General features: G+C 67.3%; 52 protein-coding genes (2 of these 52 running past the window's edge). 34 read left to right on the top strand and 18 right to left on the bottom strand.

The window, feature by feature from the left end; translation table 11 throughout:
- The 3 genes from ACW5IY_RS06935 to ACW5IY_RS06925 all read left to right on the top strand — a co-directional run.
- Positions 1-635: the 3' end of a DNA-3-methyladenine glycosylase 2 gene (locus tag ACW5IY_RS06935; RefSeq protein WP_049433874.1), read on the top strand. Its footprint begins 844 nt before the window's first position; 635 of the gene's 1,479 nt are visible here — the last part of the coding sequence; the start codon falls outside the window, past its left edge; its stop codon occupies positions 633-635.
- Positions 632-1,123, top strand: coding sequence for a methylated-DNA--[protein]-cysteine S-methyltransferase (locus ACW5IY_RS06930; protein WP_049433875.1), 492 nt, complete (start codon positions 632-634; stop codon positions 1,121-1,123). The genes ACW5IY_RS06935 and ACW5IY_RS06930 overlap by 4 nt, the downstream gene beginning before the upstream one ends.
- Positions 1,124-1,532: 409 nt before the next feature.
- Entirely contained in the window at positions 1,533-2,783 is a 1,251-nt protein-coding gene (locus tag ACW5IY_RS06925) for an alkaline phosphatase family protein (RefSeq protein WP_049433876.1), read from the top strand.
- A gap of 130 nt (positions 2,784-2,913) precedes the next feature.
- Here ACW5IY_RS06925 and ACW5IY_RS06920 read toward each other — a convergent pair whose 3' ends face one another.
- Both ACW5IY_RS06920 and ACW5IY_RS06915 read right to left on the bottom strand, forming a co-directional pair.
- Positions 2,914-3,093 carry a 30S ribosomal protein THX gene (locus ACW5IY_RS06920; protein ID WP_004150462.1) on the bottom strand — a complete coding sequence of 60 codons (180 nt, stop codon included), beginning with the start codon at positions 3,091-3,093 and terminating at the stop codon, positions 2,914-2,916.
- 110 nt (positions 3,094-3,203) lie between these two features.
- Positions 3,204-3,617, bottom strand: a complete 414-nt coding sequence (locus ACW5IY_RS06915) for a MerC domain-containing protein (RefSeq protein ID WP_019338435.1) — start codon at positions 3,615-3,617, stop codon at positions 3,204-3,206.
- Between the two features lie 135 nt (positions 3,618-3,752).
- Between ACW5IY_RS06915 and ACW5IY_RS06910 the strand changes: the two genes are divergently transcribed.
- From ACW5IY_RS06910 to ACW5IY_RS06895, 4 genes are all read left to right on the top strand, one after another.
- Entirely contained in the window at positions 3,753-5,957 is a 2,205-nt protein-coding gene (locus ACW5IY_RS06910) for a TonB-dependent receptor (RefSeq protein ID WP_049433877.1), read from the top strand.
- A gap of 163 nt (positions 5,958-6,120) precedes the next feature.
- Positions 6,121-6,687 (top strand): TetR/AcrR family transcriptional regulator, encoded by a 567-nt coding sequence (locus ACW5IY_RS06905; protein WP_049433878.1) that lies wholly within the window; start codon positions 6,121-6,123, stop codon positions 6,685-6,687.
- A complete protein-coding gene (locus ACW5IY_RS06900) occupies positions 6,687-8,360 on the top strand; it encodes an MFS transporter (RefSeq protein WP_049433879.1) in 1,674 nt (557 codons plus the stop codon). The genes ACW5IY_RS06905 and ACW5IY_RS06900 overlap by 1 nt, the downstream gene beginning before the upstream one ends.
- A 10-nt stretch (positions 8,361-8,370) precedes the next feature.
- On the top strand, positions 8,371-9,525 hold the full coding sequence (locus ACW5IY_RS06895; RefSeq protein ID WP_049433880.1) for an HlyD family secretion protein: 1,155 nt from the start codon (positions 8,371-8,373) through the stop codon (positions 9,523-9,525).
- Positions 9,526-9,595: 70 nt separating this feature from the next.
- On the opposite strand, the gene ACW5IY_RS06890 is transcribed toward ACW5IY_RS06895, so the two are convergent.
- From ACW5IY_RS06890 to creB, 7 genes are all read right to left on the bottom strand, one after another.
- On the bottom strand, positions 9,596-10,087 hold the full coding sequence (locus tag ACW5IY_RS06890; RefSeq protein ID WP_004150412.1) for a Fur family transcriptional regulator: 492 nt from the start codon (positions 10,085-10,087) through the stop codon (positions 9,596-9,598).
- 34 nt (positions 10,088-10,121) lie between these two features.
- Positions 10,122-11,525, bottom strand: coding sequence for a glutamate--tRNA ligase (gltX, locus tag ACW5IY_RS06885; protein WP_049433881.1), 1,404 nt, complete (start codon positions 11,523-11,525; stop codon positions 10,122-10,124).
- A gap of 154 nt (positions 11,526-11,679) precedes the next feature.
- Positions 11,680-13,257, bottom strand: a complete 1,578-nt coding sequence (locus ACW5IY_RS06880) for a M28 family metallopeptidase (RefSeq protein WP_049433882.1) — start codon at positions 13,255-13,257, stop codon at positions 11,680-11,682.
- A 171-nt stretch (positions 13,258-13,428) separates the two neighbouring features.
- The gene (locus ACW5IY_RS06875) at positions 13,429-13,839 is read right to left on the bottom strand and encodes a hypothetical protein (protein WP_049433883.1); all 411 of its coding nucleotides are present in this window, start codon (positions 13,837-13,839) and stop codon (positions 13,429-13,431) included.
- Positions 13,840-13,849: 10 nt separating this feature from the next.
- Positions 13,850-15,169: a cell envelope integrity protein CreD gene (creD, locus tag ACW5IY_RS06870; protein WP_049433884.1), complete on the bottom strand. Its 1,320-nt coding sequence runs from the start codon at positions 15,167-15,169 to the stop codon at positions 13,850-13,852.
- 81 nt (positions 15,170-15,250) lie between these two features.
- A complete protein-coding gene (gene creC, locus ACW5IY_RS06865) occupies positions 15,251-16,711 on the bottom strand; it encodes a two-component system sensor histidine kinase CreC (RefSeq protein WP_049433885.1) in 1,461 nt (486 codons plus the stop codon).
- Between the two features lie 3 nt (positions 16,712-16,714).
- Positions 16,715-17,440, bottom strand: coding sequence for a two-component system response regulator CreB (creB, locus tag ACW5IY_RS06860; protein WP_100049899.1), 726 nt, complete (start codon positions 17,438-17,440; stop codon positions 16,715-16,717).
- A gap of 35 nt (positions 17,441-17,475) precedes the next feature.
- Here creB and ACW5IY_RS06855 point away from each other — a divergent pair, with 35 nt between their 5' ends.
- The 4 genes from ACW5IY_RS06855 (at position 17,476) to ACW5IY_RS06840 (ending at position 23,254) form a co-directional block, all read left to right on the top strand.
- Entirely contained in the window at positions 17,476-18,333 is an 858-nt protein-coding gene (locus ACW5IY_RS06855; protein ID WP_010483138.1) for a 23S rRNA (adenine(2030)-N(6))-methyltransferase RlmJ, read from the top strand.
- A gap of 95 nt (positions 18,334-18,428) precedes the next feature.
- On the top strand, positions 18,429-18,974 hold the full coding sequence (locus tag ACW5IY_RS06850) for a GNAT family N-acetyltransferase (RefSeq protein WP_004150340.1): 546 nt from the start codon (positions 18,429-18,431) through the stop codon (positions 18,972-18,974).
- 149 nt (positions 18,975-19,123) lie between these two features.
- Positions 19,124-22,588, top strand: a complete 3,465-nt coding sequence (mfd, locus tag ACW5IY_RS06845) for a transcription-repair coupling factor (protein WP_049433886.1) — start codon at positions 19,124-19,126, stop codon at positions 22,586-22,588.
- Positions 22,589-22,636: 48 nt separating this feature from the next.
- The gene (locus ACW5IY_RS06840) at positions 22,637-23,254 is read left to right on the top strand and encodes an HD-GYP domain-containing protein (protein WP_049433887.1); all 618 of its coding nucleotides are present in this window, start codon (positions 22,637-22,639) and stop codon (positions 23,252-23,254) included.
- 92 nt (positions 23,255-23,346) lie between these two features.
- On the opposite strand, the gene ACW5IY_RS06835 is transcribed toward ACW5IY_RS06840, so the two are convergent.
- On the bottom strand, positions 23,347-25,440 hold the full coding sequence (locus ACW5IY_RS06835; RefSeq protein ID WP_049433888.1) for a M13 family metallopeptidase: 2,094 nt from the start codon (positions 25,438-25,440) through the stop codon (positions 23,347-23,349).
- Between the two features lie 214 nt (positions 25,441-25,654).
- Complete coding sequence (gene gpmA, locus ACW5IY_RS06830) at positions 25,655-26,404, bottom strand: 2,3-diphosphoglycerate-dependent phosphoglycerate mutase (protein WP_049433889.1); 750 nt, start codon at positions 26,402-26,404, stop codon at positions 25,655-25,657.
- Positions 26,405-26,498: 94 nt separating this feature from the next.
- On the opposite strand from gpmA, the gene nfi reads away from it, so the two are divergent.
- Positions 26,499-27,173: a deoxyribonuclease V gene (gene nfi / locus ACW5IY_RS06825; RefSeq protein WP_049433890.1), complete on the top strand. Its 675-nt coding sequence runs from the start codon at positions 26,499-26,501 to the stop codon at positions 27,171-27,173.
- Between the two features lie 38 nt (positions 27,174-27,211).
- Here the strand turns inward: nfi and ACW5IY_RS06820 are convergent, their stop codons facing one another.
- A complete protein-coding gene (locus ACW5IY_RS06820; protein WP_010483164.1) occupies positions 27,212-28,192 on the bottom strand; it encodes a cation diffusion facilitator family transporter in 981 nt (326 codons plus the stop codon).
- Positions 28,193-28,334: 142 nt separating this feature from the next.
- Complete coding sequence (locus ACW5IY_RS06815; RefSeq protein WP_049433891.1) at positions 28,335-30,584, bottom strand: TonB-dependent siderophore receptor; 2,250 nt, start codon at positions 30,582-30,584, stop codon at positions 28,335-28,337.
- A 286-nt stretch (positions 30,585-30,870) separates the two neighbouring features.
- Between ACW5IY_RS06815 and ACW5IY_RS06810 the strand changes: the two genes are divergently transcribed.
- A complete protein-coding gene (locus tag ACW5IY_RS06810) occupies positions 30,871-32,286 on the top strand; it encodes a GGDEF domain-containing protein (protein ID WP_049434002.1) in 1,416 nt (471 codons plus the stop codon).
- Between the two features lie 99 nt (positions 32,287-32,385).
- Here ACW5IY_RS06810 and ACW5IY_RS06805 read toward each other — a convergent pair whose 3' ends face one another.
- Complete coding sequence (locus ACW5IY_RS06805) at positions 32,386-33,603, bottom strand: MFS transporter (protein ID WP_049433892.1); 1,218 nt, start codon at positions 33,601-33,603, stop codon at positions 32,386-32,388.
- A gap of 78 nt (positions 33,604-33,681) precedes the next feature.
- Between ACW5IY_RS06805 and ACW5IY_RS06800 the strand changes: the two genes are divergently transcribed.
- From ACW5IY_RS06800 to map, 15 genes are all read left to right on the top strand, one after another.
- A complete protein-coding gene (locus tag ACW5IY_RS06800) occupies positions 33,682-34,131 on the top strand; it encodes a winged helix-turn-helix transcriptional regulator (RefSeq protein WP_049433893.1) in 450 nt (149 codons plus the stop codon).
- A 73-nt stretch (positions 34,132-34,204) separates the two neighbouring features.
- Positions 34,205-35,332 (top strand): metallophosphoesterase, encoded by a 1,128-nt coding sequence (locus ACW5IY_RS06795; RefSeq protein ID WP_049433894.1) that lies wholly within the window; start codon positions 34,205-34,207, stop codon positions 35,330-35,332.
- Between the two features lie 134 nt (positions 35,333-35,466).
- Entirely contained in the window at positions 35,467-36,150 is a 684-nt protein-coding gene (locus ACW5IY_RS06790) for a response regulator (protein ID WP_049433895.1), read from the top strand.
- Positions 36,147-37,526, top strand: coding sequence for a sensor histidine kinase (locus ACW5IY_RS06785; protein WP_010483178.1), 1,380 nt, complete (start codon positions 36,147-36,149; stop codon positions 37,524-37,526). Before ACW5IY_RS06790 ends, ACW5IY_RS06785 begins: the two co-directional genes overlap by 4 nt.
- A 79-nt stretch (positions 37,527-37,605) precedes the next feature.
- The gene (locus ACW5IY_RS06780; protein ID WP_049433896.1) at positions 37,606-38,442 is read left to right on the top strand and encodes an alpha/beta hydrolase; all 837 of its coding nucleotides are present in this window, start codon (positions 37,606-37,608) and stop codon (positions 38,440-38,442) included.
- 1 nt (position 38,443) lies between these two features.
- Entirely contained in the window at positions 38,444-38,803 is a 360-nt protein-coding gene (locus ACW5IY_RS06775) for an EamA family transporter (RefSeq protein ID WP_012479558.1), read from the top strand.
- Positions 38,800-39,198 carry a DMT family transporter gene (locus ACW5IY_RS06770; protein WP_049433897.1) on the top strand — a complete coding sequence of 133 codons (399 nt, stop codon included), beginning with the start codon at positions 38,800-38,802 and terminating at the stop codon, positions 39,196-39,198. Before ACW5IY_RS06775 ends, ACW5IY_RS06770 begins: the two co-directional genes overlap by 4 nt.
- A gap of 10 nt (positions 39,199-39,208) precedes the next feature.
- On the top strand, positions 39,209-40,411 hold the full coding sequence (locus tag ACW5IY_RS06765) for a DegT/DnrJ/EryC1/StrS family aminotransferase (RefSeq protein WP_049433898.1): 1,203 nt from the start codon (positions 39,209-39,211) through the stop codon (positions 40,409-40,411).
- Positions 40,412-40,585: 174 nt separating this feature from the next.
- Positions 40,586-41,302 (top strand): MtnX-like HAD-IB family phosphatase, encoded by a 717-nt coding sequence (locus ACW5IY_RS06760; RefSeq protein ID WP_049433899.1) that lies wholly within the window; start codon positions 40,586-40,588, stop codon positions 41,300-41,302.
- Positions 41,303-41,350: 48 nt separating this feature from the next.
- Entirely contained in the window at positions 41,351-42,751 is a 1,401-nt protein-coding gene (locus ACW5IY_RS06755; RefSeq protein WP_006425764.1) for an aspartate aminotransferase family protein, read from the top strand.
- Positions 42,752-42,780: 29 nt separating this feature from the next.
- A complete protein-coding gene (locus tag ACW5IY_RS06750; protein ID WP_049486809.1) occupies positions 42,781-43,845 on the top strand; it encodes a GNAT family N-acetyltransferase in 1,065 nt (354 codons plus the stop codon).
- 3 nt (positions 43,846-43,848) lie between these two features.
- Positions 43,849-44,733, top strand: a complete 885-nt coding sequence (locus tag ACW5IY_RS06745; RefSeq protein WP_049433900.1) for an arginase family protein — start codon at positions 43,849-43,851, stop codon at positions 44,731-44,733.
- Positions 44,734-44,904: 171 nt separating this feature from the next.
- Positions 44,905-45,264 carry a bleomycin resistance protein gene (locus tag ACW5IY_RS06740; RefSeq protein ID WP_049433901.1) on the top strand — a complete coding sequence of 120 codons (360 nt, stop codon included), beginning with the start codon at positions 44,905-44,907 and terminating at the stop codon, positions 45,262-45,264.
- 68 nt (positions 45,265-45,332) lie between these two features.
- A complete protein-coding gene (locus tag ACW5IY_RS06735; protein WP_049433902.1) occupies positions 45,333-45,545 on the top strand; it encodes a ParD-like family protein in 213 nt (70 codons plus the stop codon).
- Positions 45,546-45,552: 7 nt separating this feature from the next.
- A complete protein-coding gene (map, locus tag ACW5IY_RS06730) occupies positions 45,553-46,335 on the top strand; it encodes a type I methionyl aminopeptidase (RefSeq protein ID WP_049434003.1) in 783 nt (260 codons plus the stop codon).
- On the opposite strand, the gene ACW5IY_RS06725 is transcribed toward map, so the two are convergent.
- Positions 46,332-46,946: a LysE/ArgO family amino acid transporter gene (locus tag ACW5IY_RS06725; protein ID WP_457327060.1), complete on the bottom strand. Its 615-nt coding sequence runs from the start codon at positions 46,944-46,946 to the stop codon at positions 46,332-46,334. The genes map and ACW5IY_RS06725 overlap by 4 nt on opposite strands.
- 103 nt (positions 46,947-47,049) lie before the next feature.
- On the opposite strand from ACW5IY_RS06725, the gene ACW5IY_RS06720 reads away from it, so the two are divergent.
- From ACW5IY_RS06720 to ACW5IY_RS06700, 5 genes are all read left to right on the top strand, one after another.
- Entirely contained in the window at positions 47,050-47,943 is an 894-nt protein-coding gene (locus ACW5IY_RS06720) for a LysR family transcriptional regulator ArgP (RefSeq protein ID WP_049433904.1), read from the top strand.
- Between the two features lie 78 nt (positions 47,944-48,021).
- Positions 48,022-49,422, top strand: a complete 1,401-nt coding sequence (locus tag ACW5IY_RS06715) for a TolC family protein (protein WP_049433905.1) — start codon at positions 48,022-48,024, stop codon at positions 49,420-49,422.
- The gene (locus ACW5IY_RS06710; RefSeq protein WP_049433906.1) at positions 49,415-50,428 is read left to right on the top strand and encodes an HlyD family secretion protein; all 1,014 of its coding nucleotides are present in this window, start codon (positions 49,415-49,417) and stop codon (positions 50,426-50,428) included. Before ACW5IY_RS06715 ends, ACW5IY_RS06710 begins: the two co-directional genes overlap by 8 nt.
- Positions 50,413-51,600 (top strand): ABC transporter permease, encoded by a 1,188-nt coding sequence (locus ACW5IY_RS06705; RefSeq protein WP_049433907.1) that lies wholly within the window; start codon positions 50,413-50,415, stop codon positions 51,598-51,600. Before ACW5IY_RS06710 ends, ACW5IY_RS06705 begins: the two co-directional genes overlap by 16 nt.
- Entirely contained in the window at positions 51,597-52,724 is a 1,128-nt protein-coding gene (locus ACW5IY_RS06700) for an ABC transporter permease (RefSeq protein WP_049433908.1), read from the top strand. The genes ACW5IY_RS06705 and ACW5IY_RS06700 overlap by 4 nt, the downstream gene beginning before the upstream one ends.
- Positions 52,725-52,852: 128 nt before the next feature.
- Here ACW5IY_RS06700 and ACW5IY_RS06695 read toward each other — a convergent pair whose 3' ends face one another.
- A complete protein-coding gene (locus ACW5IY_RS06695; RefSeq protein WP_032127541.1) occupies positions 52,853-53,221 on the bottom strand; it encodes a glycine zipper 2TM domain-containing protein in 369 nt (122 codons plus the stop codon).
- Positions 53,222-53,387: 166 nt separating this feature from the next.
- Entirely contained in the window at positions 53,388-55,610 is a 2,223-nt protein-coding gene (locus ACW5IY_RS06690) for a methyl-accepting chemotaxis protein (RefSeq protein WP_049433909.1), read from the bottom strand.
- Positions 55,611-55,892: 282 nt separating this feature from the next.
- On the opposite strand from ACW5IY_RS06690, the gene ACW5IY_RS06685 reads away from it, so the two are divergent.
- Positions 55,893-56,285: a barstar family protein gene (locus tag ACW5IY_RS06685; RefSeq protein WP_049433910.1), complete on the top strand. Its 393-nt coding sequence runs from the start codon at positions 55,893-55,895 to the stop codon at positions 56,283-56,285.
- Between the two features lie 30 nt (positions 56,286-56,315).
- On the opposite strand, the gene ACW5IY_RS06680 is transcribed toward ACW5IY_RS06685, so the two are convergent.
- A protein-coding gene (locus tag ACW5IY_RS06680; protein ID WP_019337566.1) for a glycosyltransferase crosses the window boundary here: on the bottom strand, positions 56,316-56,369 show its 3' portion. It continues 939 nt past the right edge of the window; only the last 54 of its 993 coding nucleotides appear in the window; its start codon lies off the right edge, out of view — the gene reads right to left on this strand; the stop codon is at positions 56,316-56,318.

Here is a 56,369-nt window from a genome sequence, read left to right as displayed (position 1 = left end):
ATCTGGATGCCGACCTGCAGCAGGTGCATGCCGCGCTGGGCGAGGAACCGCTGCTGGCGCGTGGCATCGCCGAACGCCCCGGGCTGCGCGTGCCCGGCGGCTGGGATGGCTTCGAGGTGGGCGTACGCGCCGTGCTCGGACAGCAGGTCAGCGTGGCCGCGGCCACCACCTTCGCGCGGCGCCTGGTCGATGCCTATGGCGCACACCTGCCGGGCATGCCATCGGAATTCGATCGCCAGTTTCCCGCGCCCGAGGTGCTGGCTGAGGCGCCGCTGGAATCGATCGGCCTGCCGCGCACCCGCGCCGCCACCGTGCGTGCGCTGGCCGCTGCGTGCGCCAGCGGCCAGCTCGACTTCGGGCCCGGTCAGGCATTGGAGGAATTCGTGGCCCGCTGCGTGGCACTGCCTGGCATCGGCCCGTGGACCGCGCAGTACATCGCGCTGCGCGGACTTGGCCAGCCCGATGCCTTCCCCGCCGGTGACCTGGTGCTGCAGCAGGTCCTCGGCCACGCGCAGGGCCAGCGCCTGAGCGAACGCGCGACCGAAACGCGCTCGCAACCGTGGCGCCCGTGGCGCGCCTATGCCGTGCTGCATCTGTGGCACCTGTCCGGCACCTTCGTTGGAGAACCGACATGACCTTGTTGTTCGATCGTTTCGACAGCCCGATCGGCGTGTTGACCATCGCCGGTGACGAGCGTGGCCTGTCGCATGTGCTTTTCCCGGAAAACCGCCATCCGGCACGCGGCCGCGAAGACTGGCACTACGCCCCGGATGCACTGCCGGAAGCACGCGAGCAGCTGCTGCAGTTCCTGCACGGCGAGCGCAACAGCTTCGACCTTGAGCTGGCGCCGCGTGGCACGCCGTTCCAGCTGCGTGTGTGGCAGGCGCTGGCGTTGATTCCGTTCGGCCAGACCTGGAGCTACCTGCAGCTGGCGCAGCACCTCGGCCAGCCCAGTGCGACCCGTGCGGTCGGCGCTGCCAACGGCCGCAACCCGCTGCCGATCATCCTGCCCTGCCATCGCGTGATCGGCAGCAACGGCGCACTGACCGGTTTTGGTGGCGGGCTGGAAACCAAGGCTGCACTGCTGCGGCTGGAACAGCGCCAGGCACCGCTGTTCGCCTGAGAGGGCTGGCCGGGCTGCGCCCGGCACCCGCAGAGGCAACGGCAAGGTCAAGAGCCAATACAGCTCCGATTTTCTACGCGTTGGGTGGGGCGGTATGGGTGGGCAGGACACGCCGTAAACCCATCCATGGGGGCTCGATGGCGCCATCCATGGCGCCAACGGTCCTGCCCACCCACACCGCCCCACCTTCGACAGATTCCCGCGGCGGTGGGTAGGTGTCGACCTTGGTCGACGCGGTAGATCCACGCCATGCGTGTATGGAAGCGTCTGTAAACTGTCTGGAGAAAAGCCCCCTTCTTGTTGAAGGGGGCGCGCCGACAGGCGCGGGGATAAGGAAAAATGCGCGGACACGGCGCGCGATAGTGCGCCGTGTCTTGGGCGCGTCATTACCTCGCACTATGATGGACGGATGACTTCCGTACGCCTGACCTGCGCGCTGGCGCTGCTGCTGCCATTGGCCGCCTGCACCACCGCGCCCGCCCCTTCCGCCTCTGTTCCCACCACTGTTGCAACGGCTGCGCCGCCGAAGCTGCTGTTGATCTCGATCGACGGCCTGCGCGCCGATGCGCTCGATCGCGGCCTGACCCCGAACCTGCAGCGACTGATCGACGGCGGGGTACGCGCGCGCTGGATGACGCCTTCGTACCCATCGCTGACCTTCCCCAACCACTACACCATCGTCACCGGCCTGCGCCCGGACCACCACGGCATCGTCAACAACAGCATGGACGATGCAACCCTGGGCCGTTTCGAACTGAGCAACCGCGACGCGGTCACTACCAGCGGCTGGTGGGGGGGCGAACCGATCTGGGTCAGTGCAGAGAACGCCGGCGTGCGTTCGGCCACCACGTCATGGCCGGGCAGCGAATCGGAAATCCGTGGCGTACGCCCCAGCCAGTGGCGCGTCTACGATGGCAAGGAACCACTGGAGCAGCGCGCCGGCATCGTGCTCGACTGGCTGGCGCAGACCGATGCCGATGCACCGCGCCTGACCACGCTGTACATGGAACACGTGGACAAGGCCGGCCACAACTACGGCCCCGAGTCGAAACAGTACGCCGACGCCATCGTGCGCGCCGACCAGATCGTCGGCCAGGTGCTCGATGGACTGCAACAGCGCGGCCTGGTCGCGACCACCAACATCATCGTGGTCTCTGACCACGGCATGGCCAGTGTCGCCGACGGCCACGTGATCGCCACCGAGTCGATGGCCGATCCAGCCATCGCGCGCAATGTCAGCCAGGGCCAGTCGGTGGGCTTCGCGCCGGTCGCCGGCCGCGAAGCCGAGGCCGAACGTGCGCTGCTCGGCCGCCATACGCACTACGAGTGCTGGAAGAAGGAGAACCTGCCGGCGCGCTGGCACTACGGCACCCATCCGCGGGTTCCGGCCATCGTCTGTGCGATGGATGAAGGCTGGGATGCACTGCACCGCGAGAAGATCGCCAAGCGCGCGAAGCAGGACCGCGGCTCGCACGGCTATGACAACGTCCTGCCCTCGATGCGCGCCGTGTTCGTGGCCAGCGGCCCGTCGTTCCGCCAGGGCCTGGTGATCGATGGCTTCGACAACGTCGACGTCTACCCGCTGCTGGCGCACCTGCTGCAGGTGCCGGCCGCGCCGAACGACGGCAATCCGGAAACGCTGAAGAAGACCCTGCGCTGATCCGGTTGTAGAGCCGAGCCCACGCTCGGCTGCATTGCGCCAGCCGAGCATGGGCTCGGCTCTACAAAAACGTGCATAAAAAAACGCGGCGCCAGGCGCCGCGTTTTTCGTTGAACCGGTCTGGGCCGGATCAGGCCTTGGCGACGGCCTTCTTCGCCACAGCCTTCTTCGCCGGAGCCTTGGCCACGGTCTTCTTGGCAACCGGAGCGGCGGCGCCTACGGCGACCTTGCTCGCGGTGTGCGAACGGGCGTTGCCGTAGCTGGCGTTATAGCGCTTGCCCTTGGCGGTCTTGCGGTCACCCTTACCCATGTCTTCAACTCCTCAAATGTGAAATCTGGTTACCCCGTACTGACACGGGTTCGGCGGGGCCGCCTTGCTGGGCGCCCCCGCGCACGATCGAAAATCCTATCACGGAGCGCCTAGTGCGCGCAGCTGGCGTCGTGCACGTGACCGTGGTTGAGGCGCAGGTTGACCAGATGGGCCACACCCACCAGCAGGCCGCCGACGGTCATCACCACCGCGTGCGGCACCGCATTGTGGTGCAACGGGTCGTACAGCACGCCGGCCCACAACGCCACCAGGCCGGGAATCAGGAAGCCCAGCGCACGCAGCGCACCGTGGCGACGGTAGCCCCAGACCAGGCTGAACAGCCCCAGCAGGGTCACGAACACCACCAGCGCCTGTTCCACGCCGTCGCTCAGCCAGAACGACAGGCCCAACGACGGCGCTGCGGCCAGCAGCACCGGAATCACCGCGCAATGCACCGCGCACAGCATCGAACCAGTGGCGCCGAAACGGTCGAGCAGGTGGCGCAGGCGTGAGGACAGGGACATGACTTCCAGCAGGGTCGGCGAATCGTTATGGAATAATATAACATCCCTTCCCGACCCGCACGGTTTCCCTCCCCCTGTCCCGCTGACGGGATGCGTGCGCCCAGCGATTGATACAGTGTAACAAAGGACCCACCGATGCCCGCCCGTACCCCGCGGTTGAAGCCGCATTCCCTCGCCCTGGCCCTGACCGCCCTGCTTCCGACCGTTGCCTTCGCCGCCAGCGAAGACGATTCCCATCGTGACCGTCACCTGACTGAACTGTCGTCGGTGCAGGTCACCGCGTCGCCGCTGCAGGGCGACGCAGAATCGCTGGCACGCCCGGTGGAGGTTCTGGCCGGCGAACGCCTGGACGAGCAGAAGGCCGGCACCCTCGGCGATACCGTGGCCAAGCTGCCAGGCGTGCAGAGCACCTTCTTCGGGCCCGGCGTCGGCCGCCCGATCATCCGCGGCCAGGAAGGCCCGCGCGTGGCCGTGCTGTCCAACGGCATGGGCAACATGGATGCCTCCACCGTCAGCGCCGACCATGCCACCAGCATCGAGCCGTTCCTGGCCGACCAGATCGAAGTGCTGAAGGGGCCGGCCACGCTGCTGTTCGGCAGCGGCGCCATCGGTGGTGCGGTCAATGTGGTCGATGGCCGCATCGCGCGCGAACTGCCGGAGCGCCCGCTGAGCGGCCGCGCAGAACTGCGCGGCAATTCGGTGAACAACGAACGCAGCGGCATGTTCCGCCTCGATGGCGTCAGCGGCAATGTCGTGCTGCACGTGGATGGCCTGGTCCGCAATGGCGACGACTACCGCATCCCCGGTTATGCAGTGATTGACAGCCTTGAAGATCATCATGACCACGATCACGACCATGACGCGGCCGAGGGTGAAGAGCCGCGTCGCGGCCGCCTGGACAACAGCTCGATCCGCACCCGCGCCGGTGGCGTCGGCGCAACGTGGCTGGGCGACGGCGGCTACTTCGGCGTATCGGCCAGCACCTACCGCACCAACTACGGCATTCCCAATGGCGCGCACGTGCACGCCGATGGTGATGATCATGGCCATGACCACGGTCACGACCATGGCGATGAAGAAGAAGGCGGCGACGAGCACGACGTGCGCATCGACATGGTGCAGAACCGCTTCGAGACCAAGGCCGGCATCTACGACCCGGTCTCGTTCCTGAAGAACATCAACGCACGCGTGGCCTACACCGACTACGAACACGTGGAGCTGGAAGCCGGCACGCCGTCCACCCGCTTCACCAACCGTGGCATCGAAGCGCGTCTGGAAGCCGTACAGCAGCAGATCGGTGGCTGGGACGGTGCCTTCGGCCTGCAGTTCGGCAACAGTGATTTCGGCGCCAAGGGCGAAGAGGCATTCGTTCCGGACACCGGCACCAAGAACATCGGCCTGTTCGTGCTGCAGGAAAAGCAGTTCGGCCCGTTCAAGCTGGAACTGGGCGGCCGCCACGACCAGGTCAAGCTGGACCCGACCGGCGACTACCGCCGCCGCACGTTCGGTGCCACCAACCTGTCTGCCGCTGGCATCTGGAAGCTCAACGACGCTGTTGATCTGCGCATCGGCGTGGACAGCTCCGAGCGTGCACCGACCAACGAAGAGCTGTACGCCGCCGGCGCGCACATCGCCACCCGCTCGCTGGAAATCGGCGACGCCAACCTGAAGACCGAACGCGGCCAGCGCGTGGAACTGGGCATCCACACCCACAGCGAGCGCCTGGACTTCTCCGCGTCGGTCTACCAGACCAAGTTCAAGGACTTCATCTACCTGGCCGAAACCGGCATCACCGAGGGCCTGCCGGTGCGCACCTGGACCCAGCAGGACGCGGTGTTCCGCGGTGCCGAGGCCGAAGCGCTGGTACACCTGTTCGAGGGCGGCGCCGGTGACTGGGATCTGCGCTTGTTCGGCGACTACGTGAAGGCCAAGCTGGATGGCAGCGGCAGCCGCAACCTGGACATCGCCGTGCCGCATGGCGACCACAACCACAACTACACGGTGGAGCTGGCAAACACCGGCTACCTGCCGCGCATTGCTCCGGCCCGCGTCGGCGCCGACCTGCGCTGGTCGAAGGACGGCTGGCGCGCCTCGGTCGGTGCGGTGCGTTACAGCCGCCAGAAGGACGTCGCGCAGAACGAGGAGCCGAGCAACGGCTACACCCTGGTCGATGCGCACCTGGCCTACCGTTGGGATCGCAACGCCAGCAACAGCTACGAAGTCTTCCTGGATGGCAGCAACCTGACCAACCGCGAAGTGCGTCCACATACCTCGCTGCTGCGCGACTACTCGCCGCTGCCAGGCCGTGGTGTCGCATTCGGCATCCGCGCGTTCTTCTGATCGCGTAAGGCGGGGTCGGATCCCACGGGGGCCTTCGGGCCCCCGTTTTCATTTCGATCCGCACCATCACGCACTCGTCACAAAGATGTGCGTACCACAACAAGCGGACAATCCCGTCACTCAAAGTCTCGCCAATCGGACATTTTTGTCCGAAAATAATTCCATGACTGCCCAACGTGCCGATGCTGCTGCCCGCCGTGCCCTCATCCTCGACGCCGCCGATCATGTGTTCGGCCAACACGGTGTCACCGCCCCGCTGGACCTGGTGGTCGAACGCGCCCAGGTGGGCCGCGCCACCCTGTACCGCAACTTTCCCGACCGCACCGCGCTGATCCAGGCGCTGCTGCAGCGCACGGTTGATCGCATCCGGCGCCAGGTCGAACAGCTCGGCGACCGCGACGACGCCCTGTTCGAGGTGTTCGAGGGCATGGCCCAGCGCATCATCGATTCGCCGGCACTGGCCGATTACTGGCGTGCGGTCGATTCGGACGTGCCGGCCATGCGCACCGCGCGCGAGACCGTGCGCGACCTGCTGGAAGCACCGATTGAGCGTGCCAAGGCGGCCGGCCTGTGCCGGGTCGACCTGGAAAAGACGGACATTTCACTGATCTCGGGCATGCTGGGCGCGGCCCTGCGCGGCAAGACCCGCGACGAGCGCGCCCACCTGGCCGGGCGCGCCCTGCAGCTGCTGCGCGGGGGTCTCCAGGGAGCAACCAGCGAGGCCCGCTGATGGTCCAGCCGTATCTGAAGCCGGTTCCGGATTGGGAGGAGCACGAGAAGCCGACCATGCCCGGTTCGGCTTCGATGCCCTGGCACCCACCGTACCGTCGGTTGGCCTATGCACTGGTATCGCTGCTGGTGGCGATCACCGGCGGCCTCGGCAATGCGCTGGTCACCGCCAACCTGCCGTTCCTGCAGGGCCAACTGGCACTGACCCCGACCCAGGGCAGCTGGCTGGTGGCCGCGTATGCGATGGTCAATGTCACCGCCAACCTGCTGGCCTTCAAATTCCGCCAGCAGTACGGCATCCGCCTGTTCGCGGAGATCGGGCTGGGCCTGTATGCGGCGCTGGCGGTACTGCACCTGTTCGTCGGCAGCTTCGAGACCACGATGCTGACCCGCGCCGCCAGCGGCTTCGCGGGTGCGGCCTGTTCGACACTGGGCACGCTGTACATGCTGCAGGCGCTGCCGCGTCGCTTCACCGGCAATCTGCTGGTGGTCGGCGTCGGCCTTTCGCAGCTGGCGGTGCCGATCGCCTGGATCGTGTCGCCGGGCCTGGTCGATACCGGCCAATGGCACCAGCTCTACTCGTTCGAAGCCGGGCTGGCACTGTGCGCGTTCGCGGCAGTGGTGGTGCTGAAGCTGCCGCCCGGCATCCAGGTGAAGGCGTTCGAGCCGCTGGACTTCCTCACGTTCGCCCTGCTCGCACCGGCCGTCGCCCTGCTGGTGATCGTGCTGGCGCAGGGCTACACCCGCTGGTGGCTCAACACGCCATGGCTGGGCTGGGCACTGGTCGCCTCGATCGTGCTGTCCACCACCGCCTTCATCATCGAGCACTACCGGCGCAATCCGCTGCTGCAGATCCGCTGGCTGTCGAAGCTGCCGGTACTGCACTTCATCGTCGGTGCGTTCCTGATCCGCTTCCTCACCACCGAGCAGTCCTACGGCGTGGTCAACCTGATGCGCACGCTGGGCATGGGGCCTGACCAGATGCGCCCGCTGTTCGTGGTGATCCTGGCGGGCGTGGTCACCGGCATCGCCGGTGCATCGCTGACCTTCGGCCCGAAGCGGCTGATCCCCCAGCTGCTGATGGCGATCCTGCTGCTGGGCGCTGCCGCCTTCTTCGACCAGCACCGCACCAGCATGGACCGGCCGCACGATTTCTACGCCAGCCAGTTCCTGGCCTCGGTCGGTGCCGGCATGTTCATGGGCCCGCTGATCATGCTCGGCATCTCCGCCGCGCTGAAACAGGGCGTGGACCACATGATCACCTTCCTGGTGACACTGTCGATCACCCAGACCCTCGGCGGGCTGGCCGGCTCTGCGGTGCTGGGCACCTTCCAGCTGCATCGCGAGCAGTTGTACTCCAGCGCATTGACCAGCCAGCTCGACCCGGCCGACCCGGTGGTGGCACAACGCCTGCGCCTCCAGCAGCAGCTTTACAGCGCACAGATCACCGACCCGGTGCTGCGCAGCGCGCAGGGCAGCGCGCAGCTGGCGCAGACCACTCGCCGCGAAGCCAACGTGCGTGGCTTCAATGATGTGTTCACATTGAGCGGTTGGCTGGCCATCGGCTTCCTGTGCTGGTTGCTGCTGCTGTCGCTGCGCACCGCCGTGCTCAAGCAATGGCGCAAGCGCCACCCCACTTCCCCCGCTGCGGCCACGCCGGCCGCGCCCCGCTGAGTCCTCCACCATGCCTCCCGTCCCGCCCCGACCCGACGACGCCGACAACGTGACCCCACCGCCGCCGACCGACGCGGCACCTGCGCCTACGCCCGTTGAGCCGGCGGTCGCGCCGAAGTACCTCAAGCCCAGCGCGCGCAGCGTAGTGGTGATGGTGGTGGTCGCCCTGCTGGGCATTGCGCTGATCCTGCGCGCCTGGCACCTGTGGCCGTTCACCAGCAGCGTGATGGTGACCGACAACGCCTATGTACGCGGGCAGATCACGGTGATGGCGCCGCAGGTGAACGGCTACGTGACCGAAGTGCTGGTGAAGGACTTCCAGCACGTGAAGCAGGGCGAGCCGCTGCTGCGCATCGATGACCGCATCTACGCGCAGCGCGTCGCCCAGGCACAGGCGACGCTGGACAGCGCACGCGCGGCGCTGGCCAACTCGGACCAGTCGCAGGCGCAGAACCGTGCGCAGATCGCCTCCGCACACGCCACGTTGTCGGCCGGCCAGGCGGAGCTGCAACGCTCACGCAACGAGCTGAAGCGCTACGAGGAGCTGGCCGCGCAGCAACTGGTGTCAGTCAACGACCGCGACAAGTTCCGCACCACCCAGGCGTCGGCACAGGCCAGCGTCCAGCAGTCACAGGCGCAGATCCGCATTGCCGAGGAAACGCTGGTATCGACCCAGGTGGCGCGCAAGAGCCTGGAGGCGCAGGTGGAGAGCGCGCAGGCGCAGCTGGAACTGGCCCGCATCGATCTGGCCAACACGGTGATCCACGCACCGCGCGACGGCCAGATCAGCGAGGCCAGCGTGCGCGTGGGCCAGTACGTCGCTGCCGGTTCGCAGCTGCTGTTCCTGGTACCTGACACGTTGTGGGTGGTGGCCAACTACAAGGAAGGCCAGACCTGGGGCATGGCGATCGGCCAGCCGGCCACGTTCTCGGTGGACGCGTTCCAGGGGCAGGTGCTGCGGGGCCGCGTGCAGGAGATCGCGCCGGCTACCGGGTCGGAATTCAGCGTGCTGCGCCCGGACAATGCCAGCGGCAACTTCACCAAGGTGGTGCAGCGGCTGCCGGTGCGGATATCGATCAATGAAGGCCAGACGCTGGCGGCGCAGCTGCGGCCGGGCATGTCGGTGATCGTGCGGGTGGATACCGCAAGCAAGCCGCTGGATTAGCCTTTGTCATGAAACGGGGGTCAGATCCCTTTTGCCTTGGCAAAAGGGATCTGACCCCAGGACCCATTGCTCAGCCCGCGCAGCGCGCGCAGAGGCCGTGCACTTCCAGAGTCTGCGCCTGCGGCTGGAAACCCAGCTCCTTGGCGCGCTTCTCCAGCTGGGTGACGATTTCGCGGTCTTCCAGCTCCACCGCGCTGTGGCAGCTGTTGCAGATCAGGAACGGCACCGAATGCGCGGCGCTGCTGGGATGGTGGCAGGCCACGAAGGCATTGACCGACTCCAGCTTGTGCACGAAGCCATTGGCCATCAGGAAATCCAGCGCGCGGTACACGGTGGGCGGGGCATCAGCGCCCACGCCCTTGCCGTTGCGCACCCATTCCAGCAGCTCGTAGGCCTTGACCGGCTTGCCGGCCTCGGCGATCAGCTTCAGCACATTGGCGCGGATCGGGGTCAGGCGCAGCCCGCGTTCGCGCGAGACGCGCTCGACCACCGCCACGAAATCCGATGCATCGTGGACGTGGTGGTGCGGGGCCGTACAGGCAGTGGCGGTCTTGGCGGGCATGCGTGTTCTCCGGTTCGGGCCTGGCAAGGATGCCTCAGGCCGTTGCTACCTTGGTGATGGCCACATCAATGCGTTTCAAGGCCTGCTCGCGGCCGGCCAGGTACACGGTATGGGAAATGTCAGGGCTGACCTGGGTGCCGGTGATGGCCACGCGCAGCGGCTGGGCGACCTTGCCCATGCCGATCTCCAGCGCGGCGGCGGCATCGTGCAGGGCCACGCCCACCGATTCAGCGGTCCATTCCGGCAGGGCTGCCAGCAGCTCGCGGGCCTTGCCCAGCGCCACCTCGGCACCGGCCTTGAAGTGCTTGGCCACGGCGGCTTCGTCGTACTCGGTCAGCGGCTGGTACCAGACCACGGCCTTCTCGGCCATTTCCTTCAGGGTCTGCACGCGTTCACGCAGGGCGATCACCACATCCTCCGGGGCCGGGCCGGCGGCCACGTCCAGGCCCAGCTTCTGCAGCTGGTAGACCAGGTGCGGCACGATGGCGGCCACGTCCTCGGTCTTCAGGAAGTGCTGGTTGACCCAGCCCAGCTTGGCCATATCCAGGCGCGAGGCCTTGGAGTTGCAGTCCTTCACGTCGAACAGCTCGATCAACTCCTGGCGGCTGAACAGCTCCTGGTCACCGTGCGACCAGCCCAGGCGGGCCAGGTAGCTCAGCAGCGCATCAGGCAGGTAGCCGGCGTCCTTGTACTGCATCACGTCGGCCGCGCCGGTGCGCTTGGACAGCTTGGCGCCCTGCTCGTCCAGGATCATCGGCATGTGGCCGAACTTCGGCACCGGCGCGCCGATGCCTTCGTACAGGTTGATCTGGCGCGGGGTGTTGTTGATGTGGTCGTCGCCGCGGATCACCTCGGTGATGCCCATGTCCCAGTCGTCCACCACCACCGCGAAGTTGTAGGTGGGGTAGCCGTCCGGGCGGAAGATGACCATGTCATCCAGCTCGCTGTTGGCGATCTCGATGCGGCCCTTGATCAGGTCGTCGAACACCACCGTACCTTCCAGCGGGTTCTTGAAGCGGATGACGCGGTTCGGGTCGTCCTTGCGCGGCAGGCCCAGCTCGCGCGCAGCGCCGTTGTAGCGCGGCTTCTCCTGCTTGGCCATGGCGGCCTCGCGCATCGCATCCAGCTCTTCGCGGGTCTCGTAGGCGTAGTACGCCTTGCCGTCGGCCACCAGCTGCTCGGCCACTTCCAGGTAACGGGCGACGCGGTCGGTCTGGTAGATCGGGCCCTCGTCGTAGTCCAGGCCCAGCCACTCCATCGCCTCCAGGATGGCGTCGATCGCGCCCTGGGTGCTGCGTTCACGATCGGTGTCCTCGATGCGCAGCACGAACTCGCCGCCACGGTGGCGGGCCTCCAGCCAGCAGTACAGCGCAGTGCGGGCACCACCGATGTGCAGGTAGCCGGTGGGACTGGGGGCGAAGCGGGTGCGGCAGGTCATGGACGGCTCGAGGAACGGGAATTCCCCGATTTTACCAGCCCTCCGCCCCCGACGGAAAAAGGGGACGGAGGGGATTAAGTCGCGATTGCCCAGCCTCTGGGCGCTGCAACCGGGAAACGGAGGGGAGAAACGACTTAATTCCCTCCGTCCCCTTTTACGGTTCCTGCTTGCGCGGGAAGGACTGCTCGCGCATGGCGGCGTTGTAGGCGAACGAGGCGACGATGGCGGCGGCCTGCTTCAGGTCTTCCGGTTCGGCGTGGTCCCAGGTATCCAGGTGGCTGTGGTGGACGTTGGTGAAGTAGTCCAGCCGGTCCTGGATGAACTGGAAGCCCGGCAGGCCGATGCGGTCGAAGCTGATGTGGTCGGTGCTGCCGGTGTTGCGGGTGGCCACCGTGGTGGCACCCACGTCATGGAACGGCGCCAGCCACGCTTCGAAGATCGGCATCGCCGCTAGGTTTTCCTGCGCGTAGATGCCACGGAAGCGGCCGGAGCCGTTGTCCATGTTGAAGTAGACCTGGAACTTGCTGTAGTCGCGGGTCTTCTGCAGTGCACCGGTCGGCTCGCGCAGCGAGGCCGGCAGCGCCTTCTGCGCCGGGTCGGCCGGTTCCGGGAAACGACCGAAGTGCTTGGCCACATAGGCCTGCGAGCCGATCAGGCCCTGCTCCTCGCCGCTCCACAGCGCCACGCGGATGGTGCGCCTGGGCTTGGCGCCGGTGGCCTTGAGGATGCGCATCGCCTCCATCATCACTGCCACGCCGGCTGCATTGTCGGCCGCACCGGTACCGCTGTGCCAGGAATCCAGGTGCGCGCCGATCATCACCACTTCATCCGGCTTGCTGCTGCCGCGGATCTCGGCCAGCGTGTTGTAGCCCGGCTGGTTGGCCTCGTCGGTGAAGCGCGCGGCCACATCCACGCGCAGACGTACCGTCTGCTTGGCCTCCAGCGCGCGCACCAGCGGATTGAAGTGCTCGCTGATCATCGCCAGCTCGGGGATGCCCACCGACTCACCGGCCTTGCGCGAACCGCCACCGGCAACGCGGATGATGCCGTTGTCCCAGCTGCTGATGCTGATCGAGGCCAGCGCGCCCTCTTCCACGAAGAACGCATTGACCTTGGACGCCAGTTGCTGGCGTTCCTGGTACTCCTTGACCCGCTTGGCACGCTCGGCGGTGGCGTCCTTGTCCTTGGGCAGGGTGAATTCCTGCAGGCCCTCCAGCGAGGTGGCGTCATGCCGGTGCGAATCGGGTTCGGTGCCGCGCTTGTACTCGCGCGCCTCGCCCAGCAGCAGGATCTTGCCGCGCAGCTTGCCGCGGTACTTCTCGATGTCTTCGGGCTTCTTGATCTCGACCTGGACCAGCTCGCCTTCAACCGGGCCCTTGGTGCCCGGCGTCCAGGCCTTGGGCAGTGCATGCAGCGGCTGCACGCGGTCACCCAGCATCTCCACGCTGGCGGAAGTGAACTCCCAGCCGCGCCCGAAGTCGTCGAAGGCTTCGTCGTGGACGTTGTCCAGCTTCCATTCGTTGAACTTGCCGCGGGTCCAGGCGTTGGCGCGGCCCATCGCCGGCGAGTTGGTCAGGCGCGGGCCGATGCGCTCGGTGAGATAACTGAAGGTGTCCATCACCTGCGAACGGTGGAAGGCCTCCTGGCGGATGCGGCTGACCATGTCCAGGTCCACCGTCTCGCGCTGCTGCGCCCCTGCGTTGCCACCCATCGCCAGCGCTGCGGCCAGCATGCCCCACTTCAACACATCGCACCCCTGCCCTTCGGCTCGATCATCAACCCATCGAGTCTAGCCAGCAGGGGCGCGGGGATACCGTCCCATCGGTCATGGGCGGCGGTAGAAGCGTGCGAACCAAGGTTCGCACCCACAGGAGAGTGGTTGGTTCGCACCTGCCAAGCCGCCTCATCCACTCCATCCCAGCCACAACTGCGCCCGTTCCGGCAGCAGCAGCAACCAGTGCCGCCGGTCGATGCTGCTGCAGCCGTACACCGCCGCATGTGCGGGCCAGTCCTCGGGCAAGCCACCGATGCCGATCTCGGCCAGCGCCTCCGCCCCGGCCTTCCATGGCCGGTAGCGCGGCACCCGGCCAGCCACGGTGCCGCGTCCCTGCCGCGCGCCCTGCAGCCAGCGCAGTCCCTGCCCCTGCAGTCCCTCGCAGGTCACCGCCGCCAGCTGGAAGCGGACCAGGCCGGGGGCGATCCGTGCCCCCGGCAGGGCCGCCAGCACGCCATGTGCCTGCAGCAGTGCATCCACTTCCAGCAGGGCCGGAATGCCCTGCCGTGCCCGTTGCCGCAATCCCTGGCGCCAGCCCATGACGTACTCCTTACTTCAGTTCCGCGCCAAGCGCGTACCAGTCGACCCGGCGGGTCACCCACATCGCCAGCGCCAGGATCACGAACAGCAGCAGCGAACCCATCAGCAGCGCGTTGTTCTCCGACACCAGCAGGCCATACAGCGCGCCGTACAGCACGGTCAGCAGCGCAGCGAAGCCGAGACCGCGCTTCCAGTGGCCCAGCACGTTGGCCAGGTACACCGCCTGCAGGCCGATACAGGCCACCGCAGATACCAGGTAGGCCTTCCAGAACGCGATGTGCTCGGACAGGCTGATCAGCAGCAGGAAGAAGATCGCCAGCGCCAGGCCCACCATCAGGTACTGCAGCGGGTGGATGCGCAGCGACTTGATCAGCTCGAACAGGATGAAGCCGACGAAGGTCAGCAGCACGAACAGCACGCCGTACTTCGAGGCACGGTCGGCCTGGGTGTAGGTATCGACCGGATCGACCAGCGACACCGTCACCGCCTGCGAGTCGACCGAACCGTCATTACGCAGCTGCCGCTGTGCGTCGGAGGCCAGCGAGGACACCGCCCAGCGCGCATCGAAGCCCTGCGCATCGACGCGGCGCTCGTTGGGCAGGAACGCACCGCTGAACGACGGATGCGGCCAGCTCGAACGCAGCGCGATGTGGGTGTCATCGCCCACCGGCACCACCGACAGCATGCGGCTGCCATCCAGGCGCAGCTCCAGTTCAACGGTGCTGGCAGCCAGCGTGCCGCCCTGATCCGCAGCGAAACCGGCCACCGGTGCATGCAGGCCTCGCCCCACTTCGCTGGCCGCGCCAACGCCCGGCAGCAACCGCAACTGCTTGCCATCCACGCGCAGGTTCGGCGTACCGACCAGGCCGCGCACGTCGGAAATGCCAACCGCCACATACGGCTGGCCATAGCTGCGGCCGGCCTTCACCGGATAGTCGTCAGCGGCGAAGGTGGCCTTCAACTGGCCGTTCCAGCTGTATACCGGGACCTTGAACAGGCCCACCTCGCGCTGGCTCGGCAGCATCTCGCCGCCCACCTCCAGCGACGCCGGCATCTGCAGCCAGTGCCCCTCGGTGACCTGCACCTCGGTCTTCTTGACGCCCAGCGGGTCAACCAGTTCAACCTGCTTGCGTTCCACCCATGGCACCACCCGTACCGGGCCCACCAGCTGCTGTGCACCAGCGCGGCTGTCGGCCACCCGCGAGAAGGCCTCGTCGCGGTACGCACTGCGTTCGTTGATGACCCCGCGGATCATCGTCAGCGGAACCAGCAGCAGCAGGATCAGCCCGCCGACAATGGCGAAGCGCAGCAGCATCTTCAGGGATTTCATGGTCCATCCTCGTTGGAGAGGGCTGCAGGATGGACCGCCGTGGTGAGCAGGGTTTGTGGCGAATTTGAAGCGAGTGTGAAGTCAGCGGCGCGGGCGCTGGCCAGGTGTACCCAGCGGCAACCACAGGCTGGCGACGGTACCGCCGCCGTCGCGTGCATCGACACTGGCGCGCCCATCGTGCAGGCGCGCGACTTCCTGCACGAACGGCAGGCCCAGGCCGGAACTGCGCCGCCCGCTGCCGGGGCGCGCCAGCGAATAGAAGCGTTCGAACACCCGCTCACGCGCGTAGTCGGGAATGCCGCCGCCACGGTCGGCCACCTGCAGGCGCACGCCCTGCCCGTCCACCTCGGCCTGCAGCGCGATCTCCGCGCCAGCCGGCGAGAAGGCAATCGCGTTGTCGATCAGGTTGTGCAGTGCCTGCCGCAGCAGGTAGCCGTCGCCCTGCACCTGCAGGTCGGGCACGCTGTCGATGCGGACCTGCACGCCCGCCGCTTGTGCGCGCACCTGCGCGGCAGCGGCCGCATCGGCCAACAAGGTCGGCAGCGCGATCCGGTCGCGGGTCTGCAGCCAGCCGTGCTGTTCCACTTCGGCCAGTGCCAGCAGTTTGTCGATGGTCTCGGTCAGCCGCTCCTGCTGGTCGACAATGCTGCGTGCGAAATGCACGCGATCGGCTTCCGGCAGCGGCTCCTGCAGCAGCTCGGCGGCACCACGGATGGCCGCCAGCGGGCTCTTCATCTCATGCGTCAGCGACTGCACGTACTGCTCAACGTAGGCCTTGCCTTCCAGCTTGCGGCGCATTGTTTCCAGCGCCTGGCCGAGATCGCCGATCTCGTCGCGGCGGCGTCGCGGCGGCGGCACCGGTTCGCCGGCGCTGACCGCACGCGCATAGCGGCTGAGCTGGCCCAGGCCGGTGGTCAGCCACATCGTCACCAGCACACCGACCAGTGCCGACAATCCGATCAGCCAGGCCCCGCGCTCGATGATGGCGCGCTGGCTGGCGGCGATGAACGGATCGATGCTGCGGTTGGGCTGCGCCAGGCTGAGCACGCCGATGAGGGTGCGCCCATCGGCCGGGTCATATACGGGCGCCGCCACATGCATCACCGTATCGCCCTCTTCGCCGGCAATCTCGGGACTGGAACGCGCGCCGTACTCACCACGCAGGGTGCGATAGACATCATTCCAGCGCGAGTTGTCTCGCCCCAGGTCGCGGCCCAGCGAGTCGTAGATGACGATGCCCTTGGCATCGGTGATGGTCACCAGGTAATCCAGCGAGCGCTTCGGGAAGCGCCAGACCATCGCCTTCAGGTCACGCTGTCGTGCCTTGGCCAGGTTGCGGGTGAAGCTGCCGCTGCGGATGGTGCCGGCCTTGACGTCGGCGGCGGCCATTTCGGCCAGCACGTTGGCCGCATCGACCAGGGTCGATTCCATCGCCTGGCGCACACCGGGCTTCACTTCGTTGACGAACACGCGCATCACGAAGAACGCGGCGATGCCGGTGATCAGGAAGAAGCCCAGGAACAGCTTCAGTACCAGGCGCATCGGCTAGACCTCCAGCGCGTAGCCAAGGCCACGGTGGGTGCGGATGGGGTCTTCGCTGGCACCGGCCGCGCGCAGCTTGGCGCGCAGCGTCTTTACATGCGTATCAACGGTGCGGTCGGCGCTGTCGGCGCTGCTGTCCCAGCCACGGTCCATCAGCTGGGCACGACTGAGGATGGCGCCCGGGCGCTGCAGCAGCGCTTCCAGCAGCGCGTACTCGTAGCGGGTCAGGTCCAGTGCCTGGCCGCGGAAGCGGATGCGCCGGCCTTCGCGGTCGATGGCGAAACCGCCATGCTCCTGCCAGCCCGTATCGTCGCCGGGCGCTGCGTTGACCGGTGCCGCACGGCGCAGGCGCGCACGCACCCGCGCCACCAGCTCGCGCGGCGAGAACGGCTTGGTCATGTAATCGTCGGCGCCCAGCTCCAGGCCGAGCACGCGATCCACTTCGTCGTTGCGGGCGGTCAGGAAAATCACCGGCAGCTGCGCCGCTGGCCCGGGCTGCGCGCGCAGCCGCCGGCAGACCTCGAAGCCGCCCAGGTCGGGCAGGCCCACGTCCAGCACCACCACGTCGATATCCCCAGCCTGCAGCCGCTGCAGGGCCTCGCCGCCCAGCAGGCAGTGGCTGGCGGCATAGCCCTCGCTGCGCAGCGCATAGAGCACGGTTTCGGCGATGGCGGCTTCGTCCTCGACTACCAGGACATGGGCAACGGGAGCTGTCATGGCGCGCAGCATAGCCGCTGCGGCCGCCGCCCCGTACACTGCCGCCCATGAACTATCGCCACGCCTTCCATGCCGGCAACCACGCCGATGTGCTCAAGCACATCGTGCAGCTGGCCCTGATCGACAGCTTCAAGCGCAAGGACAGCCCGTTCTTCGTGCTCGACACCCACGGCGGTGCCGGCCGCTACCTGCTGGCCAGCGAAGAGAGCCGCAAGACCCTGGAGGCCGAGTCCGGAATCATGCGGCTGATGGCCCAGCCCAAGCTGCCGGAGGTGGTCGAGCGCTACCTGAAGGCGGTACAGGCCGACAACCCGGTCGGCGCGATGACCAACTACCCGGGCTCGCCGCTGCTGAGCGCACAGGCCATGCGTGCGCAGGACCGCATGGCGGTGTGTGAGCTGCAGGAAGCCGAAACGGCCACGTTGAAGGCCCTGTTCGCCCATGACAGCCGCGTCGATGTGCGCTCTGGCGATGGCTATGCGCTGCTGCGCTCGCTGCTGCCGCCGAAGTTCAACGGCAGCAAGATCGGCCGCGGCCTGGTGCTGATCGACCCGCCCTACGAGGCCCAGGATGCCGAGTACCAGGCGGTCCTGGCCGCCCTGGCCGAGACCCTGGCGCGCTGGCCGCAGGCCACCTGCGCGGTCTGGTTCCCGATCAAGCAGCGCCGCACCATCCTGCATTTCCTGCGCAAGGCCACCGCCCTGCCGGTGAAATCGGCGATGACGATCGAGTTCCTGGTGCGCCCGGACGACTCTCCGCTGCGCCTCAACGGCAGCGGCATGCTGCTGCTCAACCCGCCCTGGCAGTTCGACCGGGTGGTCGGCCCAGCCCTGCCGGCGCTGCGCCAGCACCTGGGCGAACCCGGTGCCAGCACCCGCCTGGATTGGCTCAAAGCACCCGAATAACGGCCTTCACGAGGCTGTACCGCCGTGAGCCTTTCGTTCACGGAATGCAGCCCCGGTGATGCCACAATCGATGGACCACCAAGGAATCACCCGGTATGGCCACTCGCAACCGCATGCCGCCCTGGCATGAGATCTTCAAGGCTCCCAGCGGCCACGAGCTGCTGATCCGCCCCATCCGCCCGGAAGATGGCGCACCGCTGCAAGCGGCGTTCAGCCTGTTCGGACCGGAAGAAATCCGTGATCGTTTCCTGCAGGCGGTGACCGAGCTTTCGCCGGAAACCACCCAGCGCCTGACCCACCCGAATCCCAAGACCGAGATCACCCTGGTCGCTGCCGAATCCCTGCCTGCTGGCGAAGCGGTGGTCGGCGCGGTCGCCCGGGCCTCGATCATCCCCGGTACCCGTGAAGCCGAGTACGCGATCCTGATCAGCCGCTTCCTGATCGGCCAGGGCCTGGGCCGGCAGCTGATGCGCAAGCTGGTGAAGTGGGGCCGCGGCAAGTACCTGGACCGCCTGTACGGCGACGTTGCCGCCGAGAACGAGCCGATGAAGCAGCTGGCCGCCTCGCTGGGCTTCAAGCCGGTGCCGCACCCGACCGGTGCCGAAGGCCTGGTGCGGATGGTGCTGGAGCTGGACAACTGACGGATGCGCCGGGCCCTGCCCGGCCACGCCTCCCGGTAGTGCCGGCCGCTGGCCGGCATTGCGTTCCCCCAACGGCAGGTGAGGCTGCCGGCAAACGGCCGGCTCGACCCACCAGGCTTCGACCGGGCTTCTGCTAAAATCCGGGGTCCATGTCGCGTACCTCATACCCCGCCCCGCCGCTGCCGCGCGCCGGCCAGCTCCGCGCCTGGTGGCGCGCCCCCGCCTCGCCGACCGCCCTGGCCTGGTACCTGGCCCAGGCCGCGCGTGCGCACGACGCCCCGCTGCTGGTGATCGCCCGTGACAACCACGGTGCCAACCAGCTCGAAGCCGACCTGCACACCCTGCTCGGCGGCGACCCGGCCCTGCCGGTGGTCGCCTTCCCGGACTGGGAAACCCTGCCCTACGACCGCTTCAGCCCGCATCCGGACATCATCTCGCAGCGTTTGTCCGCCCTGCACCGCCTGCCCACGCTGAAGCGCGGCCTGGTGATCGTGCCGGTGCAGACCCTGCTGCAGCAGTTGGCCCCGCGCAGCTATGTGATCGGTGGCAGCTTCGACCTGAAGGTCGGCCAGCGCCTGGATCTGGAGGCCGAGAAGCGCCGCCTGGAAAGCGCCGGCTACCGCAACGTGCCGCAGGTGATGGACCCGGGTGACTTCGCGGTGCGCGGCGGCCTGCTCGACGTGTTCCCGATGGGCGCCGAAGAGCCGCTGCGGGTGGAGCTGCTGGACGAGGACATCGACTCGATCCGCGCCTTCGACCCGGAAAGCCAGCGCTCGCTGGACAAGGTCGAAGCCGTGCACATGCTGCCGGGGCGCGAAGTGCCGATGGACGAGGCCAGCATCGCCCGCGTGCTGGCCACGCTGCGCGAGCGCTTCGACGTGGACACCCGGCGCAGCGCGCTGTACCAGGATCTGAAATCCGGACTGGCCCCGGCCGGCGTCGAGTACTACCTGCCGCTGTTCTTCGAACGCACCGCAACCCTGTTCGACTACCTGCCCGACGGCAGCCTGCCGGTGGTCTGTGCCGGTGCCGGCGAAGCCGCCGAGGCGTTCTGGGCGCAGACCGGTGAGCGCTACGAACAGCGCCGCCACGACGTCGAACGGCCGCTGCTGCCGCCGTCGGCGCTGTACCTGTCGCCGGAGCTGCTGCGCGAGCGCCTGAACGATGCCCCGCGCATCGAGGTGTGGTCGGCTGACCACGCGCGCATCGCCGATGCCCATGCGCTGGGTGACCAGCCGCTGCCGCCGCTGCCGGTGGCCGCGCGCGAGGCCCCCGCTGGCGACGCGCTGAAATCCTTCCTCGGCCACTATCCGGGCCGGGTGCTGATCGCCGCCGATTCGCCCGGGCGTCGCGAGGCCCTGCTGGAAGTGCTGCAGGCCGCCGAGCTGAAGCCGCCGGTGGTGGCCGACCTGCCCAGCTTCCTCGCCGACGATGCGCGCTTTGCGATCGCGGTGGCGCCGCTGGAAGATGGCTTCGCGCTGGACGATCCGCGCATTGCGGTGCTGACCGAGCGCCAGCTGTTCCCCGAGCGCGCCGGCAGCACCCGCCGCACGCGCCGTGCCGGTCGCGAGCCGGAAGCGATCATCCGCGACCTCGGCGAACTGACCGAGGGTGCGCCGATCGTGCATGAGGACCATGGCGTCGGCCGCTACCGTGGCCTGATCGCGATGGACGTCGGCGGCATGCCCGGCGAGTTCCTCGAAATCGAATATGCCAAGGGTGACCGGCTGTACGTTCCGGTCGCCCAGCTGCACCTGATCAGCCGCTACTCCGGTGCTTCGGCGGAAACCGCGCCGCTGCATTCGCTGGGTGGCGAGCAGTGGAGCAAGGCCAAGCGCAAGGCCGCCGAGAAGGTGCGCGACGTCGCTGCCGAGCTGCTGGAGATCCAGGCCCGCCGCCAGGCGCGTGCGGGTTTGGCACTGCAGGTGGACCGCGCGATGTACGAACCGTTCGCGGCCGGCTTCCCGTTCGAGGAAACTCCGGACCAGTTGGCCGCCATCGATGCCACCCTGCGCGACCTCGCCAGCAGCCAGCCGATGGACCGTGTGGTCTGCGGCGACGTCGGCTTCGGCAAGACCGAGGTCGCGGTGCGCGCGGCGTTCGCCGCCGCCAGTGCCGGCAAGCAGGTGGCCGTGCTGGTGCCGACCACGCTGCTGGCCGAGCAGCACTACCGCAACTTCCGCGACCGCTTCGCCGACTATCCGATGAAGGTCGAAGTGCTGTCGCGCTTCAAGAGCACCAAGGAGATCAAGGCCGAACTGGAGAAGGTGGCCGCAGGCACCATCGACGTCATCGTCGGCACGCACCGCCTGCTGCAGCCGGACGTGAAGTTCAAGGACCTGGGCATGGTCATCGTCGACGAGGAGCAGCGTTTCGGCGTGCGCCAGAAGGAAGCGCTGAAGGCGCTGCGCGCCAACGTGCACCTGCTGACCCTGACCGCCACGCCGATCCCGCGTACGCTCAACATGGCCATGGCCGGCCTGCGCGACCTGTCGATCATCGCCACGCCGCCGCCGAACCGGCTGGCGGTGCAGACCTTCATCACCCAGTGGGACAACGCGCTGCTGCGCGAAGCCTTCCAGCGCGAGCTGGCACGCGGTGGCCAGCTGTACTTCCTGCACAACGACGTGGAAAGCATCGGCCGCATGCAGCGCGAGCTGTCCGAGCTGGTGCCGGAGGCGCGTATCGGCATCGCCCACGGGCAGATGCCGGAGCGCGAGCTGGAAAAGGTGATGCTGGATTTCCAGAAGCAGCGCTTCAACGTGCTGCTGTCGACCACGATCATCGAATCGGGCATCGACATTCCCAACGCCAACACCATCATCATCAACCGTGCCGACCGCTTCGGCCTGGCCCAGCTGCACCAGCTGCGCGGCCGCGTCGGCCGTTCGCACCACCGTGCCTACGCCTACCTGATCACCCCTGACCGCCGCGCGATCACCCCCGACGCCGAGAAGCGCCTGGAAGCGATCGCCTCGATGGACGAACTGGGCGCCGGCTTCACCCTCGCCACCCACGATCTGGAGATCCGCGGTGCCGGTGAACTGCTCGGCGAGGACCAGAGCGGGCAGATGGCCGAGGTCGGCTTCAGCCTGTACACCGAACTGCTGGAACGCGCGGTGCGCAGCATCAAGCAGGGCAAGCTGCCCGACCTGGATGCCGGCGAGGAAGTGCGCGGTGCCGAAGTCGAGCTGCATGTGCCGGCGCTGATTCCGGAAGACTACCTGCCGGACGTGCACACCCGCCTGACCCTGTACAAGCGCATTTCCAGCGCGCGCGACAGTGATGCGCTGCGCGAACTGCAGGTGGAGATGATCGACCGCTTCGGCCTGCTGCCGGATGCGGCCAAGCACCTGTTCGCCATCGCCGAGCTGAAGCTGAAAGCCAACACGCTGGGCATCCGCAAGCTGGACCTGGGCGAGAACGGTGGCCGCATCGTGTTCGAGTCCAAGCCGAACATCGATCCGATGGCGGTGATCCAGCTGATCCAGAAACAACCGAACCTCTACGCCATGGAAGGGCCCGACAAGCTGCGCATCAAGCACCCGCTGCCGTTGCCGGAAGACCGCTTCAATGCGGCCCGCGCCCTTCTGACCACCCTCGCCCCGGGTTGATCGCCCCCCCCCGAACACCCCGCACCGGTCCCCACCCGGTGCGGGCGGATGACCATGTTCCCTGACGCCGTACCCGCCCCCGACCTGCTGCACGCGCAGGCCTGCCTGATCGATGCCCTCTCGATGTCGTTGCAGATGCGCGACGCCTACACCCGCCACCACTGCGACCGCGTTGGCCTGCTCGCGCAGCGCCTGGCCACGCACTGCGACCTGGACGACGATGCCTGTTCGCAGATCGGCCTGGCCGCGCGCTTCCATGACATCGGCAAGATCGGCATTCCCGATGATGTACTGCTGGCACCGCGCCGGCATACCGACGAGGAACGCGCGATCATGCGCGAGCATCCGGTACGCGGCGAACACATCTTCCTCGCCACCGGCCGCAGCGACGCCATGCCTGTGGCGCGGCTGATCCGCGCTCATCACGAGGCCTTCGATGGCAGCGGCTACCCCGACGGCCTGCGTGGCGAGAGCATTCCGCTGGGCTCACGTATCGTCACCGTTGTCGATGCCTACGATGCAATGACCAGCGTGCGCCCCTACCGCGCGGCAATGGAACGCGAGACTGCGTTGCGCATCATCGACGAGCAGTCCGGTGGACTGATCGATCCCTACGTGCTGCAGCGCTTCCATCGCATGCTGGCGCAGGAGCCTGCGCTGGCCTGAGAGCCACCAGGCACGGCCCGGCGCTTTCGAGCGGACAAACAAAAGGCCCGGCGTTCGCCGGGCCTTTCGCATCACGCATCACGTGCGATCGATCACCAGATCACCACGCGCTTGTCGTCGGCACGCACCATCGCGTCGCCGGCCTTGCACTGGAATGCAGCGGCATAGGACGGCATGTTCGACGGCGCGCCGTTGGCACGGAAGTTGGCCGGCGCGTGCGGGTCGGTGTTCAGGCGCACGCGCAGTTCACCATCGGTGAAGTTGCGGCGCCACACGGTGGCCCAGTTCATGAAGAAACGCTGGTCCTGGCTGTGGCCATCAACCTCGACATTGGCCTTCGGGTCTTCCTTCAGCGCCATCTGCAGCGCGTCGTAGGCCACGGTCAGACCACCCAGGTCGCCGATGTTTTCGCCCAGGGTCAGCTTGCCCTTCACGAACACGCCCGGCACCGACTCATAGCCATCGAACTGTGCGACCAACTGGTCGGTACGCTCGGTGAAGGCCTTGCGGTCGGCGTCGGTCCACCAGTTGTCGAAGTTGCCATTGGCGGCGAACTGGCTGCCCGAGTCGTCGTAGCCGTGCATCATCTCGTGGCCGATGACCGCACCGATGCCGCCGTAGTTCAACGCCGGATCGGCCTTGGCGTCGAAGAACGGCGCCTGCAGGATGGCGGCCGGGAACACGATCTCGTTCTTGGTGGCGTTGTAGTACGCATTGACGGTCTGCGGGGTCATGCCCCACTCGGTCTTGTCCACCGGCTTGCCGATCTTGTCCAGCATGTAGCGGTAGTTGAACGCACGCGCCGCCTGCATGTTGCCCAGGTAGCTGTCGCCGTTGGTCTGCAGGCCGGTCCACTCACGCCACTTGTCCGGGTAACCGATCTTCGGGGTAAAGCTGGCCCACTTCTCCAGTGCCTTCTTCTTGGTTTCTTCGCCCATCCACGGCAGCTGCTCCAGGCGCGCCTTCAGCGCCTGCGACAGGTTCTCCACCAGGTGCTGCATGGCCACCTTCGACTCGGCCGGGAACACGGCGTCGACGTACAGCTGGCCCAGCGCTTCACCCATGCCGCCGTTGACCGACTCCAGCACGCGCTTCCAGCGCGGCTGCATTTCCTTCTGGCCACGCAGGGTGGTGCCATAGAAATCGAAGTTGGCCTTCTCGAACTGGCTGCTCAGGTACGGCGAGGCGTCATCGATGGTGTGGAAGCGCAGGTAGGCCTGCCAGGTGCTGGCCGGCACGTCGGCCAGCATCTTGTCCATTTCACCGAAGAAACCCGGCTGCGCCAGCGAGAACTTCTGCGCGGCCGGCACCTTCAGGGTGTCGAACAGCGCGGTCCAGCTGAAGTTCGGGGTCAGCTTGTCGGCGTCGGCGGCGCTGAGCGGGTTGTAGCGCTTGGCCGGGTCACGCATTTCGATGCGCGACATCGAGGCCTTGGCCAAGCGGGTTTCGAAGGCCATCACGGCCTTGGCCTGCTCGGCGGCCTGTGCGGCGTCCACGCCGGACAGGGTCAGCACCTGCGCGATGTAGGCCACGTAGGCATCGCGGATCTTGGCCTGCGCGTCGTCGAAGTAGTAGCCCTTCTCCGGCAGGCCGAGGCCGCCCTGGCCGACGTAGGCGATGACGTTGGCCGAATCCTTGTAGTCGGCATTGGCAAACAGCGAGAACAGCACGCCTTTGCCCTCGGCCTGGCTGTCGCGCAGGTACTGGGTGATGGCGGCGGTGTCGTTCAGCGCGGTGATCTTGTCCAGCTGGGGCTGCAGCGGTGCCAGGCCGGCCGCTTCGATCTTGGCCTCATCGTTGCCGGTCTTCCAGATGTCACCGATCTTGGCTTCCACCGAGCCGGCCTTGGCCTGGCTGGCGGCGGCCTGCTGGACCAGCGCGTGCTGCACTTCCAACGAACGCTCGCGCAGGATCTCGAAGCTGCCCCAGGTGGTCTGGTCGCCCGGCACCGGATTGGCCTTCAGCCACTTGCTGTTGACGAAGCCATTGAGGTCGGTACAGGCCGAGATCGACGGGTCCAGATCGGCGCTGTTGAGCGAGATCAGCGGCGTCTTGATCTGCGACTGGTCGAAGGCCGGCTTGGCGTCGGTGCTGGCGGCCGGTGCGGTTTCATTCTTGCCACAGGCCGCCAGCGAGGCAGCAATGGCGATGGTCAGGCCCAGCGGGACCAGGTTGCGGACGTTCATGTGGCTCTCCTGCGGGTAATTCCACAGGGTAGCCGGGGACGCCCACGACAGGGACCGGCCAAAGGTCACAGGGGCGAGCTTCTTGTAGAGTCGAGCCATGCTCGACTGCGGTTGGCCTCCTGCCGCAGGGGGCATGAACCCGCAACGGAGAGCAGTCGAGCATGGCTCGACTCTACAGAAAGCGAAGGCCGGCTTGCGCCGGCCTTCTGCTTCTTTATTTCGCCTTGCCCTGGTTGGCCACGGCCTCAGCAGCCTTGCGTGCTGCTTCCGGGTCGCCCAGGTAGCGGAACGACTTCACCGTCAGGTCGTCGTTCAGTTCGAACAGCAGCGGGATGCCGGTCGGGATGTTCAGCTCGAGGATTTCCTCGCGCGAGACATTGTTGAGGTACTTGTACAGCGCGCGCAGCGAGTTGCCGTGGGCGGTGACCAGCACGGTCTTGCCGTCCTTCAGCTGCGGCGCAATGGCGTCGTGCCAGTACGGCAGCACGCGGTCCAGGGTCGTGGCCAGCGATTCGGTGCCCGGCAGCGCGTTGCGGTCCAGGCCGGCGTAGCGGCGGTCGTGGATCGGGTGGCCCGGATCGTCCAGATCCATGGCCGGCGGCGGGATGTCGTACGAACGACGCCACACCTTGACCTGGTCCTCGCCATGCTTGGCGGCGGTCTCGGCCTTGTCCAGGCCCTGCAGGCCGCCGTAGTGGCGCTCATTGAGCCGCCAGGACTTGTTCACCGGCAGCCAGTCCTGCTCCAGCTCGGCCAGCGCACCCTGCAGGGTGTGGATGGCGCGCTTGAGCACGGAAGTGTGGGCGACGTCGAACTGCAGGCCTTCCTCGCGCATCAGGCGACCGGCGGCGGCCGCTTCCCGGCGCCCCTGTTCGGTCAGGTCGACATCGACCCAGCCGGTGAAGCGGTTGTCCAGGTTCCACTGGCTCTGGCCATGGCGCAACAGTACGAGTTTACGGGTCACTGCAGGGTCTCCAACGCGAGGAAAGGCAGGCCGCCATTGTAGCCCCGGGCGCCACTCACCGGGCCGTGGCGCCGCGCATGCGATGCTGCGGCCAATGAATACGGTGATCGATCCCGGACGCTGGGAAGGCAGCGTCGCCACTGCCCGCGCGCAGCAGATCCAGCTTGCCGGCCGCGTGGAGCGCCAGGACCGCTTGCCCCGCGACATGCGCTGGCTGGCCGGGCTGGATGTCGGCTTTGAAGACAACGGCGCCATCACCCGCGCCGCGGCGGTGCTGCTGGATGCGAAGACGCTGCAGCCCGTGGCGCAGGAGATCGCGCGGATTCCTACGGTGATGCCCTACATCCCCGGCCTGCTCAGTTTCCGCGAGCTGCCGGCGCTGCTGGCGGCACTGGCGCTGCTGCCGCAGGCGCCGGATCTGGTGTTCGTCGATGGCCACGGCATCAGCCATCCGCGCCGGCTGGGCGTGGCCGCGCATCTGGGCGTGGTCACCGACCTGCCGAGCATCGGCGTGGCCAAGTCGAAGCTGGTGGGCCGGTTCGTCGAGCCGGGCGCCGAGGCCGGTGCACATACGCCGCTGTTGGATGGCGATGAACAACTGGGCTGGGTGCTGCGCAGCAAGGTGCGCTGCAAGCCGCTGTTCGTGGCCGGCGGCCATCGGGTCAGTGCCGATACCGCGCTGGCCTGGGTGCAGCGCACCCTGCGCGGTTACCGGCTGCCGGAGCCGACCCGGCTGGCGGATCGGCTGGCCTCGCGACGGGACGAATAGCTGCGGCGGGCATCGCCCGGCACGCGCGTCACCTTCGATCAGCGATGCACGTGACCGCGATGGCCCTGCGCGTCCTCACCGTGGTCATGGCCCTCATGGCCCTCGTGCTCGCCGCCCTTGGCCGGCACCGGCTCACCACAGGCTTCGCCGCAGTGGTCCGCTTCGATCTGCAGTGTCACGTGCTCGATGCCGAAGTCATCGTGCAGGCGCCCGCCCAGTTCACGGCGCAGCGCATCGGCATCGGTGCCGTCGCGCATCACGATGTGCGCGGTGAGCGCTGGGGTGCTGGAAGCAAGCGCCCACACGTGCAGGTCATGCACATCCAGTACCGCAGCGTGGCCGGACAGGCTGTCACGTACCCTGGCCACGTCCATGCCCTTGGGCACGCCTTCCAGCAGCACGTTGATCGCCTCACGCATCAACACATAGGTGCGCGGCAGCACCCACAGGCCGATCAGCACCGCCAGGATGGGATCGATCGGCTTCCAGCCGGTCCACTTGATCAACAGCGCACCAGCAATCACCGCCACCGAGCCAAGCATGTCCGCCCACACTTCCAGGTAGGCGCCCTTCACGTTGAGGCTCTCGCCGCTGCCGGCCTGCAGCAGGCGCATCGAGATCAGGTTGATGACCAGGCCCGCCGCGGCGATCACCAGCATGCCCGACGAGGCAATCTCCTGCGGCTCGCGGAAACGCCCAATGGCCTCCCACAGGATGTACCCGGCGACCACGAACAGCATCGCACCGTTGATCATCGCGCCCAGCGCTTCCAGGCGCGCATAGCCGTAGGTGCGGCGCGCGTCGGGCGGGCGACGGCTCAGCCGTACCGCGACCAGCGCGATCATCAGCGCCAGCGCATCGGTGGCCATGTGCGCCGCGTCGGACAGCAGCGCCAGGCTGTTGGTCCAGAACGCGCCCACCACCTCGACGACGAGGAAGGTGGAGGTCAGGCCGAGCGCCCACCACAAGGGTTTCTCGTGGCGGATCTCGGATGGCAGGTGATCGTGGTCGTGGCCCATGGCAACAGCTCCTTTGCGATGCGGTGCAGGCTACGCCGTGCTGGCGGGGGAGACTATTACGGTGTTTATAACATTGCAGGCGTACCGGTCCGGAGCCGCCAGGCATGCCTGGCGAGCCCCGTGGAACGACGCCGGCCTGGGGTCAGAACCCGAAGCGCAGGCTGGCCCAGTACGCGCGACCCGGCTCGTTGTAGGTCGCCGCACCGGCATCGCTGCTATTGGCCTCGCGGAACAGGCGCTTGTCGGCCAGGTTGTTGACGCCAAAGCCGAAGCTGACCGTCTCGGTCACCTTGTAGCGTGCGCTCACGCCCCAGATGTTGTACGCACCGCGATCCTGCAGTGCGATCGACGGGTCGCAGGTGCCGGTGCAGCGCGGGTCGTTGTTGATGTTGGTGGTGGCCGGCTTCTGCTTGCCATAGAACGTGCCGGTCAGCAGCAGCGACAGCTTGTCGGTGGCCTGCCAGTCCAGCATGGTGTTGATGGTGTACTTCGGGATCACCGACAGCGGCTGGCGCGTGGTCTTGTTCTCGTTCTCGACCATGTAGGTGAAGTTGTTGCTCCACTTCAGGCGGCTGCCCTGCTCGCCCAGCAGCGGGATCACCAGGTTGCCTTCAAGCCCCTGCACGATCGCCTTGGGTGCGTTCTCCCAGCGGAAGATGCGGCCCTTGGTGTCGGCGGTCAGCCCGATCTGGGTGTAGCCGGCCTGGATCTTGTCCTTGTAGTCGTTGTGGAAGTAGGTCAACGACGCCTGCCAGCCGCTCTGCGGTGCCCACTCGATGCCCAGTTCCTTGTTCAGGCTGGTTTCCGCCTTCAGGTCCGCGTTGCCGCGCATGTAGCAGCCGGCGCCCAGGCTCGGCAGTGCATTCGGGCAGCCATTGCCACGGGTGTAATACAGATAGTCCGGATTCGACTGGTACAGGTTCGGTGCCTTGAATGCACGGGCGATACCCCCCTTCACCACCCAGTCGCTGTTGATGCGGAACTGCGCATTGAGGCTGGGGCTGGTGTTGTTGCCGAACTGGCTGTGGTGGTCGAAGCGCAGGCCCGGGGTCACGATCCAGCGCTCACCCAGGTAGATGTTGTCTTCCACGAACACGGCGGTGGTCTGCGCGTCGGACTTGCCGCGCGCGCGATCGGCCGACAGCCCAGGAATGCCGCCGCCACTGCTGCTGGACTGGCTCATCGAGTACGGGTCGGTCAGCCGGCTGTCGAGGTACTCGAAGCCCAGCGTCCAGATGTTCTCGGCACCGCCCAGCGTGGTCGGGAAACTCACTTCGCCATCCAGCTGGTAGTTGCGCAGGCGCGAGGTCGACCAGTCGGTGCCGTTGAAGCTGCCCTCCGGGCCACCGGCCAGGCCTTCGTTGATGCGCGAGTTGTTCACCGCCTCCACTGCCGCCGTTACCCGCGAGGTCACATCACCCCAGCGGCCGCGATGGGTGATCGCGCCGGTGTTGCGGTACATGCGGTTGGTCTCGGCCTGCTGCTCGGCCAAGGCCCCCAGATCGATCGGTGTCGAGGTGCCGGTGGTGCTGACCGCGCGGTCACCTGCATAGATGTTGCCCTGGCGGCTGGTGCCGGCTTCGAACTCGACCACCTGGTTGGCGGTCACGTCCCAGCGCAGCAGCGCGTTGATGTCGCGGTTCTTGACGCCCTCGCGGCCGGCCGGCGGCACCGCGTTCGGATTGGTCGCGAAGTCACGGTTGAGTTCCAGCGAATCGGCGTCGGTCTTGTTGAGATTGCCGTACAGGCGGAACGACAGGGTGTCGGTCATCGGCCCGCTCAGCTGCAGGCCGACGCGCTCGCTGCCGCCTTCGGCGCTGTGCTCGGGCACCAGGCCATACAGGTCGACCGCACCGGTCAGGTCGCCGGTCGGGCGCTTGGTGATGATGTTGACCACGCCGCCAGAAGCACCCGAGCCATAGCGTGCCGCTGCCGGTCCGCGCAGCACTTCGATGCGCTCGATCATTTCCGCTGGCACCCAGTTGGTGTCACCGCGGGTATTACGCTCGCCGCTGCGGCCCATGCGCACGGCGTCACGTGCGCCGATGCGTTTGCCATCGACCAGGATCAGGGTGTTTTCCGGCCCCATGCCACGCAGATCGATCTGGCGGTTGTTGCCGTACTGGCCGGAAGCGCTGTTGCCGGTCAGGTTGACGCCCGGCATGGTGCGCAGCAGCTCGGCGATGTCGTTGGCCGGCGGGCGCCGGGCGATGTCCTCGGCGGTGATGGTCGAGGTACCCAGTGCCTGGCGCGCGATCTGCGAGGCGGTGACGTGCACCGTGTCGATATCGGTGGCGTCGGTTTCGGCCTGGGCGGTCAGGGCGCTGCCCGCCAGCAGGGCGGCAACGGCAAGCGCCAGCGGGCGCGGCGAAAGGACAACGGCAGGAGACATGATCAGGACCTTCTGGCAGGGCTACGGGGCCTCTGGCAAAGGGCTTGAGGCAACGACGAGGGGGGAGGCGGAACGGGCTGCAGGCACCTGCAGCCCGTTCCGTGCGCGCATTCTCCCACCAATGCGAGTGATTCTCAAATGCGTTCACTCATTGCCGCAGCGGCGCCGATGTGGTTTGCGCACCGTGCAACCCTGCACCGCGCGTAAACTGGCCGGCTAACCCGCCATCAACCGTACGCCGCCGCGGCCGATACCCGTGGTTTGCCGTACGCAGTCAGAGATCGACGTGGAAACACCCCAACTGGATGAAGCCAGCCAGCCGCTGGCCGAGGCCTGGCAGCATTGCCTGCTGCAGGCCGGCCCTGCCGCCACCGCGCTGCTCAGGGCCGCTGCCACCGATGCCCCACCCGCGCTGGCCCAGCGCTTTTACGAAGTGCTGCTGCAGGACGGGCGTGCACGCCGCTTCCTGTCCCACGACCAGGTCAAGCAGCGCCTGCAGCCGGCCATGCAGCGCTGGCTGGTGCAACTGCTGACCACCGACGCCTCCGGCATCGCCACCACCGTCGCCTCGCAGCGGGTGATCGGCGACGTACACGCGCGGGTCGGCATCCCGGTCGACCTGGTCACCCGCGGTGCGCGCGTGCTCAAGCACGAGCTGTTCGTGCGCCTGCGCGACGACGCGCCCGACAGCGCGACCGCGTTCGCCGCCATCGACTGCCTCAGCGCGATCATGGACATCGCCATGGAAGGCATGACCCTGGCCTACACCCATGCGCGCGAGCGCTCCACCCGTGCCGACGCCGCCTACCGGCTGTTCTCGCTGGTACAGAACGTCGGTACGGAACGCGAGCGTCAACGCGCACTGCTGCTGGACTGGGAGAACGCCCTGCTGTACGCACTCGCCGGTCATGTGCAGGCCAGCGACAACGCCAGCCTGGCCACCTCGGAGTTCGGCCTGTGGTTCACCCACAAGGGCATCCCCAGCTTCGGCGAAAGCAGCGAAACGCAGCAGGTGGGCCAGTTGATGGCCCGCATTGACGGCCACCTGCAGCGCGCGAGCGGCGATGCGCCGGCGCAGCGACTGGCCGTGCTGCCGGCCATCCGCGAGGACCTGGCTGCCATCCGAACCCTGATGACACTGCTGTTCGAGCGCATCGGCGAACTGGATGCCGGCAGCGATGCGCTGACCAATCTGCTCAACCGTCGCTTCCTGCCTACAGTGCTGCGCCGGGAAATCGAGCTGGCCACGCGCAACCGCACACCGTTCTCGCTGCTGCTGCTCGACCTGGATCATTTCAAGGCAATCAACGACGGCCATGGCCACGATGCCGGCGACCGCGCGTTGCAGCACGTGGCCGGCCTGCTCGGCCAGCTCACGCGTGGCAGCGACTACCTGTTCCGCTATGGCGGCGAAGAATTCGTGGTGGTGCTGGTGGCCGCCAGCGAATCGCAGGCGACCGTGATCGCCGAGAGCCTGCGCCGGCAGATCGCACAGTCGCCGGTAGCGCTGGCCAATGGCCAAGTGCTGGAACTGACCGCCAGCATCGGCGTGGCCGGTCACGATGGTCATCCGGATTACGAGCGGCTGATGGCACGTGCCGACGCCGCGATGTACGAGGCCAAGCGCAGCGGCCGCAACCGCGTGGTGGTGGCCAGCGAGGCATTGCAGGAAGCCCCCGGGCGGCGTGCGTTGCAGCGGTAACGCCGCGCGGCAGGCACCAGAGTCGACTGCCAGTCGACTATCGCGCGGAGCGCTGGCTTCTCGCGCTCCGCGGCAAGAGCAGTCGACCAACGGTCGACGCTACCGACAGCCGACGCCACCGACACCAACGTCAGCCGCTGCTTTCACCGCCACCACCCGCCATGCTGCCCACCACAGCAGCGCCAGCAACGCGATGCCTGCCCCCAGCAGGCACACTGCGGGCCAGCCATGCCGCACCTGCATCCAGGGCCCCGCCGCCGCGCCTGCACCACTGCCCACCGCATAGAACAGCATGTACAAAGCCACCAGGCGCCCATGCTGTTCTGCCGGTGCACGCAGCAGCAATGCCTGGTTCGAGACATGTAGTGCCTGGCCGCCGAGGTCGAGCACGACCACACCCAGCAGCAGCAAGGACAGCGACTGCGGCAGGCCCAGCAGCGGCCACCACGCGACCAGCATCAGCAGCAGCGCGCCGAGGCTGACCCGATGTGCGAAACCGCAGTCCATCCAGTGCCCGACCCGCGCCGCCATCAACGCACCGACCACGCCAGCCAGGCCGAGCGCGCCGATGGCTGCGGTCGACCAGTGCAGTGGCGGTGCCGACAGCGGCAAGGGTGCCGCCGCCCAGAACACATTGAGGCCGGCAAACAGCAGCACCGCCAGCGGCCCGCGCTCGCGCAGCGTCCGATTCCGGCGCAGCATGCCCAGCATCGAGCCCAGCAGCTCGCGCCAGCGTGGAGGCACCGACGGCACCGGTACTGCGGGCAAGCGCCGCCACAGCAGCGCCGCCAATGCCGCCATCACCACCGCGGACAGCAGGTAGACCCTCTGCCAGCCAAAGGCCGCCGCCACCGTACCCGATACCACGCGCGCCAGCAGCAGGCCGATGAACACTCCGCCCTGCACCACGCCAACCATGCGACCGCGCTGCTCGGGCGGTGCCAGCGTGGCGGTGTAGGCGATCAGGCCCTGGGTCAGCGCCGTGCCCAGCAATCCGGCCAGCAGCATGCCCGACAACAGCCAGCTCGCCGTGCGCGACGCCGCCAGCCACAACAGGGCCAGCACCAGTGCGATCAGCTGCAGCCGCAGCAGGCGTCGCCGATCACCGCGGTCCGCCAGCGGCAGCAGGCCAAGCAACGCCAGCACGCTGCCGGCCTGGGTGGCCGCCAGCACCGCGCCGGCCACGGCCCGGTCCAGTGCAAAGGCGCGTGCAAGCTGATCCAGCAGCGGCTGAGCGTAGTAGACATTGGCAACGCTGGCGCCGGCGGCAACCGCAAGCAGGACCAGCAGCGGACGGGGAAGAGATGCGGCACTCATCTTGTAGTTGCAATTTGAAACCGGGTGCAGGCTATCGCCATTGGTTTTAAACTGCAACCACATTCGGAGATACCCAGCATGCGCACCGACAGCCCCTGTCCTGTAGCCCGCAGTGCCGACCTGCTCGGTGACCGCTGGGCGTTGCTGGTGATCCGCGACGCGTTCGACGGCATCACCCGCTTCGGTGATTTCCAGCGCAGCCTCGGCGCGGCGCGCAACATCCTCAGCGACCGCCTGCGCCGGCTGGTCGAGGCCGGCATCCTGCAGCTGCGGCCGGCCTCCGATGGATCGGCCTACCAAGAGTACGTGCTCACCGCCGCCGGCCAGGAACTGTTCCCGCTGCTGGTCGCGCTGCGCCAGTGGGGAGAGCGCCATCGCTTCGGTATGGGGGAAGCCCATTCACAGCTGATCGAATTGGCGACGCGGCGGCCGCTGCCCTACATGCAGCCGCGCGGGCGCGACGGCCAGCCGCTTCAGCCCGCCGCCACCCGCGTACGCAAACTCAAGGACGACGGGCGCGACACCTGACCCGCCCATTCGCGCACACCGACGAACGCCCGCGCCGGTTAGCATCGGTTTTTTCCGCCGCTGGATGCCGCCGATGTCGCGCTATCGCCCTTCCCTGCTGACCGCCCTGCTGTTGCCGCTGCTGGCCTGCGCCACAGCAACCACGCAGGCCCGCGAGGTTGCCGCGCCCGCCGACCACGTGCAGGCCGATGGCCCCTATGTGTTCCGCCAGGGCAACCAGTTGCAGGCCAGATGGATCTGCGACGACAAGGTCGAGTCGCACACGCTTGCCTCCGGGGCAGCAGGTACCGATATCGCCCCGCGCTGCGGCTACGAACACAGCGTGCACGTGGCTGCACCCAATGCACCTTCGATCTCCGTGCTGCCGGCCGTGCCGCGCATCGTTGCGCTGTCCGACATCCACGGCCAGTACGGGCTGCTGGTGCGCCTGCTGCGCGCCCACCAGGTCATCGACGCACAGGACCGCTGGGCGCTGGGCAAGGACACCCTGGTCATCGCCGGCGATGTGTTCGACCGTGGCCCGCAGGTGACCGAGGCGTTCTGGCTGCTGTATGGCCTGCAGCAGCAGGCGGCCGCCGCCGGTGGCGCGGTGCACTTCGTGCTCGGCAACCACGAGACCATGGTGCTGTACGACGACCTGCGCTACGTCAATCCGAAGTACCTGCGCAGTGCCCAGCTGCTGGGGCTCAGCTACCCTCAGTTGTATGGCGCCGACTCGGTGATCGGGCAGTGGCTGCGCACCCGTCCGGTGCTGCTGAAGATCGGCGACACCCTGTTCCTGCACGGCGGCATTTCGCCCGAGGCAGTACAACTGGCGCTGGACCCGGCGCGCACCAACGCGGCCTACCAGGCCACGCTCGGCCTGGCCAAGGCCGAAGTGAAGGCCGATCCGGCCACCGCACCGCTGTATGACGGCAAGACCAGCCCGATCTGGTACCGCGGCTACTTCGATGGGCGACTGGACACCGCAGGGGTGCAGGCCGTACTCGACCGCCTGCAGCTCGCGCGCATCGTGGTCGGCCACACCTCGATGCCGCACGTCAGCAGCTTCCATGGCGACCGCGTGATTGCCATCGACAGCAGCATCAAGAACGGCGAGAACGGCGAACTGCTGTTCATCGAGGATGGCAGGCTCAGCCGTGGCCTGCTGGATGGCTCGCGGGTGCCGCTGGCGCTGGGTGAGCCGGGCCTGCAGGACTGAATGGAGGGACAGCGCGACGGCACCGGGCGGTGGCGGCCCGCTCCACCTTCACCCGGTTTGCGGCTACCCTCGGCAGCCGAGAGAGGCCCACCCCGTCCATCCGGTGGGCCAGACCGTTACAGGAGCCCCCGCGCATGCGCGTTCTGATTGCTGAAGACGACCCGGACATCGCCTCCGGCCTGTGCGCCTCGCTGCGCCGCCAGGGCCATGTGGTCGACCACGTCGACAACGGCGCGCACGCCGACGCCGCGCTGGGCTCGACCCAGTACGCGCTGCTGGTGCTGGACCTGGGCCTGCCACAGCTGGATGGCCGCGACGTGCTGCAACGCCTGCGCCAGCGCGGCGATGGCCTGGCGGTGCTGGTGGTGACCGCCCGCGATGGCCTGGCCGAGCGCGTGCGCGTGCTCGACCTTGGCGCCGATGACTACCTGGTCAAGCCGTTCGCACTGGACGAATTCGAAGCGCGCGTGCGTGCGCAGCTGCGCCGGGTCACCAGCAATGGCAACCCGGACCTGCGCATCGGCCGCCTGCGCATCGACCTGGCCGGGCATCGGGTATGGATCGACGACCAGTCGCTGGAACTGACCGCGCGCGAGTTCGGCCTGCTGTCGGCACTGGCGGTACGCGCCGAGCGCATCGTGTCGCGCGCGCAGCTGGTGGAAGCGCTGTGCGACTGGGGCCAGGACCTCACCGACAACGGCCTGGACATTGCCCTGCACCGCCTGCGCCGCAAGCTGCAGCCCGGCGGCATGGGCATCCGCACCGTGCGCGGGCTGGGCTACATGCTGGAAGACGCGCAGGACGAAAGCGCCCCGTGATCAGTGGTCCCCCAAGCCTGCGTCGGCGCCTGCTCGCCTTCCTGGCGTTGCCGATGCTGGGCCTGCTCACCTTCAACACGATCCTGGCCTATTACGTTGCGCTGGACTATTCCAACCGCATCCACGACCGCAACCTGATTGACGACACGCACTCGTTCGCGCAGATGCTGAGCACCATGCCGGTGACCAGCGACCTGTCTCCGCAGGCGCGCTTCCTGATCGAGTACGACCCCGACGGCCATCGTTATTTCAACGTCGACAGCAGCCGCATGGGCACCCTCAGCGGCAACGCAGACTTCAGCCCGTACGCCCCTTCGCAGGACTGCACCGGCGTGCATCCGGCGCTGTACGACGGCAACCTCAATGGCCAGCAGGTGCGCATGGCCACGGTCTGCACCCAGGCGATGAACGATCCGCAGGACCAGCTGGCGGTGACGGTGGCCGAGAGCATGGCCGACCGCCGCCAGCGCGCGCGTGAGATCCTGATGATCATCATCCCGCTGATGACCATGCTGGCGCTGGGCACCGCCGCGCTGGTCTGGTTCGGCGTGACCTACGGCCTGCGCATCCTGACCCCGCTGAGGACCCGCCTGGCGCAGCGCCGCGGCGAACTGGCGCCGATCTCCGATGCCGACGTACCGGAAGAGATCCAGCCGCTGATCAGCACCATCGACGATCTGTTCGCGCGCCAGGCGGAAATGATCACCCTGCAGAACCGCTTCATCGCCGATGCCGCACACCAGCTGCGTTCCCCATTGGCGGGCATGGCCCTGCACGTGGACCAGGCGCTGGCGCACGGCGACCCGGACACGGTGCGCGAGGCACTGCAGCACATCCGCCGGCTCAACCAGCGCACCGCGCGGGTCAGCACCCAGCTGCTGGCACTGAGCCGGGCGCAGACCGTGCCGGAAACGGTCGAGGCATTGGATCTGGGCGTTCTGGTACCGCAGTGGGTCGGCATGCGGGTACCGGAAGCGATCCGTGATGGCATCGATCTGGGCTACCGCGGCAGCCCCCATCCGCTGCGTGTACTCGGCAACGGCGCCATGCTGCAGGAGGCGCTGGACAACCTGATCGACAACGCCCTGCGTTATGCCGGCCGCAATGCGACTGTCACGGTGGGCGTGCATGCGCTGGACGACAATGATGTCGAACTGTATGTGGAAGACAACGGTCCCGGCGTGCCCGACGACGTGATGCCACGGCTGGGCGAGCGCTTCTTCCGGGCGCCGGGCACCGCTGCCAGCGGCACCGGCCTCGGCCTGGCCATCGCGCATGAGGCGGTGGAGCACTTCGGCGGCCGCCTGAGCTTCCTGAACCGCCCCGGTGGCGGCTTGAAGGTCGCCATCACGCTGCCGCTGCTGAAGGCGCCCTGACCCGGCCCGGGGCGCTGAAAGGCTGGCGAAAATCGCGCTTGCGATCCTGCCATCCCCACTGCCGTCCCGGAGCCGCCAGGTGACCGAATCGCACGACTTCTTCCTCCCCGGTGGCCCACAGGGCGTGCTGCTGGTCCATGGCCTGACCGGCACCCCGGCGGAAATGCGCATGCTGGGCAAAGGGCTGAACAACGCCGGTTTCACCGTGCACGGCGTGCAGCTGCCCGGCCATTGCGGCAGCGTGGATGACCTGCTGGCAACCACCTGGGAACAGTGGTATCAGGGCGTGGAAGATGCGGCGGCAACCCTGCGCGGCAAGGTCGACCAGCTGTTCGTCGGTGGCCTTTCGATGGGCGCAGTGCTGTCGCTGGCCCTTGCTGCGCGTCATCCCGAGTGGGTGTCCGGCGTCGGCGTATACGGCGCCACCTTCCGCTATGACGGCTGGAACATCCCCGCCGTGGCCCGCTTCTCGTTCCTGCTGCCGTGGTTCAAGCGCTTCAACATCGGCCGCGACCGCATGTTCATGGAAGAACCGCCGTACGGCCTGCGTGACGAGCGCCTGCGCGCGCAGGTCAGCGCCGCCATGCTGTCCGGCGACAGCGCGGCGGCCGGCCTTCCGGGCAACCCCTGGCACGCGCTGGCCGAGATGCGCGCCCTGAGCAACTGGACCCGCCGCCACTTGCACCAGGTCACCGCACCGTGCCTGGTGATGCACGCCCGCGAAGACGACGTGGCCAGCATGGGCAACGCCGAGCTGGTGATGTCGCGGGTCAGCGGCCCGAAGGAACTGGTGGTGCTGGAAGACAGCTACCACATGATCACCATCGACCGCGAACGCCGCGACGTGATCCGCCGCAGCGCGCGCTTTTTCACCGAGATTGGTGAACGCACGGGCGTGCTCAAGGCGGTGGCCTGAAATGGGGGCACTTGCCACGCTGCTGTGGCTGGCCAATGTGGTACTCGATACCGGTGGCCAGCTCGCCTTCAAGGCCGCCGCCAGCGATCCGCAGGAAGGCGAAGGACTGCAACGCTGGAAACACATGCTCAGCCGCCCCTGGCTGTGGATCGGCATCGCCTGCTACGTGCTTGAGTTCGTCGCCTGGATCGCGTTCCTGTCGCTGGTGCCGTTGTCCAAGGGCGTGCTGTTGGGCTCGATCAACATCGTCGCGCTGATGATCGCCGGCCGTTTCCTGTTCCGCGAGAAACTCACGCCGCTGCGGGTGACCGGCATGTTGCTGGTAACCGCAGGCGTGGCGGTGGTGGGGGCCGGCTCATGAGGCGCCTCTATGTCATCGGCTTCCCGCTGCTGATGGCCTTCGACACGCTGGCCCAGCTGTGCTTCAAGTACGCCGGTGATGCCGCGCTGCCGGTCGAGGCCAACACCGCGTGGCTGCTGCGCGTGCTGTCTCAGCCGTGGGTGTACGGCGCCATCCTCGGCTACGTGGGTGCATTCTTCACCTGGATGAGCCTGCTGCGGCATGCGCCGATCGGCCCCGCATTCGCCGCCTCGCACCTGGAAGTGATCAGCGTGCTGCTGCTGTCGGCGTGGCTGTTGAACGAGCCGCTGACGCTGCACCATCTGCTCGGTGCGGTGCTGATCGTGGCCGGCATCGTCTGCCTCGGCCGCGCGGAAGCCGACGACCCGCACAGCCCCGCTGAAAGTGCCCCTTGAGCACGCTGCGATGAGCCTGTTAGCGCGCGAACTGCCCCCGACGGCTGGCCTGCCGATGCAGGCCAGCGATTTCCTGCCCGGTGGTGGCGACCTGCGCGACGTCCTGGCCAGCCAGCTCGGCACACCGCCGCTGCAGCTGACCTGTTCCGGTACGCACGCGCTGCTGATCGCGCTGCGTACGCTTCGCAAGCGTGCACCCAAGCGCGACACCGTGATCCTGCCGGCCTATACCTGCCCGCTGGTGCCGATCGCTGTGCACAGCCTGGGCCTGCGCGTGCAGCTGTGCGATACCCGCCACGGTCATTTCGACTTCGACCCCGGCCAGCTCAAGCGTCTGGCCGATGCGCGCACGCTGGCGATCCTGCCGACCCACCTGGGCGGGCGCATCGCCGATGTCGAGCTGGCCTGCGAGGTTGCGCGTGGCGCCGGCGCCTGGGTGATCGAGGATGCCGCACAGGCGCTCGGCGCACGGGTCGGCAACAACAGTGTCGGCCTGCGTGGCGATATCGGATTCTTCAGCCTCGCCGCCGGCAAGGGCCTGAGCCTGCACGAAGGCGGCCTGCTGGTCAGTCGCGATGACGAGCTGCGTGCCGCGCTGGCCGGACATGCCGCCGAACAGGTGCGCTTCAGCCTGCGCTGGGAACTGCTGCGCAGTGTGCAGCTGCTCGGCCTGGCCGCCTGCTATCGGCCATCGCTCCTATCGCTGGTGTATGGAAATCCGCTGCGCAGTGCGTTGCAGCGTGGCGACCTGGAAGAAGCGGTCGGTGACATTTTCCCGCTGGAAATTCCGCAGCACCGGGTCAGCCAGTGGCGGCAGAACATCGGTGCCCATGCCGCGCGGCGATTGCCTGCCTTCCTGCAGGCCGGACGCCTGCGTGCATTGCAGCTGCGCGTGCAGCTGGCACAGCTGCCAGCCGTTGAGGTGGTCGACGGCCTTGCCGGTAGCGGTGGCACCTGGCCGATGCTGATGCTGCTGCTGCCCAGCCAGCGCGCCCGCGATGCCGTATTGAAAGACCTGTGGCCACGCGGGCTCGGCGCCAGCCGCATGTTCATCCATGCCCTGCCCGACTACGCGTACCTGCGCGGCATCGTGCCGCAGGACGACATGCCCAACGCACGCGACTTCGCCGCACGCATGCTGACCCTTGGCAACAGCGCCTGGCAGACCCGTGAAGAGACGGCCGAAATACTGCAGGTGCTGGCCCGCGCGTGACTTCAAGACGCACGGATGGACTGCGCCTCACGCATTCATCCATGCACCTTCCTGAACGTTTTCCCAGCCCGTCAATGAAGCCTTTCAACAGGAAAGGAACGAGAAAGGCTGCCTGCCTACATTGAGCCTGCCCCGGCATCGGGCCGGGCGTTTCTTTCATCGACGGACCTGCCCATGCACTGGAGCATCCTGTGTGACTTCGACGGCACCATCAGCCTCGAAGATGTCATCGACTCGCTGCTGGAAAAGTATGGCCAGCCGGGCTGGCAGGAGCTGGAAGACCAGTGGAAAGCAGGAAAGATCGGCTCGCGTGAATGCATGCAGGGCCAGGTGCGGCTGCTGAAGCTGGACCCGGCCGCGCTCGACGCCCATCTGGACCAGGTGCAGATCGATCCGGGCTTCGCCGCCTTCGTCGCCCGCGCCGAGCAGCTGGGCGTGCCGCTGCGCATCGTCAGTGACGGCCTGGATTATGCGATCCACCGCATTCTCGCCAACCATGGCCTGTCGCGACTGCCGGTGGTGGCCAACCACCTGCGCTGGTGCGGGGACCACTGGGAACTGGAATCGCCCTACCAGGCCGAAGGCTGCCGCAGTGGCACCTGCAAATGCACCTGCGCCGCGCAGGCGCGCGCCAACGAAGCACCGCGCGTGCTGATGATCGGCGACGGCAGCTCGGATTTCTGCGTGTCCGAAGACGCCGACTTCGTGTTCGCCAAGCGCCGCCTGATCACCCATTGCACCAATGCCGGCATCGAGCATGCCGCCATCGCTACCTTCCACGATGCAATCGCACTGCTGCCGCGCTTGCTCGATGGCAGCCTGCTGCAGCCACGTCGTATCGACGCCAGCCCGCAGCCCGCCGCACTGCCCCTGCTGCTGGCCACCGCCTGAGCACGCCCCCGCTACCTCTTTCGAACGTCCTTCACGGAACCGAACTGCATGAACATTTTTGACAAGAACGCCGACGCCGCTGCCTCCGACGCGCAGCTGCTGGCCGATGAAGCGCGCTACAGCTCCTTCGGCGATACCGTCCACTACGTCGACCCGCCGAAGATCTTCCAGCGCGGCGAAGGCAGCTACATGTTCGACGGTGCGGGCGTGCCCTACCTCGACCTGCAGATGTGGTACTCGGCCTGCAACTTCGGCTACAGCAACAAGCGCCTGAACGACGCGCTGAAGGACCAGATCGACACCCTGCCGCAGGTCGCCAGCCAGTACCTGCACCCGACCCGCGTGCAGCTGGCCAAGACCATTGCCGTGGACATGCACGAGAAGTTCGGCCTCGACGGCCGCGTGCACTTCAACGTCGGCGGTGCGCAGGCCATTGAAGACTCGCTGAAGATCGTGCGCAACGCGCGCGGCGGCAAGAGCCTGATGTTCGCCTTCGAGGGCGGCTACCACGGCCGTACCCTGGGTGCGTCGTCGATCACCTCCAGCTACCGCTACCGCCGCCGCTACGGCCACTTCGGCGAGCGCGCGATGTTCATCCCGTTCCCGTACCCCTTCCGCCGCCCGAAGGGCATGACCCCGGACGAGTATTCCGATCACTGCGTGTGGCAGTTCGAGCGCCTGTTCGAAAGCGAGTACAACGGCGTGTGGGATCCCAAGGTCGGCCAGGCCGAGTACGCTGCGTTCTACGTCGAGCCGATCCAGGGCACCGGCGGCTACGTCATCCCGCCGCGCAACTTCTTCACCGGCCTCAAGCGCGTGCTGGACAAGTACGGCATCCTGATGGTCGTCGATGAAATCCAGATGGGCTTCTGGCGCACCGGCAAGCTGTGGTCGATCGAGCACTTCGGCGTCACCCCCGACGTGCTGGTGTTCGGCAAGGCGCTGACCAACGGCCTGAACCCACTGTCGGGCCTGTGGGCACGCGAAGAACTGATCAACCCGACCGTGTTCCCGCCGGGCTCCACCCATTCCACCTTCAACTCCAACCCGCTGGGCACCCGCCTGGGCCTGGAAGTGCTGAAGCTGGGCAAGGAAATGGACTACGAGCGCACCGTGCCGGAAAAGGGCGCGTACTTCCTCGACGGCCTGCGTGGCCTGCAGAAGCGCCACCCGGAAATCGGCGACGTCGACGGCCTCGGCCTGGCCCTGCGCGCGGAAATCTGCCAGACCGACGGCTACACCCCGAACAAGGAACTGCTGGACCGCATGGTCGACATCGGCCTGGCTGGTGACCTGCTGCACGACGGCAAGCGCATGGGCCTCGTGCTCGACGTGGGTGGCTGGTACAAGAACGTGATCACCTTCGCTCCGTCGCTGGACATCAGCTACGAAGAGATCGACCTGGCGATCACCCTGCTCGACCAGGCGCTGACCAAGGCCAAGGGCTGAGGTTGGATGCGCTGCCGGTTCCCGTGCCGATGGAAATGACGTCACGTGCCTCCAGCACCGCGCTGGAACCGGCCGCGCTGCTGGAGGGCTTCCTGGCCCACCCGCCGCTCGGATTCGAGGCAGGCCGGCTTCCCAGCGGCCTGCCGACCTTCCGTGCGCCGCTGGACCTGACCACCACGATGGACGACGAACTGCGCGGCAGGCTGCTCGGCCTGCCGCTGTCGCGCCTGTGGCGGCCGTGGATCACCTGGCAGACCCGCTTCGTCGGTGCCACCAGCACCGAGTACACCCCGCTGCCGGCACACGTCGCGCCGGAGGCGCTGGCCGAGGACGTGACGCGTCACGCGATCGGCGATACCCGGCTGCTGGTGGTGAAGGACCTCGCCATCGATTCACCGCTGCTGGACGACGCGGCCAATGCGCACAGCGCTGCCTTCCTGCAGGCATTGCTGGCGCGCGGCTTCGTCGAACTGGAAGGCATGCCGCTGGCCTGGGTGGCGATCGATTTCGATTCGCTCGACGGCTATCTCGGCCGCCTGTCGTCCTCGCGCCGCAAGAACATCCGGCGCAAGCTCCGTTCGCGCGACGACCTGCAGATCGACTGCATCGCCACGGGAGATCCGGCCCTGGCCGACCCACGGCTGCAGGCCGAACTGCATGCACTGTACCTGGGCGTGTATGCGCAGAGCGCGGTGCATTTCGACCAGCTCGACCTGCCCTATTTCCAGTACCTGCTGGCCGACGGCCAGGGCCAGGGACGGATGTTCCTGTACCGCCACCAGGGCCAGCTGATCGGCTGGAACCTGTGCTACGTGCATGCCGGCAAGCTGGTGGACAAGTACATTGGCCTGGCTTATCCGCAGTCGCGCGAGCACAACCTGTACGCGGTGAGCTGGATGCACAACCTCGAGTACGCCCTGCAGCACGGCCTGAGCCACTACGTGGCCGGCTGGACCGACTCGCGGATCAAGGCCGAGCTGGGGGCCAGCTTCACCTCCACCCGGCACGCGATCCATGCCCGTTCCCCGCTGCTGCGTGCCGCCCTGCGCAAGCTGGCGCCGCATCTGCAGGGCGAACCTGATGGAGGCGGTTGAACGATGCCGTTGCGTTCCCCGCTGATTCTGGACCTGGACGGTGGCGTGCTGCCGCTGCCACAGGCGCAGACGCTGGCCCTGCCGCAGTGGCATGACCCGCTGCGCTTCGCCTGCAGCAATGCCACCCTCGACCGTTTCGCCGCGGTAGTGCTGGCGCCGCTGCCGGCCCAGCTCGGCACGGTCATGCTCGGCAGCGGCGACTTCCACCACCTCAGCCTGCCGCTGCTGCAGCGCATGCACGCACAGGCGCCGTTCCAGCTGGTGGTACTGGATAACCATCCGGACAACATGCGTTTTCCGTTCGGCATGCATTGCGGCTCATGGGTGAATGCCGCCAGCAAGCTGCCGCAGATCTCGCACATCCATGTGCTCGGCATCACCTCCAGCGACATCGGCCTCGGCCATGCCTGGGAGAACCACTGGCGCCCGTTGCTGGGTGGCCGCCTGACGTACTGGTGCATGGACGTGGATGTCGGCTGGGGCCATCGCCTCGGCATGGGCCACGCGTTCCGCCGCTTCGAGCACCCTGAAGCGCTGGTGGCTGCGTTCGCTGCCGAACAGGCCAAGTCGCCGCAGCCGACCTACCTGTCGATCGACAAGGACGTGTTTGCCGAAGACGTGGCGCGCAGCAACTGGGATCAGGGCCGCTTCCAGCTGGAGGACGCACTGGTGGTGATCGAGGCGCTGCGCGCCGGCGGCCTGGTCGGCAGTGACATCACCGGCGAAGTGTCGCTGGCCAACTACCAGGGCCGCTTCAAGCGCTGGTTGTCATCGCTGGATGGCCAGCCGGACATCAGCGCCGACGATCTTCCTGCCTGGCAGGCCCGGCACCAGCAGGTGAACCGCGAACTGCTGGCGGCGATGGCTTCGGTCCCGATGGCCTGCTGACCGCTGGCCGGCAATGCCAACCAAGGTTGGCAACCACCAGAGTCGGATAGAGCCGAGCCCACGCTCGGCTGGCGCCTTCTGTAGAGTCGAGCCATGCTCGACTGCGGGGACCGCGAACAGCAGCCGAGCATGGCTCGGCTCTACACTGGGTTCCCCCCAGGAGCCCTCGCCATGCCCCAGACCGTCATCCCGCAACTGCGCATGCGCCACGCCGACACCACCCTGCCGTTCTACGTGCAGGGGCTGGGTTTCGTGGTCGACTGGGAACACCGCTTCGAACCCGGTTTTCCGCTGTTCACCCAGCTCACCCGCGACGGCCAGACGATCTTCCTCACCGAACACAGCGGCGACTGCGAGGTCGGCGGCGCGGTGTACTTCATCGTCGACGATGTTGACAGCCTGCACCGCGCCTTCAGTGCCGCCAGCGTGCCGATCGAGCAGCCCCCGCATGACACCGAATGGGGCAGCCGCGAAATGCTGCTGCGCGACCCCGATGGCAACCGTCTGCGCTTCGCCACCGACGCCAGCTGAACCACGCGGCCTTGAGTGGAATATACGAAACATATACGATTCGTATGTCAACTCATCCAGGACCACCCATGGGCATCGTCAACATCGATGACACCCTGCACGACCAGCTGCGCCGTGCCTGCACCGTCTCCAGCCGCTCGATCAACGCCCAGGCCAACTTCTGGATCCGGGTCGGCATGCTGTGCGAGCTGAACCCCACGCTGAGCTTCCAGGACATCGTCGCCAGCGAACTTCGGGCGGCCGGCGTACAGCCGCAAGCGCTGGCCCCCGGGCGGGCCTGACATGGCGATGATCAAGCAGCCGCACGAAATCGCGCTGATGGCCGAATCCGGACGCCTGCTGGCGCAGGTGTTCGCCGCGCTCGACCAGCTGCCGCTGCAGGGCCGCAGCACCATGGAGATCAACGAGTTCGTCGAGCGCATGATCGTCGATGAGTTGCAGGCGCGGCCGGCCAGCAAAGGGCAGTACGGCTTCCCGTACGTGCTCAACACCTCGATCGACGACGTCATCTGCCACGGCGTTCCCAGCACCACCGACGTGCTGCGCAACGGCCAGATCGTCAACCTCGACATCACCCTGGAGAAGAACGGCTACATCGCCGACTCCAGCACCACCTACCTGGTCGGTGAGGTCGACTACGCCGCGCGCAGGCTGGTGCAGACCGCCTACCAGGCGATGTGGAAAGGCATCGGCGCAGTGCGCCCCGGCGCACACCTGGGCGATATCGGCCACGCCATCGCCCGCCACGCGCGCAGCCACGGCTACAGCGTGGTGAAGGAGTACTGCGGCCATGGCATTGGCCAGGAAATGCACGAGGAACCGCAGATCCTGCACTACGGCCATCCCAACACCGGCATGGTGCTGGAGGAAGGCATGGTGTTCACCATCGAACCGATGCTCAACCAGGGCAAGCCGGCGATCCGCCAGCAGCCGGACGCATGGCCGGTCTACACGCGCGACGGCAAGCTGTCGGCGCAGTTCGAACACACCGTGGCAGTCACCCGCAGCGGCGTGCGCGTACTGACCCTGCGCCCCGGCGAAACCCCGCAGTGCGCGGTGGACGTGGCCTAGAGCGGGCGCAACAGCAGCAGCGTGGCGAGGCAGAACATGAACACTGCCACGCCAGCATCCAGCACCCGCCAGGCACTCGGCCTGCGGAACACCGGCTGCAGCAGCCGCGCGCCATAGCCCAGCGCACAGAACCAGATCACGCTGGCTGCGCAGGCGCCGGCAGCAAACGCCCAGCGCAGATCGCCCGGATAGCGCGTGGACAGGCTGCCCAGCAGCACCACGGTATCCAGGTAGACGTGCGGATTGAGCAGGGTGAACGCCAGGCAGGTCAGCAGCACCTGCCGTCGATTGCCACCCTCCACCTCGCCCGCCGCCAGCGCACTGCCACCGCGCCACGCGCGCAGCCCGGCCTGCAGGCCATACCAGAGCAGGAACGCTGCACCACCGAAGCGCAGCACCTGCAGCAGCAACGGCCACTGCAGCACCAGCGCGCCCATGACGCCCACGCCCGCCAGGATCAGCGCGATGTCCGCGCCGGCGCAGGCGGCCACCACCGTTCCCACATGACGTTGCTGCAAGCCCTGGCGCAGCACGAAGGCATTCTGTGCGCCGATGGCGATGATCAGGCCGGCGCCCGCGAACAGGCCGGCGACGGTAGCGGTGATCCACATCAGGACAGGCCAGGCAGCGAAGGGATGCGCAGGGTGCGGCCAATAACCGGTTAAGACAATCTGGTTTTTCTTTATCCTGTGCAGAAAAACTGAAGAGGCCCGCATGGATCTGGTACATCCACAACTGGCCGCGTTCGCTGCCGTGCTGGAGGAAGGCAGCTTCGAGGCCGCCGCACGCCGCCTGTCGATCAGCCCGTCGGCGCTGTCGCAGCGGATCAAGGCACTGGAGGACCGGCTCGGGCAGGTGCTGCTGGTACGCCAGGCGCCGTGCCGCCCCACCGCCGCCGGTGAGGCGCTGCTGCGCCGGGTACGGCCGATGCAGGCGCTGGAAGCCGAGGCATTGGCCGAGCTGCTGCCCGAACGTGGCCGTGACGCCGTGCGTACGCCGATCCCGCTGGCGGTCAATGATGATTCGCTCGATACGTGGTTCGTGCCGGCCATCGCCGACCTGCACCAGCGCCATGGCTACCTGTTCGACCTGCGCATGGACGACCAGGACCACACCCTGCAGTTGCTGCGCGACGGCAGCGTGCTGGGTGCGGTCACCGCCGAAAGCCAACCGGTGAAGGGCTGCAACGTGCATCCGCTGGGTGCCATGCGCTACCACGCCATCGCCTCACCGGGCTTCGCCCGCCAGTACTTCAGCGACGGCATACAGGCCGCAGCCCTGGCGCGCGCACCGATGCTGGTGTTCAACCGCAAGGATGAACTGCAATGGCGCTTCGTGCGGCGCTTGACCCGCGCGCGCCTGCAGCCGCCGCTACACTACCTGCCCTCTTCCACCGGTTTCGTCGAAGCCGCCGCGTGCGGACTCGGCTGGGGCATGGCCCCGGAAATCCTGGTCGCGCCCGCCGTGCACGCCGGCCGCGTGGTGGTAATGGAACCCCGCCGCTGGCTCGATGTGCCGCTGTACTGGCAGCATGCCGCCGTACGCTCAAGCACGCTGCAGCACATCACCCAGGCGCTGCGCACTGCGGCCAGCGGCACCCTTCGTTGAGGACAATCCGATGATCGCAGACCCGGGCTTCACGCCACGCGCACTACCGTTTGCGCACTTCTTTACCACTGGGACGGCATGGGCGTGATCGGCCGACGTACAAGGACGCAGCGCGCGAAAGTCGTGTTGGCACTGGCAGCCTGCCTGCCGCTCGGCGCAGCAGCGCAGAGCAGTGCCGATGCACCCGCACTGGACTGGGAACAGGCGCGGCAACGGCTGGAACAGGTGTCCGATGCACTGGCCGCCGCCGACGCCGCGGTGCGCAACAAGCAGGACCTGCAGGATGCCACCCGCCTGCTGCGCCTGCCGGAGATCACCGGCGAAGTGCGCCGCCTGCAGTTCCAGAAGACCCTCACCCTGCCACTGGGTTCGCTGGCACCGGTGGCCGAAGCCTTCGGCATCGACTCGCCGCTGTCGTTCACCGAACGCGACTGGCGCACCCGCCCGGTGGTGACTGCTGTGCTGCCGCTGTACACCGGCGGCGTGATTCCGGCCGCACAACGTGCCGCCAGCGCCGCCCACGAACAGGCCAGTGCCGAACGCGAGGCACAGCGCCAATCGCTGACCGTGCAGCTGGCCCAGGCCTACTTCGGCCAGCGCCTGGCCGAGCAGGCAGTGGACGTACGCCGTGATGTGCGCGATGGCTTGAACCGCCACCTGTCCGACGCGGAAAAGCTGGAGCGCGAGGGCTTCGCCACCCGCGCCCAGCGCCTGCAGGCCACCGTGGCCCGCGACAAGGCCGAGCGCGAATACCAGAAGACGGTGAACGACCTGGCCACGCTGAAGGCCGCACTGGCCACGCTGCTGCGCAGTGGCGGCGAGGTACAGCCGGTGTCGCCGCTGTTCGTGCAGCGCGTGCCGCTGGAACCGGTGGCCAGCTTCGAGCGCACCGCGCAGGCACGCCAGCCGCAGATCGCACGCCTGCGGGCGATGGTGGCGCAGGCCGAACAGGGCGTGCGTGTGCAGCAGGCCAAGCTGAAGCCACAGATCTTCGCCTTCGGCCAGTACGATTTCCGCCGCCGCGACGAAATGCTGACCGACCCGGACTGGGCGTTCGGCATCGGCCTGAAGTACACCTTCCTGTCGCCGAACTCGCGGCCGGCGCAGATCAGCGCGGCGCGTGCGCAGCAGGACCAGGCCGAAGCGGGCCTGCGCGAGGCCGAAAACCAGGTCGCGCTGGGCGTGCGCAAGGCCTGGAACGAACTGGAGACCGCGCGCCAGCAGTACGTGCTGCTCGACAGCAGCATCGCCCAGGCACAGGAAAACCTGCGCCTGCAGGAACTGGCGTTCCGCGAAGGCCAGGCGACTTCGCTTGATGTAATCGACGCGCGGCTCGGCCTGGGCGGTGCCCGTGTCGAGCGCGCGCAGGCCGCCTACCAATACGATATTGCGCTGGCACAGTTGCTGGAGGTCAGTGGACAGATGGACCGTTTCGAAGAGTTCCGGCGGCGTGCGGACGAGGTGATCGACCATGAGTGATGTGCTGCACGACGATGCGACGACGCCCCCGGCCAAGCGCCGTCTGGGCCCGATCCTGATAGTGGTGCTGCTGGTCGTGGTGGTGCTCGGCCTGTGGCTGGCCTGGCGCAGCCCGGCCGACCAGATCCAGGGCATGGCCGATGCGGACACGATCAACGTGGCCGCCAAGATCACCGCGCGCGTGGCCGAACTGAAGGTGCGCGAGGGCGACCGCGTGCAGCCCGGGCAGGTGCTGTTCCTGCTCGACAGCCCCGAAGTGGCCGCCAAGGAACAGCAGGCGCACGGCGCGTTGGCCGCCGCACAGGCGGTGGCCGACAAGGCTGACGAAGGCGCGCGCAGCGAAGACATCCGCGCCGCCGAAGCCAACTGGAAGCGGGCCGAAGCCGGTGCGACGCTGGCCGAAGCCACCTACCAGCGCGTGCAGAACCTGTTCAACGAAGGGGTGATGACCCGCCAGAAGCGCGATGAAGCGCATGCCCAGGCGACCAGTTCGCGCGAACTGGCCCATGCCGCCCGCGCGCAGTACGACATGGCGCTGGCCGGAGCACGCGAACAGGACAAGCGTGCCGCGCAGGGCCAGGTGCAGCAGGCACAGGGCGCGGTGGCCGAAGTCAACGCCGCGCGTGTCGAAGTGGAAGGGCGCGCGCCGGTGGCCGGCGAGATCAACAAGCGCATGGCCGACCCCGGCGAACTGGTGCCGGCCGGCTACCCGGTATTCACCCTGGTCGACATCGACCGCATGTGGGTGGCGATGAACCTGCGCGAATCTCAGATGCAGGGTCTGAAGGTCGGCAGCAAGCTGCAGGGCAGCGTGCCGGCACTCGGCCAGGACGGTGAGTTCGAGGTCTACTTCATCAACCCGGCCGGCGACTATGCAACCTGGCGTACCACCCGCCAGTCGTCCGGCTACGACGTCCGCAGCTTCGAGGTGCGGGTGCGCCCGGTACGCCGCATCGAGGGCTTCCGCCCCGGCATGAGCGTGCTGTTCGCATGGCCCCAGCACTGAGCCCCGACCGCAACGGCTTCGCCGCTTCGTGGCGGCGCGAGCTGCAGTCGCTGCGCGGCAACCGTGCCGACCTGCTGCTGGTGACCCTGCTGCCCCTGCTGATGCTGGCGGTGATGGCGTGGATGTTCACGCCGTCGGTGATGCGCGACATCCCCATTGCTGTGGTCGACCTCGACCACAGCAGTGACAGCCGCCTGCTGCTGCGCATGCTCGATGCCAGCCCGGGCGTGCGCATCGCCAGCCAGCCCGTGGACATGGAAGACGCGCGTTCGCAGCTGCGCCGCCTGGATGTGTTCGCCATCGTACTGGTGCCGCGTGATGTCACCCGACAGGCGTTGCGTGGACGCCAGGGCACGGTGTTCGCCTATTACAACGCGACCTACATGACCACTGGCCAATCTGCGGCGCGCGATATCGGCGACGCGGTCTCGGCCTGGAACGCGCGCCTGCTGCGCGAGCGCATCGGCCTGCAGGTTGGCCCGGGCAAGCTGCGCGCGGCGCCGATCGCGGTGCAGTCGGACATCCTGTACAACCCGGCGCGCAGCTACGAATTGTTCCTGCTGCCGCTGATCTTCCCGGCGGTGTTGTCGCTGGTGCTGGCGCTTGCCGTAGCTGGCAGCCTCGGCCGCGAGATCCGCGACGGTACCCTGGCCGCCTGGCTGGGCCGCACGCCGTGGGCTGCGATTGCCGGCAAGGTCGCGCCGTACATCCTGCTGTTCTCGCTGTATGGCGCGCTCGGCATCGGTTACCTGGCCTGGCTGCGCGGCGACGGCGTGGCCGGCAGCGTGCTCCTGCTGCTGCTCGCACAGCCCCTGTTCTACCTGGCCACGGCCGCCTACGCGTTGTTCTTCGTCGGCGTCACCCGCGACATGGGCACCGCGCTGTCTGCGGTCGGCCTCAGCATCGGCACCGCACTGGCGTTCTCCAGCGCCACCTTCCCGGTGCTGGACGGCCCGTTGTTCACCCGTGTCTGGCACCAGCTGCTGCCACTCAGCGCCTACATCAAGCTGCAGACCCAGCAGCAGTTCATCGGTTCGCCGCTGTCGGTTTCGGTGTGGCCGTTGGCCACATTGCTGCTGATGGCGGTGGTGGCGGGAGGCATTGGCGGCCTGCGCCTGATCGCCTTCGCGCGTACGCCTGAAGCCGCGCAGCCTGCGGGAGCCGACGCATGAGCGCACTCTGGCGCAGCCTGCGGCAGACCCTGATGGCGGTGCTGTGCGACCGCTATGCGATCGTGGTGATGGTCGGTGCGGTGATCCTGTACTCGTTCTTCTACCCGGCCGCGTACCGCCACCAGGTGGCCGGCAACCTGCCGGTGCTGGTGGTGGACGAAGACCACAGCGCCACCAGCCGCGAACTGCTGCGCAAGCTCGATGCACTGCGAGTCGCACGCGTGGTCGGGCAACCGGCGGACATCGACAGCGCGCGCCAGCAGCTGGAAGCCGGCCATGCCGAGGGCATCGTGCTGATTCCGGCCAACCTGGAGCGTGACATCCTGCGTGGGCACCCGGCCAAGCTGGTGCTGCTCGGCAACGGCGCCTACCTGGGCCGCGCCAGCTGGGTGCTGGGCAGCGTGGCCGATGCGCTGGGCGCGTTCGGGCGTGACGCGGTGGTCGGCCAGGCCGCTTTCATGGGCGCGCCGCAGGCACCACCTGTCACCCTGGTGCAGCGCCCGCTGTACAACACCCAGGAAGGCTATGGCAGCGCCATCGTGCCCGGCGTGGCCGAGCTGATCGTGCACCAGACCCTGTTGATGGGCATCGGCGTGCTGCTCGGTGGCCGCCGACTCGCGCTGGGCCGGCGCCTGCGCTTCGACCTGCCAACGCTGGCGGGCATGGCATTGGGCTTCGGGCTGATCGGCCTGTTCGGGCTGTTCTACTACGCCGGTTTCACCGCCTGGGTGCAGGACTATCCGCGTGGCGGCAATCCGCTGGGCCAGCTGCTGGGCGGCACCCTGTTCATCGCCGCCACAGTGGTGTTTGGACTGTTCGTGGGCAGCTTCTTCCGCACCCGCGAACGCGCGTTCCAGTACATCATTGCCACCTCGATCCCGCTGTTCTTCCTGGCCAACCTGTCGTGGCCGGCGGTGATGACACCGCAACCGCTGGTCTGGCTGGCGCAACTGCTGCCCACCACTTCGGGCATCAACCTGATGGTGCGCCTGAACCAGATGGACGCCAGCCTGGCAGAAGTCGGCCACGAACTGATCACCCTCACCGTCCTGCTGCTGCTTTACGGCAGCCTCGCCACCTGGCGCCTCCTCGCAAAAAAGGGGACGGAGGGGATTAAGTCGTAAACGGCAAGACTGGGGAATTGCGACTTAATCCCCTCCGTCCCCTTTTTCCCCTAACGACGAACGCCGGCGCGGGGCCGGCGTTCGAGTACTGCGGTGTGGAAGGGGAAACGGGGTCCGGCTGCGACCGATCAGCGGTAGACGCGCTCGCAGCGGCGTTCAACCACGCGGTCGCCGTTCTTCTGCTGGCTGTTGCCCTGAATCTGGCGGCCGGCCGCACCACCGGCCACGGCGCCGGCCACGGTTGCAAGCTTCTTGCCGTTACCGCCGCCGACCTGGTTGCCGAGCAGGCCACCGATCACTGCGCCGGTAGCGGTACCCGTGATGCGGTTGGGATCGCGCGAGTTGCGCTGCACTTCCACGTTCTTGCAGACCACGCGGCTGCCGTCGTTGAACTTGCGTCCCTCATCGCGCGGCCCATAGGTCTGCGCGCCGGCCACCGACGAAGCCGCCAGCAGGGTGCCCAGCACAAGCAATCGGGTCGAGGTCTTCATGGCCATCTCCTGAGTTCCGGTATGGCACCAGTGTCCTCCCGCGGTTGGCAACCGGAAGTGAAATGCGCGTGTCCGCCACTTCATCGGCCATCGCACGTTCAGGAAGAAAATCCGCGCCCATCGCGACCAGCCGTCGCGATGGGCGCCGTCTCCCTGCCGGCATTGCCCTCTGCTAGAACTCTTCCCAACCACCCGCATTTGCGGCCAGCGTCGGCTCAAGCCGCGGCGACAGCACCGCAGGCCGGCGTACCGGCGCAACCGATGCCGCCACGGCTGCCAGCGCCGGGCGTACTGCGGCGGCGGCGGTCACCGCCCCCGTGCGGAACACCGACACGGCTTCGGCCAGCAGGTTCGCCTGCTCCTCCATCGAGCGCGCTGCGGCACTGGCTTCTTCGACCAGCGCGGCATTCTGCTGGGTGGTCTCATCCATCTGCACCACCGCCTGGTTGACCTGTTCGATGCCCGAGCTCTGCTCCTGGGAGGCAGCAGAGATATCGGCCATGATGTCGGTCACGCGCTGCACCGAAGCCACGATCTCGCCCATCGTGGTGCCGGCCTGGCGGACCAGCGCCGAGCCGTCGGCGACCTTGCCGACCGAATCCTCGATCAGGCCCTTGATCTCCTTGGCCGCGCCCGCCGAGCGCTGCGCCAGCGTACGCACTTCGCTGGCCACCACTGCAAAGCCTCTGCCCTGCTCACCAGCACGCGCAGCTTCGACCGCCGCGTTCAACGCGAGGATATTAGTCTGGAAGGCGATGCCATCGATGACCGAGATGATCTCGGCGATCTTCTTCGACGCGGCTTCGATGGCCGACATCGTGGTGACCACCTGGCCGACAACCTCGCCGCCCTGCGAGGCAACACCATGCGCGCCGATGGCCAGCTGGTTGGCCTGGCGTGCGTGCTCGGCGTTCTGCTTCACGGTAGAGGTCAGTTCCTCCATCGACGCTGCCGTTTCTTCCAGGTTCGCCGCCTGCTGTTCGGTACGCCGCGACAGGTCGGTGTTGCCCGAGGCGATCTCGCCCGCTGCCAGGTTGATGCTGGAAGCACTGGCCTGGATACGGCCCACGATCTGCTTGAGCTGATCGACGGTGGCATTGCAGTCATCACGCATGCGCGCGAACACGCCGTGGAAATCCCCCTGCATGCGCACGGTCAGGTCGCCGCGCGAGACGGCCTGCAGCAGGGTCGAGACCTGCACCAGGTTCTCGTCGGTGGTCTGCATCAGGCGATTGAGCCCTGCCACCATGTCGCGGAAATCGTAGGCGAAGCGATCTTCATCACCGCGCAGGCTGAAGTCGCCTGCCGCGGCCGCCGTCGCCAGCCGGCGGATCTCGCTGTTGATCGCCGACAGGCTGGACTTGGTTTCATCCATCGCCTGGGTGATCGCCGCCTTCTCGCCGGGCAGCGGGTCCATGTCCACCGACAGATCGCCGCGTGCGTAGTGCTTCATCACCTCGATCAGCCGGTTCTGTACCTGCACGTGCGATCCAACCAGCGCATTGGTCTCATGCACCATGCGCCCGTAGTCGCCGGGGAATGCGCTCTCGTCCATGCGGTAGCTGAGGCTGCCGGCATCGTGCTGGCGTGCCAGCTCGCCCTGCGCCGCCATCACCGACTGCAGCTGTGCCTGCATGCGCTGCATCGACTTCAGCAGCTGGGTCACCTCGTCGTTGCCGGTGGCGTCGATGCTGCTGTCCAGGCGGCCACTGGCAATGCCGTCGGCCAGCTTCACCGCGCCTTCCAGCGGACGGGTCAGGCTGCGGGTGATCGCCCAGGCCGCCAACGTGCCCAGCAGCAGGCTCAGTGCCCCGAACGCGATCGACAGCGTGCCGGTCCACGATTCGGTTGCGCGGTACTCTTCGCGGCTGCGTTCGGTCAGTGTTTCCTGGTGGCGCAGCAGGGCCGAGATGGATTCATTCCAGGCCGTAGCCAGACCGTGCTCGGCCAGCAGCTCCTTCGCTGCACCATCAAAATCCCCCGCCTTCATGCGCTCATGCAGTTGCTGGGTTGATGCATCGGTAGCCTTGCGGGCCGCCTCGATGCGCGCGACCAGGGTATCGCCGGTAGCGTCACGCGGAATCTTGATGTACCTGGCCCAGATACCGTCATAGGTCCGCGACAACTCCTGGGCACGCTGGTAATCCTTGTCGAACTCATCCCCCCGCTTGATCACCATCAGGCGGCGATGCATCAGCACCGCGTTGTTGGTATCAAGCATGTCATTCAACAAACGCATCTTCACCATGTTGACGTCCACCACTTTCTCGAACTGAGCGGATTTCAGCTGATTTCCATACAACACCAGGCCAACGATGGCCATGATGAACAGCAGCAGCAGACCGAAGCCGGCGCCAAGCCGGGATCCCACACGGAGATTACGTAAGGCAAGCATCTCAATTCCCTTGATCGTGGCCGTACGTTCGATGGCGGCGCAGCGAAGGGAAACTTTACGGGACTTTATATATGGACCGATCCAAATATATGGAACTGTGCAGGCAGTCAGAAAACAAGGCGGCAGATAATGGCGCTATATCATTATCGAATACCGCTGACACGCCAGCGCCCGATGAAAATCACGCAGATTTAACACCATAATCACGCCAGCCCCATCCAAAGCGGTCCTGGATTATCTGCACCGGACACAACTGCCGCCCGGGAGGGCTACAGTCTGCAGATGACACGGATCCTGCACATCGAAGGCACGTCCATCAACGACATCGCCAGCCTCTACGTGGAAATCAATCGTGTGTTCATGGCCGACGAAGACTGGCAGCTGGGCGCAAGCCTGGACGCGCTTGATGACCTGCTTCACGGCGGCTACGGCGCTCTCGCAGGCCATGCCACCGCCACGGTGGTGTGGCGTGACATCGCCCACAGCCGCGATGCACTGGGCCGCGAGGCCACGCGCACCTGGCTGCAGTCGAAACTCGCTCAGGGCGGCAGGTTCAACGGTCCGGCCATCCACGCTCAGTTGACGGCACTGGCGCTTGGCCAGGGACAGACCTACTTCGAGATCGTCATGGAGATCTTCGGCAGCCATCCGCAGATCACCCTGGTGCCTGGCTGAGCGGGCTGCAGCGACCAGCCCCACATCCGCTCAGAGCTTGGCCAGGGCCTCGCCCAGACGGCGCGGGAACGCCACCTCGCTGGC

The organism is Stenotrophomonas sp. C-A (genome assembly GCF_054030835.1).
This window is presented reverse-complemented; position numbering and strand designations above follow the sequence as displayed.

What these genes read in the sequence shown, in the direction of transcription:
- creC (WP_049433885.1), bottom strand. Translation starts at nt 16,711, where the DNA reads ATGCGCCTGGTACTGAAGCTGTTCCTGGGCTTCTTCCTGATCACCGGC.
- ACW5IY_RS06805 (WP_049433892.1), bottom strand. Translation starts at nt 33,603, where the DNA reads ATGAGTGCCGCATCTCTTCCCCGTCCGCTGCTGGTCCTGCTTGCGGTT.
- ACW5IY_RS06720 (WP_049433904.1), top strand. Translation starts at nt 47,050, where the DNA reads ATGGATCTGGTACATCCACAACTGGCCGCGTTCGCTGCCGTGCTGGAG.
- ACW5IY_RS06710 (WP_049433906.1), top strand. Translation starts at nt 49,415, where the DNA reads ATGAGTGATGTGCTGCACGACGATGCGACGACGCCCCCGGCCAAGCGC.
- ACW5IY_RS06905 (WP_049433878.1), top strand. Translation starts at nt 6,121, where the DNA reads ATGACTGCCCAACGTGCCGATGCTGCTGCCCGCCGTGCCCTCATCCTC.
- ACW5IY_RS06890 (WP_004150412.1), bottom strand. Translation starts at nt 10,087, where the DNA reads ATGCCCGCCAAGACCGCCACTGCCTGTACGGCCCCGCACCACCACGTC.
- ACW5IY_RS06750 (WP_049486809.1), top strand. Translation starts at nt 42,781, where the DNA reads ATGGAAATGACGTCACGTGCCTCCAGCACCGCGCTGGAACCGGCCGCG.
- ACW5IY_RS06740 (WP_049433901.1), top strand. Translation starts at nt 44,905, where the DNA reads ATGCCCCAGACCGTCATCCCGCAACTGCGCATGCGCCACGCCGACACC.
- ACW5IY_RS06795 (WP_049433894.1), top strand. Translation starts at nt 34,205, where the DNA reads ATGTCGCGCTATCGCCCTTCCCTGCTGACCGCCCTGCTGTTGCCGCTG.
- ACW5IY_RS06800 (WP_049433893.1), top strand. Translation starts at nt 33,682, where the DNA reads ATGCGCACCGACAGCCCCTGTCCTGTAGCCCGCAGTGCCGACCTGCTC.
- ACW5IY_RS06850 (WP_004150340.1), top strand. Translation starts at nt 18,429, where the DNA reads ATGGCCACTCGCAACCGCATGCCGCCCTGGCATGAGATCTTCAAGGCT.
- ACW5IY_RS06690 (WP_049433909.1), bottom strand. Translation starts at nt 55,610, where the DNA reads ATGCTTGCCTTACGTAATCTCCGTGTGGGATCCCGGCTTGGCGCCGGC.
- mfd (WP_049433886.1), top strand. Translation starts at nt 19,124, where the DNA reads ATGTCGCGTACCTCATACCCCGCCCCGCCGCTGCCGCGCGCCGGCCAG.
- ACW5IY_RS06915 (WP_019338435.1), bottom strand. Translation starts at nt 3,617, where the DNA reads ATGTCCCTGTCCTCACGCCTGCGCCACCTGCTCGACCGTTTCGGCGCC.
- ACW5IY_RS06900 (WP_049433879.1), top strand. Translation starts at nt 6,687, where the DNA reads ATGGTCCAGCCGTATCTGAAGCCGGTTCCGGATTGGGAGGAGCACGAG.
- ACW5IY_RS06705 (WP_049433907.1), top strand. Translation starts at nt 50,413, where the DNA reads ATGGCCCCAGCACTGAGCCCCGACCGCAACGGCTTCGCCGCTTCGTGG.
- ACW5IY_RS06835 (WP_049433888.1), bottom strand. Translation starts at nt 25,440, where the DNA reads ATGAACGTCCGCAACCTGGTCCCGCTGGGCCTGACCATCGCCATTGCT.
- creD (WP_049433884.1), bottom strand. Translation starts at nt 15,169, where the DNA reads ATGAAATCCCTGAAGATGCTGCTGCGCTTCGCCATTGTCGGCGGGCTG.
- map (WP_049434003.1), top strand. Translation starts at nt 45,553, where the DNA reads ATGATCAAGCAGCCGCACGAAATCGCGCTGATGGCCGAATCCGGACGC.
- ACW5IY_RS06775 (WP_012479558.1), top strand. Translation starts at nt 38,444, where the DNA reads ATGGGGGCACTTGCCACGCTGCTGTGGCTGGCCAATGTGGTACTCGAT.
- ACW5IY_RS06790 (WP_049433895.1), top strand. Translation starts at nt 35,467, where the DNA reads ATGCGCGTTCTGATTGCTGAAGACGACCCGGACATCGCCTCCGGCCTG.
- ACW5IY_RS06745 (WP_049433900.1), top strand. Translation starts at nt 43,849, where the DNA reads ATGCCGTTGCGTTCCCCGCTGATTCTGGACCTGGACGGTGGCGTGCTG.
- ACW5IY_RS06820 (WP_010483164.1), bottom strand. Translation starts at nt 28,192, where the DNA reads ATGGGCCACGACCACGATCACCTGCCATCCGAGATCCGCCACGAGAAA.
- ACW5IY_RS06725 (WP_457327060.1), bottom strand. Translation starts at nt 46,946, where the DNA reads ATGTGGATCACCGCTACCGTCGCCGGCCTGTTCGCGGGCGCCGGCCTG.
- creB (WP_100049899.1), bottom strand. Translation starts at nt 17,440, where the DNA reads ATGCTGCGCGCCATGACAGCTCCCGTTGCCCATGTCCTGGTAGTCGAG.
- ACW5IY_RS06930 (WP_049433875.1), top strand. Translation starts at nt 632, where the DNA reads ATGACCTTGTTGTTCGATCGTTTCGACAGCCCGATCGGCGTGTTGACC.
- ACW5IY_RS06760 (WP_049433899.1), top strand. Translation starts at nt 40,586, where the DNA reads ATGCACTGGAGCATCCTGTGTGACTTCGACGGCACCATCAGCCTCGAA.
- ACW5IY_RS06855 (WP_010483138.1), top strand. Translation starts at nt 17,476, where the DNA reads ATGAACTATCGCCACGCCTTCCATGCCGGCAACCACGCCGATGTGCTC.
- nfi (WP_049433890.1), top strand. Translation starts at nt 26,499, where the DNA reads ATGAATACGGTGATCGATCCCGGACGCTGGGAAGGCAGCGTCGCCACT.
- ACW5IY_RS06875 (WP_049433883.1), bottom strand. Translation starts at nt 13,839, where the DNA reads ATGGGCTGGCGCCAGGGATTGCGGCAACGGGCACGGCAGGGCATTCCG.
- ACW5IY_RS06920 (WP_004150462.1), bottom strand. Translation starts at nt 3,093, where the DNA reads ATGGGTAAGGGTGACCGCAAGACCGCCAAGGGCAAGCGCTATAACGCC.
- gltX (WP_049433881.1), bottom strand. Translation starts at nt 11,525, where the DNA reads ATGACCTGCCGCACCCGCTTCGCCCCCAGTCCCACCGGCTACCTGCAC.
- ACW5IY_RS06840 (WP_049433887.1), top strand. Translation starts at nt 22,637, where the DNA reads ATGACCATGTTCCCTGACGCCGTACCCGCCCCCGACCTGCTGCACGCG.
- ACW5IY_RS06715 (WP_049433905.1), top strand. Translation starts at nt 48,022, where the DNA reads ATGGGCGTGATCGGCCGACGTACAAGGACGCAGCGCGCGAAAGTCGTG.
- ACW5IY_RS06735 (WP_049433902.1), top strand. Translation starts at nt 45,333, where the DNA reads ATGGGCATCGTCAACATCGATGACACCCTGCACGACCAGCTGCGCCGT.
- ACW5IY_RS06765 (WP_049433898.1), top strand. Translation starts at nt 39,209, where the DNA reads ATGAGCCTGTTAGCGCGCGAACTGCCCCCGACGGCTGGCCTGCCGATG.
- ACW5IY_RS06910 (WP_049433877.1), top strand. Translation starts at nt 3,753, where the DNA reads ATGCCCGCCCGTACCCCGCGGTTGAAGCCGCATTCCCTCGCCCTGGCC.
- ACW5IY_RS06700 (WP_049433908.1), top strand. Translation starts at nt 51,597, where the DNA reads ATGAGCGCACTCTGGCGCAGCCTGCGGCAGACCCTGATGGCGGTGCTG.
- ACW5IY_RS06880 (WP_049433882.1), bottom strand. Translation starts at nt 13,257, where the DNA reads ATGCTGGCCGCAGCGCTGGCGATGGGTGGCAACGCAGGGGCGCAGCAG.
- ACW5IY_RS06770 (WP_049433897.1), top strand. Translation starts at nt 38,800, where the DNA reads ATGAGGCGCCTCTATGTCATCGGCTTCCCGCTGCTGATGGCCTTCGAC.
- ACW5IY_RS06755 (WP_006425764.1), top strand. Translation starts at nt 41,351, where the DNA reads ATGAACATTTTTGACAAGAACGCCGACGCCGCTGCCTCCGACGCGCAG.
- ACW5IY_RS06895 (WP_049433880.1), top strand. Translation starts at nt 8,371, where the DNA reads ATGCCTCCCGTCCCGCCCCGACCCGACGACGCCGACAACGTGACCCCA.
- ACW5IY_RS06925 (WP_049433876.1), top strand. Translation starts at nt 1,533, where the DNA reads ATGACTTCCGTACGCCTGACCTGCGCGCTGGCGCTGCTGCTGCCATTG.
- ACW5IY_RS06815 (WP_049433891.1), bottom strand. Translation starts at nt 30,584, where the DNA reads ATGTCTCCTGCCGTTGTCCTTTCGCCGCGCCCGCTGGCGCTTGCCGTT.
- ACW5IY_RS06685 (WP_049433910.1), top strand. Translation starts at nt 55,893, where the DNA reads ATGACACGGATCCTGCACATCGAAGGCACGTCCATCAACGACATCGCC.
- ACW5IY_RS06695 (WP_032127541.1), bottom strand. Translation starts at nt 53,221, where the DNA reads ATGGCCATGAAGACCTCGACCCGATTGCTTGTGCTGGGCACCCTGCTG.